Source organism: Allobosea sp. GW823-FHT02B03 (assembly GCF_058797755.1).
The window spans coordinates 223,690-278,036 of sequence record NZ_JBXAJY010000005.1 but is presented as its reverse complement, the minus strand read 5'-3'; the positions used below and the strand labels follow the sequence as shown (position 1 = coordinate 278,036).

General features: G+C 67.0%; 57 protein-coding genes and 1 tRNA gene (2 of these 58 only partly in view). 24 read left to right on the top strand and 34 right to left on the bottom strand.

Annotation, left to right across the window (positions count from 1 at the left end):
* Together AC1REK_RS18410 and AC1REK_RS18405 are read left to right on the top strand one after the other, a co-directional pair.
* A protein-coding gene (locus AC1REK_RS18410; RefSeq protein WP_316017922.1) for an undecaprenyl-phosphate glucose phosphotransferase crosses the window boundary here: on the top strand, nucleotides 1-1,538 show its 3' portion. Its footprint begins 7 nt before the window's first position; 1,538 of the gene's 1,545 nt are visible here — the last part of the coding sequence; its start codon lies beyond the left edge, outside the window; its stop codon occupies nucleotides 1,536-1,538.
* Nucleotides 1,535-2,773: an O-antigen ligase family protein gene (locus AC1REK_RS18405; RefSeq protein ID WP_492268937.1), complete on the top strand. Its 1,239-nt coding sequence runs from the start codon at nucleotides 1,535-1,537 to the stop codon at nucleotides 2,771-2,773. The genes AC1REK_RS18410 and AC1REK_RS18405 overlap by 4 nt, the downstream gene beginning before the upstream one ends.
* Before the next feature lie 2 nt (nucleotides 2,774-2,775).
* On the opposite strand, the gene AC1REK_RS18400 is transcribed toward AC1REK_RS18405, so the two are convergent.
* Nucleotides 2,776-3,588, bottom strand: a complete 813-nt coding sequence (locus AC1REK_RS18400) for a class I SAM-dependent methyltransferase (protein WP_492268938.1) — start codon at nucleotides 3,586-3,588, stop codon at nucleotides 2,776-2,778.
* A gap of 116 nt (nucleotides 3,589-3,704) precedes the next feature.
* A complete protein-coding gene (locus tag AC1REK_RS18395) occupies nucleotides 3,705-4,865 on the bottom strand; it encodes a GGDEF domain-containing protein (RefSeq protein WP_492268939.1) in 1,161 nt (386 codons plus the stop codon).
* Nucleotides 4,866-5,182: 317 nt separating this feature from the next.
* Here AC1REK_RS18395 and AC1REK_RS18390 point away from each other — a divergent pair.
* Nucleotides 5,183-5,260 (top strand) — tRNA-Pro (locus AC1REK_RS18390).
* Between the two features lie 132 nt (nucleotides 5,261-5,392).
* Nucleotides 5,393-5,671, top strand: a complete 279-nt coding sequence (locus tag AC1REK_RS18385) for a BrnA antitoxin family protein (RefSeq protein WP_316017926.1) — start codon at nucleotides 5,393-5,395, stop codon at nucleotides 5,669-5,671.
* A gap of 55 nt (nucleotides 5,672-5,726) precedes the next feature.
* Here the strand turns inward: AC1REK_RS18385 and AC1REK_RS18380 are convergent, their stop codons facing one another.
* Nucleotides 5,727-5,930, bottom strand: a complete 204-nt coding sequence (locus AC1REK_RS18380) for a hypothetical protein (RefSeq protein ID WP_327523900.1) — start codon at nucleotides 5,928-5,930, stop codon at nucleotides 5,727-5,729.
* A gap of 128 nt (nucleotides 5,931-6,058) precedes the next feature.
* On the opposite strand from AC1REK_RS18380, the gene AC1REK_RS18375 reads away from it, so the two are divergent.
* Entirely contained in the window at nucleotides 6,059-6,340 is a 282-nt protein-coding gene (locus tag AC1REK_RS18375; RefSeq protein WP_492268940.1) for a hypothetical protein, read from the top strand.
* 77 nt (nucleotides 6,341-6,417) lie between these two features.
* On the top strand, nucleotides 6,418-6,555 hold the full coding sequence (locus AC1REK_RS18370; protein ID WP_316017928.1) for a hypothetical protein: 138 nt from the start codon (nucleotides 6,418-6,420) through the stop codon (nucleotides 6,553-6,555).
* A gap of 57 nt (nucleotides 6,556-6,612) precedes the next feature.
* Here AC1REK_RS18370 and AC1REK_RS18365 read toward each other — a convergent pair whose 3' ends face one another.
* Both AC1REK_RS18365 and AC1REK_RS18360 read right to left on the bottom strand, forming a co-directional pair.
* A complete protein-coding gene (locus AC1REK_RS18365; protein ID WP_492268941.1) occupies nucleotides 6,613-7,242 on the bottom strand; it encodes an alpha/beta hydrolase in 630 nt (209 codons plus the stop codon).
* Between the two features lie 61 nt (nucleotides 7,243-7,303).
* Nucleotides 7,304-8,236 carry a ring-cleaving dioxygenase gene (locus AC1REK_RS18360; protein ID WP_492268942.1) on the bottom strand — a complete coding sequence of 311 codons (933 nt, stop codon included), beginning with the start codon at nucleotides 8,234-8,236 and terminating at the stop codon, nucleotides 7,304-7,306.
* 198 nt (nucleotides 8,237-8,434) lie between these two features.
* Between AC1REK_RS18360 and AC1REK_RS18355 the strand changes: the two genes are divergently transcribed.
* From AC1REK_RS18355 to AC1REK_RS18345, 3 genes are all read left to right on the top strand, one after another.
* Nucleotides 8,435-8,860 carry a DoxX family protein gene (locus AC1REK_RS18355; RefSeq protein WP_492268943.1) on the top strand — a complete coding sequence of 142 codons (426 nt, stop codon included), beginning with the start codon at nucleotides 8,435-8,437 and terminating at the stop codon, nucleotides 8,858-8,860.
* Between the two features lie 103 nt (nucleotides 8,861-8,963).
* Nucleotides 8,964-9,923, top strand: coding sequence for a LysR family transcriptional regulator (locus AC1REK_RS18350; RefSeq protein WP_492268944.1), 960 nt, complete (start codon nucleotides 8,964-8,966; stop codon nucleotides 9,921-9,923).
* 85 nt (nucleotides 9,924-10,008) lie between these two features.
* A complete protein-coding gene (locus AC1REK_RS18345; RefSeq protein ID WP_316017933.1) occupies nucleotides 10,009-10,176 on the top strand; it encodes a hypothetical protein in 168 nt (55 codons plus the stop codon).
* Nucleotides 10,177-10,195: 19 nt separating this feature from the next.
* On the opposite strand, the gene sugE is transcribed toward AC1REK_RS18345, so the two are convergent.
* The 7 genes from sugE to AC1REK_RS18310 form a co-directional block, all read right to left on the bottom strand.
* Entirely contained in the window at nucleotides 10,196-10,510 is a 315-nt protein-coding gene (sugE, locus tag AC1REK_RS18340) for a quaternary ammonium compound efflux SMR transporter SugE (RefSeq protein WP_316017934.1), read from the bottom strand.
* A gap of 99 nt (nucleotides 10,511-10,609) precedes the next feature.
* Nucleotides 10,610-11,197 (bottom strand): MerR family transcriptional regulator, encoded by a 588-nt coding sequence (locus AC1REK_RS18335; RefSeq protein ID WP_492268945.1) that lies wholly within the window; start codon nucleotides 11,195-11,197, stop codon nucleotides 10,610-10,612.
* The gene (locus tag AC1REK_RS18330; RefSeq protein ID WP_066474510.1) at nucleotides 11,194-11,508 is read right to left on the bottom strand and encodes an integration host factor subunit alpha; all 315 of its coding nucleotides are present in this window, start codon (nucleotides 11,506-11,508) and stop codon (nucleotides 11,194-11,196) included. The genes AC1REK_RS18335 and AC1REK_RS18330 overlap by 4 nt, the downstream gene beginning before the upstream one ends.
* 323 nt (nucleotides 11,509-11,831) lie before the next feature.
* Complete coding sequence (locus AC1REK_RS18325) at nucleotides 11,832-12,809, bottom strand: beta-ketoacyl-ACP synthase III (RefSeq protein WP_492268946.1); 978 nt, start codon at nucleotides 12,807-12,809, stop codon at nucleotides 11,832-11,834.
* A gap of 17 nt (nucleotides 12,810-12,826) precedes the next feature.
* Entirely contained in the window at nucleotides 12,827-13,891 is a 1,065-nt protein-coding gene (plsX, locus tag AC1REK_RS18320; protein WP_066474506.1) for a phosphate acyltransferase PlsX, read from the bottom strand.
* A gap of 111 nt (nucleotides 13,892-14,002) precedes the next feature.
* Nucleotides 14,003-14,557 (bottom strand): YceD family protein, encoded by a 555-nt coding sequence (locus tag AC1REK_RS18315; RefSeq protein ID WP_492268947.1) that lies wholly within the window; start codon nucleotides 14,555-14,557, stop codon nucleotides 14,003-14,005.
* Entirely contained in the window at nucleotides 14,554-15,165 is a 612-nt protein-coding gene (locus AC1REK_RS18310; RefSeq protein WP_492268948.1) for a ubiquinol-cytochrome C chaperone family protein, read from the bottom strand. The genes AC1REK_RS18315 and AC1REK_RS18310 overlap by 4 nt, the downstream gene beginning before the upstream one ends.
* Nucleotides 15,166-15,222: 57 nt before the next feature.
* On the opposite strand from AC1REK_RS18310, the gene AC1REK_RS18305 reads away from it, so the two are divergent.
* Nucleotides 15,223-15,714, top strand: a complete 492-nt coding sequence (locus tag AC1REK_RS18305; RefSeq protein WP_492268949.1) for an outer membrane protein assembly factor BamE — start codon at nucleotides 15,223-15,225, stop codon at nucleotides 15,712-15,714.
* Between the two features lie 72 nt (nucleotides 15,715-15,786).
* On the opposite strand, the gene AC1REK_RS18300 is transcribed toward AC1REK_RS18305, so the two are convergent.
* The 9 genes from AC1REK_RS18300 to nrdR form a co-directional block, all read right to left on the bottom strand.
* Nucleotides 15,787-16,707: a DMT family transporter gene (locus AC1REK_RS18300; RefSeq protein ID WP_492268950.1), complete on the bottom strand. Its 921-nt coding sequence runs from the start codon at nucleotides 16,705-16,707 to the stop codon at nucleotides 15,787-15,789.
* 202 nt (nucleotides 16,708-16,909) lie between these two features.
* Nucleotides 16,910-19,066: a sodium-translocating pyrophosphatase gene (locus tag AC1REK_RS18295; protein WP_492268951.1), complete on the bottom strand. Its 2,157-nt coding sequence runs from the start codon at nucleotides 19,064-19,066 to the stop codon at nucleotides 16,910-16,912.
* Nucleotides 19,067-19,265: 199 nt separating this feature from the next.
* Nucleotides 19,266-20,450 carry an MFS transporter gene (locus tag AC1REK_RS18290; RefSeq protein WP_492268952.1) on the bottom strand — a complete coding sequence of 395 codons (1,185 nt, stop codon included), beginning with the start codon at nucleotides 20,448-20,450 and terminating at the stop codon, nucleotides 19,266-19,268.
* 54 nt (nucleotides 20,451-20,504) lie between these two features.
* Nucleotides 20,505-21,503, bottom strand: coding sequence for a thiamine-phosphate kinase (thiL, locus tag AC1REK_RS18285; protein WP_492268953.1), 999 nt, complete (start codon nucleotides 21,501-21,503; stop codon nucleotides 20,505-20,507).
* Nucleotides 21,504-21,666: 163 nt separating this feature from the next.
* Nucleotides 21,667-22,134, bottom strand: a complete 468-nt coding sequence (gene nusB / locus AC1REK_RS18280) for a transcription antitermination factor NusB (RefSeq protein ID WP_492268954.1) — start codon at nucleotides 22,132-22,134, stop codon at nucleotides 21,667-21,669.
* Nucleotides 22,131-22,628 carry a 6,7-dimethyl-8-ribityllumazine synthase gene (gene ribH / locus AC1REK_RS18275; protein ID WP_316017943.1) on the bottom strand — a complete coding sequence of 166 codons (498 nt, stop codon included), beginning with the start codon at nucleotides 22,626-22,628 and terminating at the stop codon, nucleotides 22,131-22,133. The genes nusB and ribH overlap by 4 nt, the downstream gene beginning before the upstream one ends.
* A gap of 183 nt (nucleotides 22,629-22,811) precedes the next feature.
* Nucleotides 22,812-23,459 carry a riboflavin synthase gene (locus AC1REK_RS18270; protein ID WP_492268955.1) on the bottom strand — a complete coding sequence of 216 codons (648 nt, stop codon included), beginning with the start codon at nucleotides 23,457-23,459 and terminating at the stop codon, nucleotides 22,812-22,814.
* On the bottom strand, nucleotides 23,459-24,589 hold the full coding sequence (ribD, locus tag AC1REK_RS18265; protein WP_492268956.1) for a bifunctional diaminohydroxyphosphoribosylaminopyrimidine deaminase/5-amino-6-(5-phosphoribosylamino)uracil reductase RibD: 1,131 nt from the start codon (nucleotides 24,587-24,589) through the stop codon (nucleotides 23,459-23,461). Before ribD ends, AC1REK_RS18270 begins: the two co-directional genes overlap by 1 nt.
* Complete coding sequence (gene nrdR, locus AC1REK_RS18260) at nucleotides 24,582-25,091, bottom strand: transcriptional regulator NrdR (RefSeq protein ID WP_316017946.1); 510 nt, start codon at nucleotides 25,089-25,091, stop codon at nucleotides 24,582-24,584. Before nrdR ends, ribD begins: the two co-directional genes overlap by 8 nt.
* A gap of 272 nt (nucleotides 25,092-25,363) precedes the next feature.
* On the opposite strand from nrdR, the gene AC1REK_RS18255 reads away from it, so the two are divergent.
* The gene (locus AC1REK_RS18255) at nucleotides 25,364-26,314 is read left to right on the top strand and encodes a hypothetical protein (RefSeq protein WP_492268957.1); all 951 of its coding nucleotides are present in this window, start codon (nucleotides 25,364-25,366) and stop codon (nucleotides 26,312-26,314) included.
* Nucleotides 26,315-26,338: 24 nt separating this feature from the next.
* On the opposite strand, the gene glyA is transcribed toward AC1REK_RS18255, so the two are convergent.
* The gene (gene glyA, locus AC1REK_RS18250; RefSeq protein ID WP_492268958.1) at nucleotides 26,339-27,634 is read right to left on the bottom strand and encodes a serine hydroxymethyltransferase; all 1,296 of its coding nucleotides are present in this window, start codon (nucleotides 27,632-27,634) and stop codon (nucleotides 26,339-26,341) included.
* Nucleotides 27,635-27,689: 55 nt separating this feature from the next.
* On the opposite strand from glyA, the gene AC1REK_RS18245 reads away from it, so the two are divergent.
* Nucleotides 27,690-28,010 (top strand): hypothetical protein, encoded by a 321-nt coding sequence (locus AC1REK_RS18245; protein WP_327523919.1) that lies wholly within the window; start codon nucleotides 27,690-27,692, stop codon nucleotides 28,008-28,010.
* Between the two features lie 167 nt (nucleotides 28,011-28,177).
* On the opposite strand, the gene AC1REK_RS18240 is transcribed toward AC1REK_RS18245, so the two are convergent.
* The 4 genes from AC1REK_RS18240 to AC1REK_RS18225 form a co-directional block, all read right to left on the bottom strand.
* Nucleotides 28,178-29,419 (bottom strand): L,D-transpeptidase family protein, encoded by a 1,242-nt coding sequence (locus AC1REK_RS18240; RefSeq protein WP_492268959.1) that lies wholly within the window; start codon nucleotides 29,417-29,419, stop codon nucleotides 28,178-28,180.
* A 285-nt stretch (nucleotides 29,420-29,704) separates the two neighbouring features.
* Nucleotides 29,705-30,217 carry a transcriptional regulator LdtR gene (gene ldtR, locus AC1REK_RS18235; protein ID WP_316017951.1) on the bottom strand — a complete coding sequence of 171 codons (513 nt, stop codon included), beginning with the start codon at nucleotides 30,215-30,217 and terminating at the stop codon, nucleotides 29,705-29,707.
* Nucleotides 30,218-30,424: 207 nt separating this feature from the next.
* On the bottom strand, nucleotides 30,425-30,871 hold the full coding sequence (locus AC1REK_RS18230; RefSeq protein ID WP_492268960.1) for a DUF6163 family protein: 447 nt from the start codon (nucleotides 30,869-30,871) through the stop codon (nucleotides 30,425-30,427).
* Entirely contained in the window at nucleotides 30,868-31,929 is a 1,062-nt protein-coding gene (locus tag AC1REK_RS18225; RefSeq protein ID WP_492268961.1) for an enoyl-CoA hydratase/isomerase family protein, read from the bottom strand. Before AC1REK_RS18225 ends, AC1REK_RS18230 begins: the two co-directional genes overlap by 4 nt.
* A 201-nt stretch (nucleotides 31,930-32,130) precedes the next feature.
* Between AC1REK_RS18225 and hemB the strand changes: the two genes are divergently transcribed.
* From hemB to AC1REK_RS18185, 8 genes are all read left to right on the top strand, one after another.
* Complete coding sequence (hemB, locus tag AC1REK_RS18220; RefSeq protein ID WP_390893297.1) at nucleotides 32,131-33,189, top strand: porphobilinogen synthase; 1,059 nt, start codon at nucleotides 32,131-32,133, stop codon at nucleotides 33,187-33,189.
* A gap of 138 nt (nucleotides 33,190-33,327) precedes the next feature.
* Nucleotides 33,328-34,662, top strand: a complete 1,335-nt coding sequence (locus AC1REK_RS18215) for a branched-chain amino acid ABC transporter permease (protein WP_492268962.1) — start codon at nucleotides 33,328-33,330, stop codon at nucleotides 34,660-34,662.
* 20 nt (nucleotides 34,663-34,682) lie between these two features.
* On the top strand, nucleotides 34,683-35,936 hold the full coding sequence (locus AC1REK_RS18210; RefSeq protein WP_492268963.1) for a threonine ammonia-lyase: 1,254 nt from the start codon (nucleotides 34,683-34,685) through the stop codon (nucleotides 35,934-35,936).
* Nucleotides 35,937-36,117: 181 nt separating this feature from the next.
* Entirely contained in the window at nucleotides 36,118-36,591 is a 474-nt protein-coding gene (locus AC1REK_RS18205) for an RDD family protein (RefSeq protein ID WP_327523924.1), read from the top strand.
* Nucleotides 36,592-36,664: 73 nt separating this feature from the next.
* The gene (locus AC1REK_RS18200) at nucleotides 36,665-37,411 is read left to right on the top strand and encodes an arginyltransferase (protein ID WP_316017957.1); all 747 of its coding nucleotides are present in this window, start codon (nucleotides 36,665-36,667) and stop codon (nucleotides 37,409-37,411) included.
* Nucleotides 37,412-37,592: 181 nt separating this feature from the next.
* Nucleotides 37,593-38,240 carry an RraA family protein gene (locus AC1REK_RS18195; RefSeq protein WP_316017958.1) on the top strand — a complete coding sequence of 216 codons (648 nt, stop codon included), beginning with the start codon at nucleotides 37,593-37,595 and terminating at the stop codon, nucleotides 38,238-38,240.
* Nucleotides 38,240-38,554, top strand: coding sequence for a UxaA family hydrolase (locus AC1REK_RS18190; protein WP_492268964.1), 315 nt, complete (start codon nucleotides 38,240-38,242; stop codon nucleotides 38,552-38,554). Before AC1REK_RS18195 ends, AC1REK_RS18190 begins: the two co-directional genes overlap by 1 nt.
* Nucleotides 38,551-39,750, top strand: a complete 1,200-nt coding sequence (locus AC1REK_RS18185) for a UxaA family hydrolase (protein WP_492268965.1) — start codon at nucleotides 38,551-38,553, stop codon at nucleotides 39,748-39,750. Before AC1REK_RS18190 ends, AC1REK_RS18185 begins: the two co-directional genes overlap by 4 nt.
* A 6-nt stretch (nucleotides 39,751-39,756) precedes the next feature.
* Here AC1REK_RS18185 and AC1REK_RS18180 read toward each other — a convergent pair whose 3' ends face one another.
* Entirely contained in the window at nucleotides 39,757-41,415 is a 1,659-nt protein-coding gene (locus tag AC1REK_RS18180) for an OpgD/OpgG family glucan biosynthesis protein (protein WP_492268966.1), read from the bottom strand.
* A gap of 307 nt (nucleotides 41,416-41,722) precedes the next feature.
* On the opposite strand from AC1REK_RS18180, the gene AC1REK_RS18175 reads away from it, so the two are divergent.
* Both AC1REK_RS18175 and AC1REK_RS18170 read left to right on the top strand, forming a co-directional pair.
* A complete protein-coding gene (locus AC1REK_RS18175; protein WP_492273812.1) occupies nucleotides 41,723-42,703 on the top strand; it encodes a DUF2336 domain-containing protein in 981 nt (326 codons plus the stop codon).
* Between the two features lie 79 nt (nucleotides 42,704-42,782).
* Nucleotides 42,783-43,388, top strand: a complete 606-nt coding sequence (locus AC1REK_RS18170) for an outer membrane protein (protein WP_327523929.1) — start codon at nucleotides 42,783-42,785, stop codon at nucleotides 43,386-43,388.
* Nucleotides 43,389-43,473: 85 nt separating this feature from the next.
* On the opposite strand, the gene AC1REK_RS18165 is transcribed toward AC1REK_RS18170, so the two are convergent.
* The 4 genes from AC1REK_RS18165 to AC1REK_RS18150 all read right to left on the bottom strand — a co-directional run bounded on the left by AC1REK_RS18165 (nucleotide 43,474) and on the right by AC1REK_RS18150 (nucleotide 47,818).
* Nucleotides 43,474-43,764 (bottom strand): helix-turn-helix domain-containing protein, encoded by a 291-nt coding sequence (locus AC1REK_RS18165; RefSeq protein ID WP_327523939.1) that lies wholly within the window; start codon nucleotides 43,762-43,764, stop codon nucleotides 43,474-43,476.
* Nucleotides 43,765-44,189: 425 nt separating this feature from the next.
* The gene (gene parC / locus AC1REK_RS18160) at nucleotides 44,190-46,436 is read right to left on the bottom strand and encodes a DNA topoisomerase IV subunit A (RefSeq protein WP_327523930.1); all 2,247 of its coding nucleotides are present in this window, start codon (nucleotides 46,434-46,436) and stop codon (nucleotides 44,190-44,192) included.
* A gap of 110 nt (nucleotides 46,437-46,546) precedes the next feature.
* Nucleotides 46,547-47,275, bottom strand: coding sequence for a DNA repair protein RecO (gene recO / locus AC1REK_RS18155; RefSeq protein WP_492268968.1), 729 nt, complete (start codon nucleotides 47,273-47,275; stop codon nucleotides 46,547-46,549).
* A 159-nt stretch (nucleotides 47,276-47,434) separates the two neighbouring features.
* On the bottom strand, nucleotides 47,435-47,818 hold the full coding sequence (locus AC1REK_RS18150; protein ID WP_492268969.1) for a tautomerase family protein: 384 nt from the start codon (nucleotides 47,816-47,818) through the stop codon (nucleotides 47,435-47,437).
* 112 nt (nucleotides 47,819-47,930) lie between these two features.
* Here AC1REK_RS18150 and AC1REK_RS18145 point away from each other — a divergent pair, with 112 nt between their 5' ends.
* On the top strand, nucleotides 47,931-48,773 hold the full coding sequence (locus AC1REK_RS18145) for a LysR family transcriptional regulator (RefSeq protein ID WP_492268970.1): 843 nt from the start codon (nucleotides 47,931-47,933) through the stop codon (nucleotides 48,771-48,773).
* Nucleotides 48,774-48,892: 119 nt separating this feature from the next.
* On the opposite strand, the gene AC1REK_RS18140 is transcribed toward AC1REK_RS18145, so the two are convergent.
* The 3 genes from AC1REK_RS18140 to AC1REK_RS18130 all read right to left on the bottom strand — a co-directional run bounded on the left by AC1REK_RS18140 (nucleotide 48,893) and on the right by AC1REK_RS18130 (nucleotide 53,498).
* The gene (locus AC1REK_RS18140) at nucleotides 48,893-51,109 is read right to left on the bottom strand and encodes a RelA/SpoT family protein (RefSeq protein ID WP_492269126.1); all 2,217 of its coding nucleotides are present in this window, start codon (nucleotides 51,107-51,109) and stop codon (nucleotides 48,893-48,895) included.
* A gap of 184 nt (nucleotides 51,110-51,293) precedes the next feature.
* Nucleotides 51,294-51,683, bottom strand: coding sequence for a DNA-directed RNA polymerase subunit omega (gene rpoZ / locus AC1REK_RS18135; RefSeq protein WP_291640156.1), 390 nt, complete (start codon nucleotides 51,681-51,683; stop codon nucleotides 51,294-51,296).
* A 108-nt stretch (nucleotides 51,684-51,791) separates the two neighbouring features.
* Nucleotides 51,792-53,498, bottom strand: coding sequence for an ATP-binding protein (locus AC1REK_RS18130; RefSeq protein WP_492268971.1), 1,707 nt, complete (start codon nucleotides 53,496-53,498; stop codon nucleotides 51,792-51,794).
* A 177-nt stretch (nucleotides 53,499-53,675) separates the two neighbouring features.
* Here AC1REK_RS18130 and AC1REK_RS18125 point away from each other — a divergent pair, with 177 nt between their 5' ends.
* On the top strand, nucleotides 53,676-54,347 hold the 5' portion of the coding sequence (locus AC1REK_RS18125) for a pyridoxine 5'-phosphate synthase (protein WP_492269127.1). 81 nt of this gene lie beyond the right edge of the window; only the first 672 of its 753 coding nucleotides appear in the window; its start codon is at nucleotides 53,676-53,678; its stop codon lies off the right edge, out of view.

Genomic DNA, 54,347 nt, shown 5'->3' with positions numbered 1-54,347 from the left:
CTTTCGACGTTCGCGACCTGATCAAGGCGGATTCGGCCGGCCCGGCACAGGAGGGCACGCCCACCTCCGGCGCCACCCGCGCCTTCCATCCGTTGGCCGAGCGCATCGCCGCTATGCCGGTCAAGCGCACATTATCGCCGGTGCTGATCGAAGGTCTGGTGCGGCTGGCAGACTTCGTGGTGGTGGTCGGCGTCGGCGGCCTGATCTTCTGGCTCTATGTCGCCGGCAAGGTCGAGAACGCCCTGCCCTATCAGGTCACCATTCCGCTGCTTGCGGTCGGCGCGCTCGCCGCCTTCCAGGCGCTGCATCTCTATCATATCGGCGCGCTGCGCAATTTCGTCACCATGGCGGTGAGGATCATCGCCGGCTGGACAGTGCTGTTCCTGCTGGCGCTGGCGGCGTTCTTCTTCCTCAAGATCGGCGATCAGGTCTCGCGCGTCTGGCTGGCAAGCTTCTATGCCGGCGGCCTCGCGCTGCTTCTGGCCGAGCGGCTCGCCGTCACGATGATCGTGCTGCGCCTGACCCGTCTCGGACGGCTGGAACGGCGCACTGCCATCGTCGGGGGCGGGCCGGCGGGAGAGGAGCTGATCAAGGCGCTGGAAGCCCAGCGCGACACGGGGCTACGCGTCTGCGGCGTCTTCGACGACCGCAATGACGACCGCTCGCCCGACCTCGTCGCCGGCTATCCCAAGCTCGGCACGATCGACGACCTCGTCGAGTTCGCCCGCCGCACCAAGCTCGACCTCGTGATCTTCACCTTGCCGATCTCGGCCGAGGCACGGCTTCTGACGATGCTGCGCAAGCTCTGGGTGCTGCCGATAGACATTCGGCTCTCGGCCCATATGTCGAAGCTGCGTTTCCGGCCGCGCTCCTACTCCTATATCGGCGCCGTTCCGGTGCTCGACGTCTTCGACCGGCCGATCGCGGACTGGGACATCGTCGTCAAATGGCTGTTCGACAAGATCGTCGGCACGCTGGCTCTGATCCTGCTCTCGCCTCTCATGCTGGCGACAGCGATCGCGATCAAGCTCGACTCGAAGGGCCCGATCCTGTTCCGCCAGAAGCGCTACGGCTTCAACAACGAACTGATCGAGGTGCTGAAATTCCGCTCGCTCTATCACGAGATGAGCGACTTCGCCGCCGCCAAGCAGGTCACCAAGGACGATCCACGCGTCACCCGCGTCGGCCGCTTCATCCGCAAGACCTCGATCGACGAGCTGCCGCAACTCTTCAACGTCGTCTTCAAGGGCAATCTTTCGCTGGTCGGCCCGCGCCCGCACGCGATCCATGCCACCGCCTCGAACCGCGCCTATGAGCAGGTGGTCGACGGTTATTTTGCCCGCCACAAGGTCAAGCCCGGCATCACCGGCTGGGCCCAGATCAATGGCTGGCGCGGCGAGACCGATACCGAGGACAAGATCCAGCGCCGCGTCGAGCACGATCTCTATTACATCGAGAACTGGTCGGTGCTGCTGGACCTCTACATCCTGATCAAGACGCCGTTCTCGCTCCTGACGAAGAACGAGAACGCCTATTGAGCACGCTGGCGCAGGGAGGTGAGGCTGGTGGCCGGCGCCATGGCGGCCTGCAGATCTCCTATGCCGCGATCAAGCGCGGGGCTCTCTGGCTGCTCACCGCCTCGAGCGGCTTTGCCCTGATCGAGCCCTCGCCCTACGAACTCGTCTTCCTGATCGCGCTCTTCGTGTTCGCGCTGACCGGCATCCGCTTCTCGCAGAAGCTGCTGCCCCTCGCGATCCTGCTGCTGCTCTACAATCTCGGCGGCGTCTTCTCGCTGCTGCCCTGGATGGACGAGGCCCCCTCGGTCCGCTTCACCGCCGTCTCGGTCTATCTGATGCTGACGGCGATCTTCTTCGCCGCGATCATGGCGGAAGACCCGCTCGGGCGCCTCGACACGCTGCGCAAGGGCTATCTCTTCTCGGCCTGGTGCGCCGGCTTTGCCGGCCTGCTCGGCTATTTCGACGTGGCCGGCCTCGGCAGCGTGCTCTCGCTGCATGGCCGTGCCTCCGGCACCTTCAAGGACCCGAACGTGCTCGGCCCCTTCCTGGTGCTGCCGATCGTCTACACCCTGCATGCCGTGCTCACCGGGCGGGTCGGCCTGGTCAAGGGCTTCCTGCTGATGAGCGTGCCGCTGCTCGCGCTCTTCCTGAGCTTCTCGCGCGGAGCCTGGGCCAATCTTGTCGCCGCCACGCTGATGATGACGGCGCTGACCTTCCTGACCTCGCCGAGCAGCAAACAACGCACCCGCATCGTCTTCCTGACGCTGGTCTCGCTGGTGCTGGTCGTGGTCGCGATGCTGATCGCGCTGTCCTTCGAGAACATCCGCAGCGTCTTCGAGATCCGCGCCAGCCTCGACCAGGATTACGACCAGGGCGTCACCGGCCGATTCGGCAACCAGTTGCGCTCGATCCCGCTGCTGCTTGACCTGCCGAACGGCTTCGGCCCGCTGCGCTTTCGCTGGCATTTCCCGGAGGATCCGCACAACGTCTACATCAACGCCTTCGCCTCCTATGGCTGGCTCGGCGGCGTCTCCTTCCTGGCGCTGATGGCCGCGACCTGCCTCGCCGGCTGGCGTGTCGCGATGCGGCGCTCGCCCTGGCAGGGCCATGCGATCGTGCTCTGGTCGGTGCTGTTCGTGACGATCCTGCAAGGCATCCAGATCGACACCGACCACTGGCGGCACTTCTACCTGATGCTCGGCCTGGTCTGGGGGCTGGCCGTGCTCAACCCGGCGATGCCGCCGCGCGGTGACTAGCCTCAGCGCTCCTTCCGCACGACCACATAGGCATAGGTCGTCAGGGCCTCGAAACCGATCCTGGCCGCCAGCCGGTTGAAGGCATCGTCGACCTCGCGCACCCCCGGCATCCGGTCGAAATAGCCGTGCCCCCAGAAGGGCTGGACATGGATGTCGCTGAAGCCGGCCCGCTTCAACATCGGAGCCAGCCTGGTGCGGCTGCCGCGGCACCAGTCATAGAAGGCAGGGAACTTCGGATCGTCGCCACCTTCGCGCCGTGCCGGAAACAGCGCATGGACGATGGCGCGGGAGGCCTTCTCGGGCAGGACATGGTTGAGCGCGAAGACCGGCGCCCAGAGCGTCGGCACGAAGGCGAGGCCGACGCCCCCCGGTGCCAGCAAGGCATGGATGTTGGTCCAGGCGCGCTCGACGTCCTGGACATGCTCGAAAACCATGCGCGAGACCATCATGTCATAGCCGCCGCGCGCGATATCCGGCTCGGAAAGGTCGCCCGCGATGTCGAAGCGGGCGGTGCGCAGGCCTTTCGGAGTCAGTGCGAGCTCACCGGCGTCGATGTCGTTGACGACGAGGTCGAGCCCGTAGCGGCGCGCCTCCTCCGGCGAGAACAGCGGGTCGCGCCCGCCGCCGACCTCGCAGACGCGCCTCAGGCCGAACTGATGCGCGAGCGCCAGGATCGTCGCCTCGTAATGGTCCCAGGCCCAGCGCGAGTGCCAGTCCGGCGCGAGACCGGCGAAGAAGCTCTCCAGCGAGCCTCTGCCCGGCTCGGCGGCGGCTCGAACAGGGCGCGGCCTGCGATCGGCCAATGCCATCGACATGACGTTTCTCTCGCGTTTGCGATTTCAAGGCGCAATCTTGCGTCCGAGGAGCTGCCGCCGCAATCGAATGCTTAACGAATGGTTAAGGCGTGGCAGGCGTCGGCCCCACGCGCGACTCAGGCCGCCAGCTTGACCTGGTTCCGGCCGGCCGATTTCGCCGCGTAGAGCGCTTCGTCGGCGCGCCGGAGCAATGCGTTGAAATCGGCATCCTCCCCCCGGCAGATGGCGACACCGACTGAGACGGTGATCGATATCTTGACGGTGCCAGCGACGAAAGGATCAGCCCGCACCGCAGCGCGCAGCCACTCGGCCGCCGCCTCGACCTGGTTGGGCTCGATCCGGTCGAACAGCACCACGAACTCCTCGCCACCGGTGCGCGCCACGAGATCGACGCCGCGCGTCGCCGACTTCAGCCGCGCTCCGACATGCTTCAGGGCGATATCGCCGACATCGTGACCATGGCGATCGTTGATCGCCTTGAACGAGTCGATATCGACGACGGCGATCGCGAAGCTCTCATCCTTGGCGCGCGCCGCCTTGAAGCGTTCCGTACCGGCCGCGGTAAGCGTGCGCCGGTTCGGCAGGCCGGTGAGATAATCGGTCGATGCGGCCCGCTCCCATTGCCGGCGAATCCGCTCCGAGCACATCAACACGAAGGCGGTCGTCCCGATCACCGGCAAGATCGCCGCGAGCATGGGCGTGGCGAGGTTCATCCAGCTGGCATCGTCGGCGATGCTGAAGTTCGTCGCCATTCCCAGGCTCAGATAGTGCAGCAGACGCACGATGGTGAACAGGAATACGCTGGCGAAGATGGCGAACAGCATGCGCCGGCTCATCGCGTCGTCGCGACCGGCGCCGCGCTTGAGGATCAGGGCGCTATTGCCCATGAGCACCAGCCAGGCCGGGGAAATGATGATGATTCGGATCTCGGTGTTCGGCTGAATGGCCGAGAACCAGAAGACACCCAGCGTTCCCAGGACTGCCGGCAAAGGCAGCCAGACGCCCGGCTTGCGCTCGTAGAAGGAATAGAGGGACCGGCAATAGGCCGTGAGCCCCAGTAGGATCAGGCCGTTAGAAACCGTCACCGAGACGGCGAGCGGCACGAGCGGCTGGATGGCGAACAGCGCGCAACCGCAGGCGACGAGCAGCGTGCCTGACTGCCAGCTCCGGGACGCCGGACGCAACGAAGCCGGCAGGTCGCCATGCATGAACCCCAGGACAGTACCATTGGCGAGCATCATCAGCGATGCCGCGAAAAAAGCAGTGCTGGAATCCATTTTGGGGAGGGTACCTCCGGCGCCGTGCCTGTCCCGGCGCTCGCACCGATGCGAGCATTCGAATTCGCTATAGCAGACCAGTCTTTCCGAGACCTTGTCGCCTTTGCGTCAATCTCCGGCCTTTCCGCAGATGCACCGGCAGCCGTCGGAATGTTCGATGCCTTGCTGCAATCGCAGGGCAGCGTTCCGGCTTCGGCCGAAGCGGATGGCTGGCGGAGGGAACGGAGCATCCCGATCGGCCTACCCACCGAAGATTTGCAGAACGGCGCATCTGGCGCGTTGCATCGCGGCGGCAGCGCCTCTATAAGCCGACGCGTCGGAGCGTAGCGCAGCCCGGTTAGCGCACTTGTCTGGGGGACAAGGGGTCGGAGGTTCGAATCCTCTCGCTCCGACCATTTTTCATTCTGTTCAGTCTCGGCTGCGGGCGCCCTGCCCTCGCATCGGCCGGGGCACGTGATCGAAGCCAACTGCGGGCGGAGCAGTGCGCCGCCAGCCAGGCCTGCCGCATCCTCACCAGAGGCACGACCATGAGCCATGACAGAACCCGCCGGCCGAGCGATCCTCGCAAGCTCGCGGAAGCCCTCTTCAAGCCGGCGCCCCCCAAGGCACCGGCCCCGAAGCGGGCAGTGGTTCCCGGGGCGCGGGAGATGGTGACCCTCCGGATCGACCGCGAAGTGCTCGAGCATTTCCAGAGCGGCGGTCCGGGCTGGCAGGACCGAATCAACGCGGTGCTGCGCGAGGCGGCCGGCATCGGCGGCGGCGATGGCCTGACCCCGGACGAACTCAACTCCTCGAACGACGGCTGAGCCCGGACAGATCGTCCGGCAGTACGCCAGGCGTTCGTTCGCGGGGCTTGCAGGATCAGTCGCGCTTCGGCTCCGACGGACGTCTGGCGATCTCGGCCGGCGTGATCCCCAGGCGCCGGCTGCGGCGCACCATGGTCCTGAGCAGACCGGCGAAGACGATCGCCAAGGGCAGCGCCATCACGGCATTGCCCTCGAAAGCCAGCCATAGCGCCGTCGCGACGGTCGCGAGCATCGAGACGGCAAGGAGAAGCGTGACCATCGCAGGAAGGTGAACCTCGCGCGCGAGAGCCGCAAGCGCCTTGCAGGACCTGCGGAGGGAGACTGCCCTAACTTTGCCAGCTTCGCGGGAATCATCTTGACTGGCCGCACAGCGAGAGGCTGCCAGCGATGACACCGCACTGCATCATGACCGCCGCCGATACGGGTTTCCCGCCGAGCAAGCGCGACGGTCCGGTTGTTTCGATCGGCGCCGCCGAGCGGACTGGGTCGACGCAGGTCGCGCTCGAAGCCGGCGCGACGCCCGCTCATCGAACGCCGCGCTGGCCGGAAGAATCGTCGCGCTCTGCCCGGAATATGGCCGCCGGCCAGTTGTCGCGAGTGAAGCGACAGAGCTGCCGAGATTACCGCAAGCCCATTAAGGAAAGTCCCGCCCCGGCAATGTTCGGTTAACGCATTTCATTCAAATGCGGTTCAGCGGGTCAACTCTATCTTTATGATGCTACCCACCAGAGGAGGAGGTTGTCATCATGATCCTGGACTGGCGCAACGGCCTCATGCTCGGCTTCATCGCGGCGGTTTTCGTCGCCTGCCTGTTCGGGCCCTACATGATCTCGGTCATGCTCGGCGGGCTCGGGCTGATGTGCTATCTCTCGAAGCGCGCCTGAGCGCCTGCCCGCCGGCCTGACTGCGTCCTCCTACCCTTAGACGGGGCGACGCCACACCTACGCGGCCTTCGCCCGCTGCCCCGCAAGCCACTTCTCGAGCAGGCCCACATCCGCCTGGGACAGGCCATGGCCAGTCGGCAGGACCTGATGCTCAACCGCAGCCCCCGCCCGCTCGAGCGTTGCCGCAAGGCCAGCCGCATTCGCCGCCGGAATGATCGGATCGAGCCTACCCGAGAGCAGCAGCACCGGCTTGCCTGAAAGCTGCGCCTCCGGCGGCTTTGCGAAGGGCGCCATCGCCCGCAGCAGCGCGGCACCGGCGAGCGCTTCCGGCCGTAGCAAGAGTAGCGCGGCGGCGATGTTGGCGCCATTCGAGAAGCCGAGCGGGACCGGGGCCTGCAGCCCGTAGCGCGTGCGAGCATCGGCGATGAAATCCGCCAACTCATGTGTGCGCTTCGTCAGGTCCGCCTCGTCGAAGACGCCTTCGGCGAGCCGGCGGAAGAAGCGCGGCATGCTGCCTTCCAGGACCTGGCCACGCGGCGAGAGCAGCGCAGCGCCCGGCAGCACGGCACGCCCGAGCGGCAAGAGGTCATTCTCGTCGCCCCCGGTGCCGTGGAGCAGTAGCAGCGGCGGCAGGCCCGGCGCGGTCGCCGGCTCGAAGCGGTGGATGAAGGCAGAGGATTCAACCATGATTCGTCTCCTTTTGTGATCGAGAGCACGTCGGCGCACCGAAGCAGCGCGCCGAAGCGGCTCAGACCAGGGCCGGCAGCGCGGCTTCGATCTCGCCGCGGCGCTTCTCGTATTGCGGCGGCAGCTTGAGGGCGCTGCCGAGGCTTTCGGCCGGCTCGTCGGCGGCGAAGCCGGGAGCGTCGGTCGCGATCTCGAATAGCACGCCACCGGGCTCGCGGAAGTAGACCGAGCGGAAGTAGTTGCGGTCGCGCTGTCCGGTGGTGCGCAGGCCGAATCTGTCGGACAGCAGCTTCACCATCCGCGCCTGCTCGGCATCGTCATGGGCGCGGAACGCGACATGGTGGACCGAGCCGCCGCCGAGACGGGCAGGCAGGGAGCCGCGCCCCTCGCGCAGGTCGACGACCCCGCCCTGGACGGTGCCGGCTGCCTGCATCCGGACGATGCAGTTCTCGCGCCCGACCTCGGCGAAACCGAAGACCTCGGACAGGATGGCAGCGGTCGGCCCGGTCTCGGCCAGCAGCAGAGTGACCCCGTGGAAGCCGCGGATCGCGAAGGCGCCGGGGATCTCGCCATTGTCCCAACTCGGCTCGCTCTCGCTGCCGGGAACCGCCACGAGAGCGAGGCGCATGCCGTCCGGGTCGCGAAAGGCGAGCACCGTCTCGCCGAACCGCGTTTCGGGCGCATCATGCACGACGCCGAGGCCGACGAAGCGCTGCGTCCAATAGTCCAGCGCCGACGCGGGAATGCGGAATGCCGTCTCCTGTGTCTCCCCGACGCCGAGCCGGCCGGGCGCAACATGCTCCCAGGGGAAGAAGGTCAGGATCGTGCCGGGCGCGCCATCGGCATCGCCGAAATAGAGGTGCCATGTCGTCGGGTCGTCGAAATTGACGGTCTTCTTGACCAGGCGCAGGCCGAGGACACGGCTGTAGAAATCGAGATTGCGGCGCGCCGGGCCAGCAATGGCGGTGACGTGGTGGATGCCGTTGATCTGCATGGTGGCGGTCCTTTCGGGCTGCGGAACGCCGCCCTCGTTGACGCCAAGATGGTGATCGCGAGCGTGCAGGCCAGTCCAAGTTCATTGTGATAATGCAATTTCAATATCGCTAAATCGATATTTGAATTGCACAACGGCGACGCGCATCTTTCTCCGCAGAACGATCCCGCCTTTCCTCTCGACCTTCGGAGAACCATCATGATCGACACCCGTCTCGCCCCTTATGGCGCCCTCGGCCTGCGCATTGCGCTCGGCCTGATGTTCATCGCCCACGCCTATCTCAAGCTCGCGGTCTTCACCGTTCCGGGTTTTGCCGGCTTCCTCGGCCAGCTCGGCCTGCCGGGCTTCCTGGCCTGGCCGATCATCCTCGCAGAGCTCGTCGGCGGCCTCGCCATCCTGACCGGCTTCTATGGCCGCTATGTCTCGCTGGCACTGCTGCCGGTCCTGCTCGGCGCGCTCGCCGTCCACGCCCCCAATGGCTGGCTCTTCACCGCCCCGAATGGCGGCTGGGAGTATCCGGCGTTCCTCGCGCTGACGGCTTTCGCCCATGTGCTGATCGGCGACGGTGCGCTCGCCCTGCGCTCCGGTCCGCTCCCGGGCTCGCGCCAGGCCGCCCTTGCCTGAGGCACCGATTTCCGGCTGAACGGGCGGCGGGTTGCTCCAACCCGCCGCCCGCACCATTTTATGGACACCCGTCAACGGGCGCCCTGCCCCCGGAGCCGACGCCTTGCCGAACCCGCCCTACACCGTCGCCTGGGATGATTTCCGCCTGATCAAGGCCATTGCCGATGCCCGCAGCCTGCCGGCGGCGGCCGAGCTGATCGGCCTCAACCATTCGACGGTGTTTCGCCGTCTCGGCCAGATCGAAGAGGCGCTCGGCACGCGCCTGTTCGAGCGTCATCGCAGTGGCTATGTCACGACGCCTGCCGGCGAGGAGATGGCGGCACTGGCGGAGCGGCTCGACCACGACATCGCCGGCTTCACCCGCCGCCTCGCCGGGCGCGAGATCGTCCCCGCCGGCGAGTTGCGCGTCACCACCAATGATTCCCTGCTGGTCGAGCTGCTGACGCCGCTCTTCGGCGCCTTCATGCGGCAATGCCCGGACATCCGGCTCGATGTCCTGCTCGGCAACCAGGCGCTCAACCTCAGCAAGCGCGATGCGGATGTCGCGATCCGCGCCACCGATACGCCGCCGGAGAACCTCGTCGGCCGGCGCGCTGCGCGGATCGGCTGGGCACTCTATGGGCGTGGGGCCGACTTCCCGGAGGGGCCGCCTGCCGACCAGGCCATCCTGGCGCAGCGGCGCTGGGTCTCGCTCAACGACCAGTTCGGTGCCTTCAAGGTCGTGCAGTACGTGCAGAAGCACATCGAGGCCGATCGCGTCGTCTACAAGCTGAATACGGTGCTGGGCCTCGCCGAAGCGGTCGAGGCCGGGATCGGGATCGGCTTCCTGCCCTGCTTCATCGGCGACAAGCGGCCGGGATTGAAGCGTCTCGGACCGCCGCAGGCCGGCTATGCCGCGGACCTCTGGCTCCTGACTCATCCGGACCTGCGCCAGGCGCCGCGCGTGCGGCTGTTCCTCGACTTCATGGCGAGCGAGCTCGTCCGCCTGCGGCCCTTGATCGAGGGCGTGGCCGAGGCCGAGATCCAGCCGGGGGAGGACGCCCAGGCTTCAGCCGCGCGCTGAACGCCTTGCGGGTTCACACTGCCGGGAGGCGTGCGTTGCGCCTTTGATATTTCCATCGAGCCGCAGCGCGCTCTAGACTGCCGCCATGGAAATCGCGATCCCCCTCATCATGGGCCTGACGCTGATCTGGCTGATCGGCCGCGGCACGCCCTGGAACGCCAAGCTGATGACGCTCGTGGTGACGCTCGCCGTCATCGTCCTGATCCTGCTGCTGGAGCGCAGCGGCTTCTGGCCCGACGCCTTCCGGCGCTGAGTTCTCCCGGCCCTGCCTCCTAACCGACCAGCTTGAGGCCGACGATTCCCGCGACGATCAGGCCGATGCAGAGCAGCCGCAGCACGGTCGCCGGTTCGCCGAACAGGATGATGCCGAGTATCGCCGTCCCGACGGTGCCGATGCCGGTCCAGATCGCATAGGCGGTGCCCAGCGGCAGGCTCTTCAGCGCGAGGCCGAGCAGTCCGAGGCTGACCGCCATGCTGGCGACGGTCAGCACGGTCGGGACCAGCCGCGTGAAGCCTTGCGTGTACTTCAGTCCAATCGCCCAGCCGATTTCGAAGAGACCGGCGAAGAAGAGATAGGTCCAGGCCATCGCGGCCCTCCTGTTCGGCAACTGGATCAGTTCACGCGGAGAAGGAGAGCGGCCCCGCAATCGACGGCGGATGGCCTGCGCAAGGGCCTTGTGGCGCGGTCAGGCTTCCTCGACCGCTCCTGAGCTCAGCGCTGCCCGCAGCAGCCGCCGGCATTCGGCGAGCTCCAGCAGCGTCGTCTTGAGGAAGGCCAGATCGTCGTCGCCGAAAGCAGCCGGCTGAGGCGCCTGCGACAAGGAAGAAAGGAGTGCCTTGGCGGCGAAACCCGGCTCGCCAGCGGGAGCCGGCCGCGACGATGGATTGGCGGCCATTTCGGCTGGTCCCGCCGCAACCGTGGCGGGCCGGGCTGCGGCGCCGGGTGGCGGCGCGATCTCGGCCCCACGGCCGATCGCCTGGACGTGGCGCGGCCCCTGCTCCTTGAGGATCCGCTGCAGGCCCTTGATGGTATAGCCTTCGCCGTACAGCAGGCGGCGGATGCCCTTGAGCAGGGCGACATCGTCGGGGCGGTAGTAGCGCCGGCCGCCGCCGCGCTTCAGCGGCTTGATCTGGGAGAAGCGCGTCTCCCAGAAGCGGAGCACATGCTGGGGTATGTCGAGGTCTTCGGCGACCTCGCTGATGGTCCGGAAAGCGTCTGGGCTCTTGGTGTCCAATTCGGCCTCGGTATCGCCGTTGTGGAACTCCAGGCTCACTCGTCTTCACCCTCGCCGTTCTGCCCGTTGATCCGGGCCTTCATCACGTTCGAGGGCTTGAAAACCATGACGCGACGCGGCTCGATCGGAACTTCTACGCCAGTCTTGGGATTACGCCCGATTCGCTCGCCCTTGTCGCGCACGACGAACGAGCCGAACGAAGAAAGTTTGACATTCTCGCCGCGCGCCACGGCATCGCAGATCTCGTCGAGGACCGCTTCGACGAGCTTGGACGACTCCGTCCGCGACAGGCCGATCTTCTGATAGACCGCCTCGCAAAGGTCCGCGCGCGTCACAGTTTGCCCTGCCATCAGCTCCCTCCAAGGCGTTATAGAGCAGCCACTACCCTGTCGAAGCATCCCCTACCAGAAACGGCGGACGCCAGAGCCGGCCGCCTTCGGATGAACGCGCGGGGCGCCCCGATCCGAAAAAACGTGCCGTCTCTCAACCAAGTGTCGGCGCGGAGCCTGTCCAGATGACCGGCCCCGCTTTTTCGCCTTCTGCTCTAGGCGCCAAGGCAATTCGGGTCAATCCTCGTGCCGCACGCACAGGTTGAAATGGCAAGAATCTGCGGCGATAACCGCCAAAAAAGTCGATAAATCGAAGTAACTTAGCGTGAGGACCTGAACGGCCATCACCAGCGGATCAGCGCCGAACCCCAGGTGAAGCCGCCACCCATCGCCTCGATGAGCACGAGCTGGCCGCGCTTGATGCGCCCGTCCGCATGCGCTTCGGCCAAAGCGAGCGGGATCGAGGCGGCGGAGGTGTTGCCGTGCCGGTCGACGGTGATGACGACCCGTTCCTCACCGATGCCGAGCTTGTGGGCGGTGGCGTCGATGATGCGGCGGTTGGCCTGATGCGGCACGAACCAGTCGATATCGTCGCCGGTGAGCCCGGTCTCCTCGAAGGTATGACGCACCGTCTCGGCGAGGTTGACGACCGCGTGCTTGAAGACCTCCCGGCCCTCCATCCGCAGGAAGCCGACCGTCTTGGTCGAGCCCGGCCCGCCATCGACATAGAGCTTGTTGGCATAGCGCCCGTCGGAGCGGATATGGGTCGTGAGCACGCCGCGGTCGGCAAGCGTCCCGGTTCCGGGCTCGGCCGTCAGCACGACAGCGCCGGCACCATCGCCGAAGAGGACGCAGGTGGTGCGGTCCTCCCAGTCGAGGATGCGCGAGAAAGTCTCGGCGCCGATGACCAGGGCGGCCTTGGCGGCACCGCTCGTCAGGAACTTGTCGGCGGTGGCGAGGCCGAAGACGAAGCCGGAGCAGACGGCCTGCAGGTCGAAGGCCGCGCCATGGCTGATTCCGAGCGCGGCCTGGATCTGCGTCGCCGTCGCCGGGAAGGTGTTGTCCGGCGTCGCCGTCGCGACGATGATCAGGTCGATCTCGCTCGCGTCCATGCCGGCATCGGCGAGCGCCGCCTGCGCCGCCTTGAGTCCGAGCGTGGCCGTGGTTTCGCCCTCGGCCGCGATACGGCGCTCGCGGATCCCGGTGCGCTGCACGATCCACTCGTCGGTGGTGTCGACCTTCTTCGCCAGATCGGCGTTGCTGACGATCTGCGCCGGCAGATAGGAGCCGGAGCCGCGCAGGACGGATCGCAGGATGGACAAAGGAGCGTCTCTCTTCCCTATTCGCCGATGGCCGGCTGCATGCTCTTCGGGCTCGCATCCGGGCGCGCGGTCGACGCGACCATCTCGCGCACCTTCGCCATCAGGTTCTCCCGCGCCATCTCGTAGCCCATTTCCGCGGCACTGGCGAACCCGATCGCATCGGTGCCGCCATGGCTCTTGATCACGATGCCTTCGAGGCCGAGGAAGACGCCGCCATTGACCTTGCGCGGGTCCATCTTGTCCTTCAGCGCCGAGAAGGCGCCACGGGCGAAGAGGTAGCCGATCTTCGACATCAGCGAGCGGCCCATCGCGGCGCGCAGATACTCGCCGATCTGCCTCGCCGTCCCCTCGGCGGTCTTCAGCGCGATATTGCCGGTGAAGCCTTCGGTGACGACGACGTCGACCGTGCCTTTGCCGAGATCGTCGCCTTCGACGAAGCCCTGATAGTCGAGATGGGCCAGATTGCTCTCGCGCAGGATGCGGCCGGCTTCCTTGACCGCCTCGACGCCCTTGATCTCTTCGACGCCGACATTGAGCAGGCCGACGCTCGGGCGATCGATGTCGAAGACGACGCGCGCCATGGCCGCGCCCATCACGGCGAGGTCGACCAGGTGCTGCGCGTCGGCGCCGATGGTCGCGCCGACATCGAGCACAACGCTCTCGCCGCGCACCGTCGGCCACAGGCAGGCGATCGCCGGGCGGTCGACCTGGGGCATGGACTTCAGGCAGAACTTGGACATCGCCATCAGCGCGCCGGTATTGCCGGCGGAGATGGTGACGTCCGCCTCGCCGGTCTTGGTCGCGTCGATGGCGCGCCACATCGAGGACTTGTAGCGGCCATAGCGCAGCGCCTGGCTCGGCTTGTCGTCCATCTTCACGGAGACGTCCGTGTGGTGGAAGACCGTCGCGGCCTTGAGCTTGGGATGGGCGTCGAGCAACGGCTCGACCTGCGCCTGATCGCCGAAGATCACGAACTTGGCGTCAGGGCGGCGTTCCAGCGTAAGGGCCGCGCCGGGGATGACGATGGACGGACCGTGGTCGCCGCCCATCGCATCGAGCGCGAGTGTAACCGGACGTGTCATGAGGAGGCGATCAGTTCCAGGGGCGGCGCCCCTGGCTGGAGCGGCTCGACGCGGCGGGACAATAGCGAGTTGAACGCCGGCCGCAAGAAAAAGCCGCGACCGGGGCCGGCATCATTCCGAGCCCTTCAGGCGCGCCAGCGCCGCGAAAGGCGATTCGGGTGCCGCTTCCGGCGCGGTCTCATCGAAGCTGACGCCAGGTTTGCGCGGATAGGGATCGAGCGCCAGCGCCAGGAATTCGAGGGTGATCGAGCCCAGATCGATGACGCCGTCGACGATCGGCTCCGGCGGATCCTCCTCGTTCAGCAGGACCTCGATGTCGATCTCGCCCTCGCCGGTATCGCCAGCCGCCAAGGTGGCCAATTCGGCCTCCGGCACGAAATCGAGCTTCACCGGCACCTTGAGCGCAACGGGAAAAGCCTCGAGCGTGACGACGCAGGTCTGGTGCAGCGCCGCGGAGATCTTGCCTTCGAGCTTGACCCGGTCGCCATTGCGGGACAGCGAATAGCTCGCCTTCAGCGACTCAAGCGAAGCGACGCCGATGTGGCGCGCGATCGCGGCGAAGTCGGGCTGCGCCGCCGCGATCTCGAAGGTCATCGGCCGCAGCGTGATCGTCTCGACGCGAACGGGATGGCGCAGCGGCAACGCGTCCTTGCTGGCGGAACTCATTTCGACAGGCTGCTCTCAAACTTGGGAAAAATCGGATCGGCGGTGAGAATACCGTCGAGATCAAGGGGCGCCAACTGTGCCGCAGCGGCATGGGCATGGCGGGCCAAGGCCTCAGCATCGGCCTGCGGCGAAACATTGCGTCCCAGCGCGGCTGCCAGCGCACCCGGCTCGCCCGAGGCGAAGGCTTCCTCATAGGCACCGACCCGGCCGTAGAAGCTGCGGCCGATCTTCTTCATTCGCTTGGGCACGGAGACGTCACTGACGCCGCCCTGACGGAAACCGAGCTCGAGATAGCTGAAACTGGCGTCGACGAGATCCTGCGCCACGTCCGCTGCAGGCGCCGGCAGTTCACGCAGCCGCCGCAATACCAGGAAGACATGGAGCGTCAGCGCCTCGAAACGTCCCTCGAAATCGTCGGGCACACGCCCTTCGAGATAAAGCGCGGGCTCCCGGGAGGCTGCGACGATGCGCGCCAGCAGGGCGTTGACCGGCGCCATCCGGTCGGGTCTCTTGCCGAACAGACCGAAAATCACTGCCGCCACTCCACCGATTGCGCTTGCGATTGCGCTCGCCTTGCCAAAGCCATGCTCGGGCGTTACGCCAAGCATACCCCTCATGACAAGCGCGGCCTCGCTGTCGCGTGCCTGCCGTTGGACCTTCCCCGCATGACCGCTCCGACCCGCCGCACTGTCCTGATCGGCACGCTCGCCGCAATGTTGCCGCTCGCCGCCTGCAGCGGCGCCAATCACGGCTTCCGCGTCCCGACCTCCGCCGGCCTCAACGAAGAGTTCACGCGCGGCTTCATCATGGATGACGAGCTGATCGCCAAGGTCAGGCCCGGCATGGACGTGCAGGCGGTGCTGACCACGCTCGGAACGCCCTCGACGACCTCGACGGTCGGCAACCGCACCTTCTACTACATCAGCCAGACCGTGCGCCGGCGCTTCCAGTTCCAGGACTTCACGGTGATCGACCAGCGCGTGCTGGTGATCTATTTCAACAAGGCCTTCAAGGTCGAGCGTATCGCCAATTACGGCCTGCAGGACGGCGTGATCTTCGACTTCATCAGCCGCACCACCCCGACCGGCGGCGAGGAGCAGAGCTTCCTGCGCAACCTCTTCCGCGGCGTCACCAAGTTCAACCCGCTCGGCTCCTGAGGACCTCCTCAGCGACAGAACGAAAAGGCCCTGCGGCGCTGTCGCAGGGCCTTTTTCTTTGCTCGCGCTCGCCTAGCTGGCGGGCGGCCTGCGCTCCGGCAGGGTCATCGCGAACACACCGATCAGCACCAGCGCGAGACCGGCCCAGGCGGTCGGGCTCAGGCGCTCGCCGAGAAAAACCACGCCTATGGCGACGCCGGTCGGCACCCGCAGATAGGCGACCGAGGTCGTCGCGACCGTGCCGAGCCTGTCGATCAGGCGAAAATAGATGATGAAGGCGAGCGCGGTCGAGAACAGCGACAACCCCAGCAGCGCCTGGATCGAGGCGGCCGACGGCGAGAGCGTCCAGGGCCGGTCGACGAACAGGCTGAAGGGAATCAGGACCACCGCGCCGCAGAGCAGCGAGCCCGCCGCAGGCATGATCGGATCGAGCCCCTTGAAGTTGCGCCCGAACAGGGCTGCTCCGCCATAGCAGGCCGCGGCCGCGACCAGAGCGAGCTGGGCCCAGAGCTCGCGGCCGAAACCCGACAGCGCCTCGACGCCGATGATCAGGCAGACTCCGAGCATGCCGGCAGCAACACCGAAGAGCTTGCGGCCGGCAGCCGCCTCGCCGCGTGCCAGGACCAGGGTGAGCAGGAACGCGAAGATCGGCGAGCCCGCGTTCAGGATCGAAGCCAGGCCGGCCTCGACGCTGGTCTCGGCCCAGGCGATCAGCGTGAAGGGCACGGCGCTGTTGAGACAGGCCTGGATCAGGAAGCGCTGCCAGATGGCGGGATCGCGCGGCAGCGCCAACCCGCGCAACCGGATGACGACGAGCAGGATCGCGCCGGCGATCAGGGTGCGCGCCGCGATCAGCGTCAGCGGCGGGATCGTCTCGACGCCGATCCTGATGAAGCTGTAGGAGGCGCCCCAGAGCGTCGCCAGGGCGAACAGCAGGACAAGGTCCGTCGCCTGTCCGGAGCGTGCGGGTGCTGAAGCGGCTGGGATGGTCATCGAGTCCTCCGTTGATGGGGCGGACCATGACAGGCAGCTGCGAGCGCGTCGCGCGGGAACGCTACGGTCGTGACCGTAGCCTCCCGGTTTGATTCAACTGCCTCGCGGATTGATTCCGCTTAAACGCACAACGCATTGCGCGCAAAAGAAAACCCCGCGGATTGCTCCGCGGGGCCGAGCCTTGCTCAGGCGATCTCGCCGATCAGCTATGCGCCAGGATGGCGAGCAGCAGGAGCGCGATGATGTTGGTGATCTTGATCGCGGGGTTCACCGCGGGGCCCGCCGTGTCCTTGTAGGGGTCGCCGACGGTATCGCCGGTCACCGAGGCCTTGTGCGCCTCGGAGCCCTTCATGTGGCGCACGCCGTCCTTGTCGACGAAGCCGTCCTCGAAGCTCTTCTTGGCATTGTCCCAGGCGCCGCCGCCCGAGGTCATCGAGATCGCGACGAAGATGCCGGTGACGATGACGCCCATCAGCATGGCGCCGACCGCGGCGAAGGCCTGGTTCTTGCCGGCGATGGCGTTGATGACGAAGAAGGTCACGAACGGCGCCAGCACAGGCAGGAGCGAGGGCACGACCATTTCCTTGATCGCGGCCCGGGTCAGCATGTCGACGGCCCGGCCATAGTCGGGCCGGTCCTTGCCTTCCATGATGCCGGGCTTCTCCTTGAACTGGCGACGCACCTCCTCGACGACCGAACCCGCGGCCCGGCCTACCGCCGTCATGCCCATGCCACCGAAGAGGAAGGGAATCAGGCCGCCGAGCAGCAGGCCGACGACGACGAAGGGGTTGGAGAGTGAGAAGTCGACCGTGACGCCCTTGAAGTACTGGAAGGTCGTCGAGCCCGCCTTGTTGGCCTCGGCCACGAAGAAGTTGAGATCCGAGGTATAGGCGGCGAACAGCACCAGCGCGCCGAGGCCGGCCGAGCCGATCGCGTAGCCCTTGGTGATCGCCTTGGTGGTGTTACCGACCGCATCGAGCGCGTCGGTGGACTGGCGGACCTCCTTGGGCAGGCCGGCCATCTCGGCGATGCCGCCGGCATTGTCGGTGACCGGGCCGAAGGCGTCGAGCGCCACGACGACGCCGGCGAGCGCCAGCATGGCGGTGGTCGCGATGGCGATGCCGAACAGGCCGGCGAGGCCGTAGGAGACGATGATGCCGGCGATGATCACGATGGTCGGCAGCGCCGTCGATTCCAGCGACACCGCAAGTCCCTGGATGACGTTGGTACCGTGGCCGGTGACCGAAGCCTGGGCGATCGAGACCACCGGGCGCTTGCCGGTGCCGGTGTAGTATTCGGTGATGATGACGATCAGCAACGTCACCGCGAGGCCGACCAGCGAGCAGGCGAAGAGGCCGCCCGAGGTGAAAGCGACGCCCTGCCCCGTGGTGAACTGGGCGCCGAAGCCGCCGAACATGATGTGCGTCACCGCCGCGATGGCGCCGATCGAGAGCACGCCGGCGGCGATGAAGCCCTTGTAGAGCGCGCCCATGATCGACTGGTTGGCGCCGAGCTTGACGAAGAAGGTGCCGATGATCGAGGTCACGACGCAGGCGGCGCCGATCGCCATCGGGTAGAGCATCATCGCGTTCAGGACCGGCTGGCCGGCGAAGAAGATTGCGGCGAGCACCATCGTCGCGACCAGGGTCACGGCGTAGGTCTCGAACAGGTCCGCGGCCATGCCGGCGCAGTCACCGACATTGTCGCCGACATTGTCGGCGATGGTCGCCGGGTTGCGCGGATCGTCCTCGGGAATACCGGCCTCGACCTTGCCGACGAGGTCGGCGCCGACATCCGCGCCCTTGGTGAAGATGCCGCCGCCGAGACGGGCGAAGATCGAGATCAGCGAGGCGCCGAAACCAAGCGCCACCAGCGAATCGATGACGACGCGGCTGGAGGGCGCAAAGCCCTGCATCGAGGTCAGGAAGCCGTAATAGACGGCGACCCCGAGCAGTGCGAGGCCGGCGACCAGCATGCCGGTGACCGCGCCCGCCTTGAAGGCGACGTCGAGCCCCTGCCCCAGCGACTGCATCGCCGCCTGGGCGGTGCGGACATTGGCGCGCACCGAGACGTTCATGCCGATGAAGCCGGCGACGCCGGAGAGCACGGCACCGATCAGGAAGCCGATGCCGACATAGCGCCCGAGCAGCCAGGTCAGGCCGACGAAGAGCACGACGCCGACCATGGCGATGGTGACGTATTGCCGCTTGAGGTAAGCCTGCGCGCCCTCTGCGACCGCGCCGGATATCTCCTGCATGCGCTGATTGCCGGCGTCGCGTTTCATCACGTCGCTATAGGCCCAGATGCCGTAGACGATCGAAAGCGCACTCAGAAGTATGATGATGAGCAAGGCCGACATCGACTTTCCTGTCCCTGAGATCTGCATCTGGGGCAGGACGCCCCGACGGAGCCGGCTTGCCGCCGGTCTGTTGAACGCCAGGGACTGCTCTTCCGGGCTCTAGAATCGCGCCCGTAGCGCCGATCGCCAGTGTCTGCCGAATTGTTGCCAAGTTTCCGACAGAATCGCAAACCCGGCGGCTGACAATTACGTCATCTTGTCAGGCCGCAGCCGATCGCCGGCGAAAACCTTGCCAGGCGACCAGCGCCAGCGCGATCGCGACCGGCGGGAAGACGAGCCAGTTGACGCTGTCCCAGCCGCCGGCGCTGAGCAGGCCGCCGGCCGAGAAGGAGGCGATGGCGACCGAGCCGAAGACGAGGAAGTCATTGGCCGCCTGGACCTTGACCCGCTCCTCCGGGCGATAGCAGTCGGTGACCAGCGCAGTCGCGCCGATGAAGCCGAAATTCCAGCCGATGCCGAGCAAGACGAGCGCGATCCAGAAATGCGCGACGCTGAGCCCGGACAGGCCGACGATAGCCGCGACGGCGGTCAGCAGCAGGCCGAGCGCGGTGACCTTCTCCTTGCCATAGCGGGCGATCAGGCGGCCGGTGAAGAAGCTCGGCCCGAACATCGAGAGCACGTGCCACTGGATGCCGAGCGCCGCATCGCCGATCGAATGGCCGCAGGCGACCATGGCAAGCGGCGCCGCGGTCATGACGAAGCTCATCAGCCCGTAGGCGACCAGCGCCGCCGTCACCGAGGCGATGAATTTGGGCTGGCGCATGATCTCGGAGAGGGGCCGGCCGCCACCGGAACGCTTCTCCACCACTGGGGGAGCGCGCAACAGGAGGACCACGCCGACGGCGAGCAAGGCGAGCCCGCCCTGCGCCAGGAAACTCGCCGCGAAGGGCGCGGCCGGCGTCAGATCGCGCGTCCAGTAGACCGATTGCGGGCCGATCACACCACCTGCCAGCCCGCCGAGCATCACCCAGGAGATGGCGCGTGGCTTGAAGGCCTCGCTCGCCGTGTCAGCCGCGGCGAAGCGATAGCTCTGCACGAAGGAGCCGTAGACGCCGCAGAGGAAGGTGCCGAGGCAGAACAGCCAGAACATGCGACTGCCGGTACCGCTCGCGGCGACGCTGGCGCCGATGACGCCGACCAGCGCCCCGATCAGATAGCCGTTGCGGCGGCCGAGCCGTCGCATCAGCATCGCGGCCGGAATGACGCCGCAGGCGATGCCGAGCTGCATCAGGCTGACCGGCACGGTGGCGAAAGCCTGGTCCGTGACGAGCTGGGAGCCAACGATGCCGCCGAGCGAGACCACGATCGCCGGGCTGGCGCCGCCAAGCGACTGGGCGCAGGCGAGGACGACCGCATTGCGCTTCGCCAGGGTGTCGTCACTCACCGGAACATGCTGGTTCATTTGCAGGCCGCTGACTCTCTGCGGCCGGGGCCGCTCTCAGAAATGAACGAAGGAGCCTCGCGCAAAGCTGCGCGGCCTGCCCGCCTCGCTATATCGCACGGTCCCTGCCTCCGCCGTGACGCGGCCGATGCAGGCAAGGCCAAGGCCTGCCGCCTGCGCCGCCGCGACAAGGGAAGGAAATTCCATCTCGGAGGCCGTGCAGAGAATTTCGTAGTCGTCGCCGCCGGTCCAGGCCAGTTCCGCCAGCGCGGGATCAGCCATGACGGCATTGCGGGCCGCAGCAGAGAACGGGACCGCATCGAGATCGATCTCGGCGCCGACGCGCGAGGCTGCGAGCAGCTTGCCGAGGTCGCCGACGAGCCCGTCCGAGACGTCCATCGCCGCCGAGGCATGAAGCTGCAAGGCCTGCGCGAAGGCCAGGCGCGGCTGGGGATGCAGATAACGGTCGGCGAGGAAAGCGCGGTCGGCCTCCGAGAGGCGGGCGACCCATTCCGGCCGCGAGGGGCCATGGGCGCGCAGGCCCAGCGCGCCATCGCCGATCGTGCCCGTGACCAGCACGAGATCGCCCGGCTTTGCGCCCGAGCGCAGCACCATGCGTCCGGCCGGAACGCTGCCGAAGGCGGTGATCGAAAGCGTCAGCGGACCGGTCGTCGCAACCGTGTCGCCGCCGATCAGCGGACAGATCGCCTCTCCCGCGACCGCAGCGAGCCCCGACGCGAAGGCCGCGAGCCAGTCCTCGGTCCAGCCCTTCGGCAGAGCGAGCGTCAGCACGAAACCGTCGGGCCGGGCGCCCTTGGCCGCAAGGTCGGAGAGATTGACCGCCAGTGCCTTGCGGGCGATCGAGCCGGCAGGATCGTCCGGGAAGAAGTGCATGCCGGCGACCAGCGCATCGGCGGTGACGACGAGCTCATAGCCCCTCGCGGGGCGCAGCAGCGCGGCGTCGTCGGTGAGGCCGAGGCCATCACGCCCGGCGATCGGCGCGAAATGCCGGGCGATCAGCTCGAACTCGCCAGGGCGATTGTCTTCTCTCGACATTGCGGTCTCGCTGGCAGCTGCAGCCCTCATCCTGAGGAGCCGCGAAGCGGCGTCTCGAAGGATGCTTCAGAGAGTGCAGACGGAGCAATCTGGTTCATCCTTCGAGACGCTGTTCCTGTTGGAACGGCTCCTCAGGATGAGTGCTCGGAGGTTACCCTCTTGCTCACGCCGCCGGGACGTCGAATTCCTCGGCGCGGAAATCGCGGGCGAGCTTGTCGAGCACGGCATTGACCATGCCGATCTCCTCGCCCTGGTAAAAGGTGCGGGTGACCGCGACATATTCGGAGATCACGGCGCGCGCCGGCACGTCCTTGCGGAAGGCGAGCTCGTAGGCTCCGGCACGCAGCACCGCACGCACGACCGCCTCGACGCGCTTCAACGGCCAACCCGCTGCGAGCGCATCGTCCACCGCGCGGTCGACCAGACGCTGCTCGCTGACGACGCCGCCGAGCAGGTCGCGAAAGAAATTCAGTTCGGCCTTCGGCAGCTCGATCTCCTCGACCTCCTTGCCGATCCAGAAATGCTCGAACTCGGCCATGGCCTCGACCACGCCGCGCCCGCCGACCTCCATCTGGTAGAGCGCCTGCACGGCCGCCAGCCGGGCGCCGCGGCGCATTTCGGCCCGGCTCATTTCGAGTCCTCCGCCAGCGAGCGCTTGTAGCGCAGCACCGAGAGAGCAGCCTCGGCCGCGCCGCCGCCCTTGTCCATCTCGGAGCGGTTGGCGCGGGCCCAGGCCTGGGCTTCGTTCTCGACGGTCAGGATGCCGTTGCCGAGCGGCAGGGCGAAAGCGACCGAAAGGTCCATCAACGCGCGCGAGCTCTCGCCGGCGACGATGTCGTAATGACCGGTCTCGCCACGGATCACGGTGCCGAGCGCGACAACCGCCTCATAGGGGTCGACAGCCTCGTCGGCGGCACGCAGGCCGATGACGATGGCGGAGGGGATTTCGAGCGCGCCGGGAACGGTCACGACATCGACGCGGCAGCCGGCCTTCTCGAGCACTGCGGTCGCGCCGGCGAGCAGTTCGTCGGCAAGGCCGTCATAGAAGCGGGCTTCGACGACCAGGACGCGCACGTCATCGAGCGGGGCGGCTGAGGCAGCCGATGATTGCCGGGATCCGGCCATGCAGGAATTCCTTCTGGTATCGTCGGAGATGCCTTCGACCGGGTCGAAAGCAATCAAGCCCTCATCCTGAGGAGCCATTTCGTCAGAAATGGCGTCTCGCAGGATGGCTCAGAGCGCGCTGGGCCATCGTTCGAGACGCCGCTGCGCGGCTCCTCAGGATGAGGGCTGAGGCTGGACCGGCTCTTAGCCCCCCGGGCGCGCCTCCGCAAGCCGCGCGGCATACCGCGCCATCAGATCGACCTCGACATGAACGCCGTCTCCCTGCTTGCGCTGCCCCCAGGTGGTGACGCTGAAGGAATGCGGGATCAGGAGGACCGTGAAGACGTCATCCTCGACGGTGTTGACCGTCAACGAGGTGCCGTCGAGGCAGATCGAGCCCTTGGCGGCAATGAAACGGGCGAGCCCCTGCGGCGCGCGGATGTGGAAGCGCGCGGTCGCGCCCCAGGGCTCGTCAGGATCGGGCGCGATCGCGTCGACCTTGATGATCGAGCCGACGCCGTCGACATGGCCGGTAACCAGATGGCCGCCGAGTTCGTCGCCCATCTTCAGCGAGCGCTCGAGATTGATCGGCGTCCCGACTTCCCATTCGCCGACCAGGGTCTTGGACAGCGTCTCGGCCGCTGCCTCGACCTGGAAGATGCAGCCCGGCTCGCCATCCTCGCGCGGGCTCAGGGCGGTCACGGTGAGGCAGACGCCGGCGCAGGCGATCGAAGCGCCGATCTCGATGCCATCAGCCTCCCAAGGGCAGGAGATGGCGAGCCGCTTCAGGCTCGGCCCCATCTTCCGCGTCTGGGTGACGGTGCCAATGGCGGTGACGATGCCGGTGAACATCAGGCGATCCTCGTGAAGTGCTGGAAACGGTCCTGGCCGATGAGCCTGGTTTCGGCGATGGCGTACATCTTGGGGTCCGCCAGCAGCGCCGCAAGGCCCGGCCGCACGGCGACGACGCCCGGCTCGCCGAGGACAGTCGGCGAGGTCGAGACGATGACCTCGTCGGCGAAGCCGCCGAGCGCCAGCCTTTCGCCGATGGTCGGCCCTCCCTCGGAGAAGACCCGGGTGATGCCGCGCGCGGCCAGGAGCCGAAGCGCCTCGCCCAGATCGAGATGGCCGTCGGCGGCCCGCCCGACGCGCATCACCTCGACGCCGGCGGCGACGAGGCGCGCCTCGGCCTCGACCGGTGCATCCTCTGCCGCGATCGCCCAGACCGGCACCTCGCCGGCGCCGCGCACCAGTTGTGAGTCCGGCGGCAGGCGCAGATTGGAATCGAGCACGACGCGGACTGGCGAGCGGATCTCCAGCCCGGCTAGTCGCACGGTCAGGAGCGGATCGTCGGCGAGAACCGAGCCGATGCCGAGCAAGATCGCGTCGTAGCGGGCGCGCTCGCGATGGACCCATTCGCCCGCCTCCGGGCAGGAAATCCTGATGCGGGCCTGCCCTGCCCCACCGGCGAAGCCGTCGGCGGTGCGCGCCACCTTGAAGGTCACCATCGGCCGCCCCTGCGTCACCCGCAGCACATGGCCACGATGGCTGCGCTGCGCCTCGTCTTCGAGCACGCCGGTGACCACCTCCACGCCGGAACTGCGCAGCAAGGCATGGCCGAGGCCGGCGATGCGGGGGTTGGGGTCGGCCATGGCTGAGACGACGCGGCGCACGCCGGCGAGCAGCGTGCGCTCGACGCAAGGCGTGCCGCCGCGCAGGGTCCGGTGCGAGCAGGGCTCCAGCGTCACGTAAAGCGTGCCACCAGCGGCCGCGGGGCCGGCCTGCTCGAAGGCCATCGCCTCGCCATGCGGCCTGCCACCGGGCTGGGTATGACCGGCGCCGACGACGACCGGACCGTCCGGACCGTCGCGCGTCACCACGGCCCCGACAGAGGGGTTCGGCCAGGTCTGGCCGAGGCCGCGTGCGCCGAGCTCCAGCGCCCGGCGCATGAAGGCGCGGTCGATCTCGTCGCGATCAGGCATCGTCGCGCGGCCTGATCCTCTCCCCGGCCGGCTCGGCTTCGCCCTCTGCCTCGTCGCCGCTGAGCTGGCCGAGCAGCTCCTCGAAATCTCGGGCTTCGCGGAAATTCTTGTAGACCGAGGCGAAGCGGACATAGGCGACGTCGTCGAGAGACTTCAGCCCCTCCATCACCAGCTCGCCGATGGTCGAGCTCATGATCTCCGCCTCGCCCGAACTTTCGAGCTGGCGCACGATGCCGTTGACCAGCCGCTCCACCCGCTCGGGCGCGACCGCGCGCTTGCGCAAGGCGACATCGATCGAGGTCTGGAGCTTGTCGCGGTCGAATGCAGTGCGCCGGCCCGAGCGCTTGACCACGGTGAGCTCGCGCAGTTGCACCCGCTCGAAGGTGGTGAAGCGACCGCCGCAATCCGGGCAGACGCGCCGCCGCCGGATCGAGGCGTGATCGTCGGTCGGCCGCGAATCCTTCACCTGGGTGTCGAGCGAGCCGCAATAAGGACAGCGCATACCTTGGGCCTCGAGGGTTGTTTGAGGGACGATACCGTCCGCGGCCCTTCATTGCCCCAGCCATGCCGTCGCAGGCCAGCGAAAAACGACCGAACGGCAGCAAGTGGGCAAGCGCAATATCGCATGATGCTTCGGCTGATGAAGGGAGGCGCCTCGCAAAAAGGACGCAGGTCGAGCCGTCTTCTCATGCCAAGATGAACCCGCTACCCGCCTGCCCTTCACCGCTTGCGCCTGCCCGCCGATCCCGCAGCTCGCCAATCGGAGTTTTGCAGATGTCCAACGACAGTACGGGCGATGCCTTCGGCGGCCTGGTCGTCCTGGCTTTCGACCTTCTCGACAGCGAGATCCACCGGTCTCCCGAACGTCTCGCCGAGGTGCTCAAGAGCCCGGTCGTGCTGGCGACGGCCCAGAAGGGGCTCTTGAGCTTTGCGAATGCGAAGCTCAAGAGCCAGACCACGCAGCTCTCGCCGGACGACATCCAGAAGCTCCGCTCGATCGGCGACGATGTCCTGTCCAAGGCGGCCGACGAATACTTCAAGCAGATCAAGAAATCCTCGGCGTACAAATCCCTGGAGAAACAGGTCGATGCCTTCAAGCAGGCGGCCGGCTCGTCAGCGCTCGGCGTCTGGGTCGATCAGCACAAGGGCGTCGTCTATGTCGTCGGAGCGGCGCTGGCACTCGGCGCGGGCGCGGCGCTGTTCGTCACCAAGCCGAACAGCGGAGCGGCGACACTCGGCCTGCAGCAGCTGGAAAAGTTGCAGTTCGAGGTCGTCAAGCTCGGCGCGCTGAAACTCGGCGTCGGCGGGATCGTCTTCGATCCGACGGCCGAACTCGTCGGCGCCAAGCTGACCGGCAAGCTGAAATGGGACCGGCTGAAGCTCGACCTCTCGCTTCAGCTGGTGACCAGATCGGCCGCCATCGACAAGGTCGAGGGCGAGGTGATGGTCAAATACGGCTCTTTCGACCTCACCGGCATTGTCAGGAAGGACGTGAGCAAGCCGACCGTCGATCTCAACCTCAAGCTCAGCGCGACGGAGGACCGCTTCAACGTCGCCGTCGCCGCACAGGTCAAGGACGGCCACTTCGGCGGCAGCGCCTCCGCCGGCTACAACGTCACCAAGAGGCTCGACCTCAGCGCGGAACTCAGCCGGACCGGCCGGGGCGATGCCCCCGGCGGCCCCGAGAACCTGTTCATGATCAAGCTGACCGGGACCTTCCCCTGAGGGTGAGGTCCCGGCGCTTTCCGTTCAGTAGATCGGGAAGCGCGAGGTCAGCTCGTGGGCCTTGGCCTTGACCGCCTGTTCGACGGCGGCATTGCCTTCCTCGCCATGCGCAGCGAGGCCGTCGAGCACGTCGGCGATCAGCTCGCCGACCTTCTTGAACTCGGCGACGCCGAAGCCGCGCGAGGTCGCAGCCGGGGTGCCGAGCCGGATGCCCGAGGTGACCATCGGCTTCTCGGGATCGAAGGGGATGCCGTTCTTGTTGCAGGTGATATGGGCGCGCCCGAGCGCGGCCTCGGCCGCCTTGCCTGTGATCTTCTTCGAGCGGAGATCGACCAGCATCAGGTGGTTGTCGGTGCCGCCCGTGACGAGGTCGAAGCCCTTGCTCTTCAGGGTCTCGGCCAGGGCCTTGGCGTTCTCGACCACAGCGCGAGCGTAGATCTTGAACTCGGGCTGCAGCGCCTCCTGGAAGGAGACCGCCTTGGCCGCGATCACGTGCATCAGCGGGCCGCCCTGCAGGCCGGGGAACACGGCCGAATTGATCTTCTTGGCGATGGCCTCGTCATTGGTCAGCACCATGCCGCCGCGCGGACCACGCAGGGTCTTGTGCGTCGTCGTGGTGACGACATGGGCGTGCGGGAACGGCGAAGGATGGGCACCGCCCGCGACCAGCCCGGCGAAGTGGGCCATGTCGACCATGAAATAGGCGCCGACCTTGTCGGCGATCTCGCGGAAGCGGGCGAAATCCCAGTGGCGGGCATAGGCCGAGCCGCCGGCGACGATCATCTTCGGCTTGTGCTCGACCGCAAGGCGCTCCATCGCCTCATAGTCGATCAGCTGGTCGACGACGCAGACGCCATAGGGCACGACCTTGAACCACTTGCCGGACTGGTTGACCGGGGCGCCATGGGTGAGATGGCCGCCGGCGGCGAGGTCGAGGCCCATGAAGGTGTCGCCCGGCTGCATCAGCGCCATGAACACGGCCTGGTTGGCCTGGCTGCCGGAGTTCGGCTGGACGTTGGCGAACCCACAGTCGAACAGCCGGCAGGCGCGCTCGATCGCGAGCTTCTCGGCGATGTCGACGAACTGGCAGCCGCCATAATAGCGCCGGCCCGGATAGCCCTCGGCGTATTTGTTGGTCATCACCGAGCCCTGCGCCTCGAGCACGGCCTGCGAGACGATGTTCTCCGAGGCGATCAGCTCGATCTCCTCGCGCTGACGACCGAGCTCGAGCTCGATGGCGCGGGCGATCTCGGGATCGCGATCGGCGAGGCCAGCAGCAAAGAAGGAATTCGAGAGGTGCTTCTCGGGGGCTTGGCTCATGGCTCTGCTCCATCGGCGCGCCGGAGCCGCCACCGGCACGCTGCCGGCCCGCCCGATGCGCGCCCTGTTCGGCTTGGTCGCGAGGCCGGCGCAACCCTTGCCCGGCGCTGCGGCGTCCTTAGACCATGACCGGCAAAAGGGGAATGCGGTTTTGTCGCCATCGGGGCGCAACCGGTGCGTGCCGTCGTCGCGCGTCAGAAGAGTCCGCTACAAGCGCCGTCGCAATTTCGCCGTCTCAGCGGCGGAACCATGGCGAAGTTCGGGCGTTGCTCATCCAGCGGCGGAGGCGACCATGGGCTTCGGACTTCTCGAAATCGCGATCGTGATGAGCTGCATCTCGATCCTCGGCTACATCATCGCCGACAATTTCGTCTGACGGCGGAATTCTCCCGGCGCAGGCCACCTCGGATGCGCGCTCTGCCGACAGCTCGTTGGCGGGGCTGACCGCGGGATCGAACGCGCTGCAGAGAACGCTGACAAGAGAAAGGGCTCCCGGACCGCTATCCGGGAGCCCTTATCAACTGGACGGCAGGAAAGACCTGCTCAGATGTCCTGCTCGCCCTGGAGCCGGGCGACCGGGACCGGGCCGAGCCCGTCCTTGTTGTAGATGTCCTCGCGGAACTGGACGCCGCCATCGGGCGTCGCCCAGGCGGTGATGTAGACCCAGTAGCACGGCACGGGGTTGGCGATGCGGGCGTTGATACGCTCACCGGACTGGATCGTCTCGTCGATCTTGGCGCGATCCCAGCCGGGGGTCTCCTTCAGCAGGAAGGTGATGTAGTCGCGCACGTTCTGGACGCGGATACAGCCCGAGGAGACGAAGCGGAAATCGTCGCCGAAAATGCCCTTGGCCGGCGTGTCGTGCATGTAGACGCCGTGCGGGCTCGGAATATTGATGCGCACGAAGCCGAGCGAGTTGAACTCGCCGCCCGGATCCTGGCGGAAGGTGTAGCGCGTCGCCTCGTCGGAATTCCAGTTGACCCGCTCCGGTGCGATCTCGCCGCTCGGCCCGATGATGCGGATCCGGTTCTCGGTGAGATAGCCCGGCTGCTTGCGCATCATCGGGATCAGATCCTTGCGGATGATCGATGCCGGCACGGTCCAGGTCGGGTTGAAGTTGACCTCTGGGATCTTGGTCTGCAGCAGCGGCGACTGGCGGTCGGCCTTGCCGACGCCGGCGGCGTGGCGGGTCGCGACATGGCCGTTCTCGACGGTCTCGATCGCAGCCGCCGGGATGTTGGCGACGACATAGCGGTTGCCGAGATTGCCCGACCAGGTCCGCAGCCTGACGACGTTGGTCTCGAGCTGGCGGATGCGCCGGTCGATCGGGATGTTCAGCGCGTTCAGGGTCGCGCGATTGACGGTACCCGTGGTCGACAGGCCCATGCGCGACTGGAAGCGGCGCACCCCGGCCTCGACATAGGAATCATAGACATTGCTCGTGCCGGCCGACTCGTCGAGGTCGCCGGTGATGATCAGGCGCTGGCGCAACTGGACGACGCCCTGGCCCTTAGAGCCGACGGCGAGGCGATCGCCGACCTGGAGCGTCGGCCAGCCGCCGCGCGCGGCGAGGTCGCGATAGCTCGCGATCGCCTGCTCGGTCGCGGCCAGCGCCGCCGGCGACAGCATCGGGGTCGAGGAACGCAGCACCGCATTGCGGGCGCCGGCATCATAGGTCTGGCGCCATTCGGCCTGCTGGGCAAAGGCAGGCAGGCTGACGCCCGCCGCGGCGCTCGAAAACAGGGCCAGCACCGTCTCGCGACGCGTCAGGCTGATATGCGGCATCGATCGTACCCCTCGGACTCGCAGTCAACATAAAGCGGGACGAACCCGCCCCTGTCAGCGAGGCCGGGCCACGCTGGTTGCTGGGGACGATCCCCTACCACAGTTAACAGGCTATGATGAGAGCGGCATTTTTGGGGCGGCGCTGCGTAAAGCTCACGCCAGTTTGACTTTTTACGCGCACCTCTACGGCAGGTGAGGCCCCCGACAGGCGGGTAGCGCGCCCCGGCCCTCAGGCCGGGGAGTTCTGCGGTCCATGCAGCCGCGAGCGGCTGGAGGCAGAGCGCGTCAGAGCTTGTAGCGGATCTGGTCGGTCCAGAAGCGCTCGAGGCGCAGCAGGGCGTTGTTCATGCGCTCGAAATCGTCGGTCGCGATGCCACCGATCTGCTCCACCGTGCGGACGTGCTTGTCGTAGACGCCCTTCACCAGATTGTGCACCTCGCGCCCCTTCTCGGTCAGGCTGATGCGCACCGAGCGACGGTCGATCCGCGAGCGGGCATGGTGCAGGAAGCCGAGCTCGACCAGCTTCTTGACGTTGTAGGAAACGTTCGAGCCGAGATAGTAACCGCGGGTCCGCAGCTCGCTGGCGCTGAGCTCGGCATCGCCGATATTGTAGAGCAGCAGGGCCTGGACGCTGTTGACGTCGTCGCGGCTGCGGCGCTCGAATTCGTCCTTGATGACATCGAGCAGGCGCCGATGCAGCCGCTCGACCAAGGTGAGGGACTCAAGGTAAAGCGGCTTCACCTTGAGTTGAACTTCCTCGGACACGGCTGGCGCCGCAGTCTTTACATTGCTTTTCATGGTATATCCCGCCTGTTGTATCCCGGCCAGGATTAGTCTCCCGGTCCGCTTCTGAGAGACACCATAGGATGGGCGGATGAAAACGAGTTTAAATATCAGGATGAATCAGGGATTTACCCATTTGGGTGAATGCGAAATGAACCGCAAATCCCTTAAGCTAAAGCGTTTCTTACCGCGGCCGTTCGCATTCGAACGGCCGCGCGGGGCTCAGCCCTCCTGGTTTTCGGCTGCCCAGGTCGCCACGAAATAGGCCAGCATCAGCATGACATAGCTGCCGATCAGCACCGGCGAGAGCGGCAGCCAGCGCGGGAAGAAGAAGCCGAGCAGGAGCTGGCTCATCGCCGCCAGCAGCCAGAGCACGCCACCCCAGGTCGAGGTCAGCCAGAGGCCGACGGCGGCGACGAGATCGAAGACCGCGAAATAGACGGTGATCGCCTGGAAGGTCAGAGGGCGCGATTCGAAAGGCGGCCCGCTCTCGGGGCCGAGGCCGAGGATCACGGCCCATTGCAGCAGGCCCTTGGCCATCCAGGCGATGGAGAGCAGGCGCAGCAGCCAGACCAGGATCGTCCGCCAGCGCATGCGGCCGGACTTGCCTTCGCCGCTCGCACCGCCGGGCTGGCTGCGCAGGACCTCGCTCTCGCGCACCAGGCTCACGCCTGACCGCCCAGTACGAGTTCGCTCGCGCCGAGCGGCGCAAAATGAGCCTCGACGGAGGCAGGGTCGACCGCCTCGATGCTGGCCGGCTGCCAGACCGGCGCCTGATCCTTGTCGATCACCACGGCCCGCACGCCTTCATAGAAGTCATGATCATAGGCGATGCGCGAGACGATGCGGAATTCTAGCGCCATCGCCCCCGCGAAATCGAGGGTGGCGCCGCGGCGCATCTGCTCGAAGGCGATGGCGACGCTGGTCGGCGACTTCGCCCTGATCGTGGCGAGCGCCTTGGTCGCGAAGGCCTCGCCAGCGGCGGCGCCAGCCTCGAGACGCGCCAGAACTTCGGCCAGCGTCGGTGCGCCGAATATCGCGGCGATGGCCTCACGCTCGCCGAAGAGCTTGCCGGGAGCGACCGGCTGCACGAAGGAGGCGAGGATCGCGTCGACGGGCTCCTCGCCGGTCAAGGCCTCGGCAAGTTCGGCCATGCGCGCAGAGGGAACGGCGTGCGTCACAAGGCCGAGCGCCAGCGCATCGCCCTGGCCGACGCGGTCTCCGGTCAAGGCGAGGTAGACGCCCGCCGCATCCGGCAGCCGCGGCAGCGCATAGGTCGCCCCGACATCCGGGAAGAAGCCGATGCTGACTTCCGGCATGGCGAAGAGATAGCGCTCCCCGGCGACGCGATAGCGGCCATGCAGGGATATGCCGACGCCGCCACCCATGACGATGCCGTCGATCAGCGAGAGGAAAGGCTTGGGATAAGATTGGATTCGGGCGTTGAGGATGTACTCCTCGCGCCAGAACGCCAGCATCTCATCCTGCCGGGCGGCCTTGCCGAGAGCATGCAGGGCGCGGATGTCGCCGCCGGCACAGAACGCCTTCTCTCCGGAAGCCGTCACCACGATGCGGGTCACTGCCGGATCGTTCTCCCAGGCATCGAGCGCGCGCGCCAGCTCGCGCACCATGCCGTGGCTGAGCGCGTTCAGTGCCTTCGGGCGGTTGAGCAGGACATAGCCCGCCGCGCCGCGCCTCTCGCAGATGATCTCCTGGTCCTGCGTCATGTCCCGGATGCCGTCCTGATCATCCTGCGGTTCTGGAAGCCGTGACCGGGCTTGTCAACGCGAGGCCGTGGCCTATCCGATCCTGTTTCGGCGCACAGCGGCACACGCCGGGCCGGCATGCGACGCTGGTGCCTGTTTTGGAATGGTTCCGATGTGCTAAAGCAACGCACAAGACTGCCGTCGGGCAGGTTGGAGGCGTTCATGGCATCTCGGGTTGTGCGGTCTTTCCCCGCCCCGCAAGCAAGACTGGTCGAGGCCCCGACATCGACTTCCCTCGGCCTCACCCGCCGCATGCGCCGCAACCGCAAGGCCGACTGGTCGCGCCGGCTGGTGCGCGAGAACCTGCTGACGGTCGACGATCTGATCTGGCCGATCTTCCTGATGGATTCGCGCGAGGCGCGCTCGCCGGTCGCCTGGATGCCCGGCGTCGACCGGCTCAACATCGACGAGGCGGTGCGGCAGGCAGAAGAAGCCGCTTCGCTCGGCATCCCGGCCATCGCGCCCTTCCCCTTCGTCGAGCGCGAACTGCGCGACCCGACCGGTTCGGAAGCGCTGAACAGCCGCAACCTGATGTGCCGGGCCGTCCGGGCGATCAAGGCGGCGGTGCCGGAGATCGGCATCATCTGCGACGCCGCGCTCGATCCTTACACCTCGCACGGGCATGACGGCGTCATGGATGGCGAGAAGGTGCTCAACGACGCCAGCGTCCACATCCTCACGCAGCAGGCCCTCGCTCTGGCGGAGGCCGGCGCCGACGTGATCGCCCCCTCCGACATGATGGACGGACGTGTCGCCGCGATCCGCGCCGGGCTCGACAACGCCGGGCTCGAGGACGTGCAGATCATGGCCTATGCGGCGAAATACGCCTCGGCCTATTACGGCCCGTTCCGCGATGCGATCGGCACCAATGCCACGCTGGTCGGCGACAAGCGCACCTATCAGATGGATCCGGCCAATTCCGACGAGGCGATCGCCGAAGTGGCGCTCGATCTCGAGGAAGGCGCCGACATGGTGATGATCAAGCCCGGCCTGCCCTATCTCGACGTCGTGGCGCGGGTGAAGGACACCTTTGCGGTGCCGACCTTCGCCTATCAGGTCTCGGGCGAGTACGCGATGATCATGGCCGCCGCCAATAATGGCTGGCTCGACGGCGACAAGGCGATGCTGGAGAGCCTGCTGGCCTTCAAACGCGCCGGCGCCGACGGTGTGCTGACCTATTTCGCGCCGAAGGTGGCGCGGATGCTGAAGGCGCGCGGCTGAGCAAACGCCGTCTTTCTCAGGCGAAGCGAAGCGCAGGCCCGAGAATCTCCTGAAAGCGATGCTCGGGTCAGGCCCGGGCATGACGCTCCGCACAAGCCGTGTTCCGCGCAGCCTTGAAGCGCGCTAGCGTCAGCGCCGATGCGCGCGCTGCTCACGTCGATTCTGCTCTGCCTGGCGCTCGCCTCCTGCGGGCAGCGCTTCGACACCGACCAGCGGCGCGCCTGCCGGCTGGCGATCCCGGCGCTGAACCCCGGCGACAGCACGATCGTGATCGAGGGCAGCGGCCAGGGCCCGCGCCCCGGCATATTGCGCATCGTCTACCGGGTCGAGCGCGCCGACCTGCAGCCGAGGCGGCGCACCATCGACTGCATCTTCGCCGGCGAGGGCACACCGCTGCAGCGCGGCGCGCTGGCAGGCCTCGCCTCGGACGGGCGGCCGATGACCGATGCGAGCTTCCTGCTCCTGCGGCGCTTCTATCTCGAGAACAAGGCCGAGCCACCGGTCGACCCGGAAGCGGCGCCGGTCGGGCATCTGCCATTGCTTCCGGCGGGCGCGGCCTATCTCATGCAGCAGAGCCTCGCCGCCCTGCCCTCGGCCGCGATCTACGCCCTGCTCGCCAGCGCCTATGCGCTGATCTACGGGCTGAACGGCCGCATCATCCTGACCTTCGGCGAATTCTCGGCGCTGGGCGCCGCCGCGGCCGTGGTCGGGGTGGCGCTAGTCTTCTCTCTCGCGCCCTCGACCCCGGCCTCCGGCCTCGCCATCGCCTTCCTGGTCGCCATCGCGGTCAGCGCCATCCATGGCTTCGCCATGGGGCGCTTTGTGCTGCGCCATCTCGACAAGGCAAACGGCCAGCAGGTGCTGATCGCGACGATCGGCCTCGCCATCGCGTTGTCGGAATATCTGCGCCTCGCCCAGGGCGTCGAACTGCGCTGGCTGCCGCCGGTGTTCAACGAGCCGCTGCCGCTGGCGCGGGCCGCCAACTTCACCGTCACCACCACGCCGGTCGGGCTCGCGATGACGGCGGGCGGGCTCGCGGCGGCACTGGGGCTGATCCACTATCTGCGCCGCTCAGCCTATGGCCGGGCCTGGCGGGCGGTGGCCGACGATGCCCGCACCGCCGCCCTGTTCGGCGTCGATGCGCGTGCCGTGCACGACCGGGCCGTCGTCATCGCCTGCGCGGCTTGCGGCGCGGCCGGCGTGATCGTGACGGTGATCTATGGCGGGATGGGCTTTTCCGGCGGCTTCACGCTCGGCCTGAAGGCGCTGGTGGCGGCGGTGCTCGGCGGCATCGGCTCGGTTCCGGGCGCCTGTCTCGGCGGGCTCGCCATTGCCGCCTTCGAGATGGCATGGTCGACGGCGATGCCCCTCGAACAGCGCGACATCGCCGTCTATAGCTTGCTCGCCGTGACGCTGATCCTGCGCCCCGGCGGCTTCTTCGGCGATGGCGCGCTGTCGCCGCGCCAGGTCTGAAAGCTCTCCGGGGGAAAAACGTGGCAGAGACCGCATTCGCCGTCAGCTTCGCCGATATCGAGGCTGCGGCGCGCACCATCGAAGGCCATGTGCTGAAGACGCCGCTCATGCCGGCGCCGCGCCTCTCGGCCCTCACCGGAGCCGAGGTCCTGGTCAAGCACGAGAACATGCAGGCCACCGCCTCGTTCAAGGAACGCGGGGCGGTGAACAAGCTGCTCAGCCTCTCAGACGACGAGAAGCGCCGCGGCGTGATCGCGATGTCGGCCGGGAACCACGCCCAGGCGATCGCCTATCATGCCAGGCGCTTCGGCATCCCGGCGACGATCGTGATGCCGGAGCCGACGCCGTTGGTGAAGGTTGAGAACACCCGCGCCCATGGCGCCGAGGTCGTGCTCTTCGGCGAGACGCTCTACGAGGCCGCCCAGCAGGCCCACAGCATCGCGCAGGAGAAGGGGCTGGTCTTCGTCCACCCCTATGACGACGCGGCGGTGATGGCCGGCCAGGGCACGGTCGCGCTCGAGATGCTGCGCGAGGCGCCCGATCTCGACGTCCTGCTGATCCCGATCGGCGGCGGCGGGCTGATGGCCGGCAATGCGGTCGCCGCCAAGGCGCTGAAGCCGGGGATCGAGCTGATCGGCATCGAGGCCGCGCTCTACCCATCCTTCCACAACGCCATGCACGCCGCCGAGCTACCGATCGGCGGCGCGACGCTCGCCGAGGGCATCGCGGTGAAGACGGTCGGCGTGCAGACCCTGCCGATCGTCAGGGAACTGGTTTCCGACATCGTGCTGGTCGGCGAGGATCTGATCGAGCGCGCGGTCAACGCCTATGCCTCCCTGCAGCACACACTCGCCGAGGGCGCCGGCGCGGCCGGGCTCGCCGCCATGCTGCAGCAGCCGGAGCGCTATCGCGGCCGCAAGGTCGGACTGGTTCTCACCGGCGGCAATATCGACACGCGGCTGCTCGCTGCCATCATGGTCCGCGAACTCGAGCGCGAGCAGCGCATCGCCGCCTTCCGCCTGACGGCGAGCGACAGGCCGGGTCTGCTCGGCAAGGTCGCGAGCCTGCTCGGCACGCTCGGCGCCAACATCCTGGAGGTCAGCCATGGCCGGCTCTTCCTCGACGTGCCGGCGAAGGGTGTGACGCTCGACGTCACCGTCGAGACCCGCGACGAGCACCATACCGCGGCGATCGAGCAGGCGCTGTGCCGGGAAGGTTTTGCGCCGCGGCGAATCTATCCGCGCGGCCAGGAGACCGATCGCTCCGGCCAGTGACATTTCGGGAGCGTGAATCGATCTCCTTCTCAACGAACCAGTGCGTGATCCTGGGCGAAAGCCGCTTGCACTTTTCGGCATCGCGGGCTTGCGGAACCGGGAGGCTGATCAAACATTGTCGGTGCGGGCGCCAATTCCGATCAGCAGCTTGCCCGCACGACAAAGGAAGGTCGACCACCCGATGAGCCAGCCCTCTTCCTACCGCCAGCAGACGCTCCCCGTGGAGGAGCGCCCGGTGCAGGATACGCGCGGCGTGCTCGGCTCGCGGCTCTTCGCCTGGATCGGCGACGTCGTCATCCTGTTCTTCCTGACCTGGATGGTCCTCGTCCTGCTGGGCATTCTCGGTATCGTCACCTTCGGACTGACCTGGCTGCTGATGGGCGGGGCGACCATCGGCGTCGCGCTCGGCTATGCGGCGCTGACGATCGGCGGGCGCAAGCAGGCGACGTTCGGCATGCGGATGGCCGGGATTCGGGTCGAGACCGCCACCGGTGGGCGCCCCGATGCACTGGCGGCTGCGGTGCACGCGCTGTTCTTCTATGTCGCGGCCGGCACGGTCGCGCTCTGGTTCCTCGACATTCTCTGCGGGCTGGCGCGCTCCGACCGGCGCCTCGGTCACGATCTGCTGACCGGGCTGGTGGTGGTACGCGCCTGACCCATGTGGAGAGCTTGTTGCCGTCGCAGCGGGTGCTAAACTCGCCGCGAGCGATTGACGGAGCCCTTCGAACGTGACGCGGCCCCTGCGGGATGCTCCGCAATTCTATCTGACCTCGCCGACACCTTGCCCCTATCTGCCGGGCCGCGAGGAGCGCAAGGTGTTCACCCATCTCGTCGGCGGCCGGGCGCGCGACCTCAACGACGTTCTCTCCCAGGGCGGCTTCCGACGCTCGCAGAGCATCGCCTACCGTCCGGCCTGCGAGACCTGCCGGGCCTGCGTCTCGGTCAGGATCGTCGTCGACGATTTCCGCCCGTCGCGCGGCTTCCGCAAGGTGCTGTCGCGCAATAGCGACCTGATCGGCGAGGCGCTGCCGCCGCAACCGCGATCGGAGCATTATTCGCTGTTCCGCAGCTATCTCGACGTGCGCCACCCCGAAGGCGGCATGGCGACGATGTCGGCGCTCGACTTCGCGATGATGATCGAGGACACCCATGTCGAGACCAGCCTGGTCGAGTACCGTCGGCGCGGCCCCGACAGCGGCTTCACCGGACGCGGTCAAGGCGATCTCTACGCGCTGGCGCTGACCGACCGGCTGAACGACGGGCTCTCCATGGTCTATTCGGTCTACGATCCCGATCTGGAAATCCGCTCGCTCGGCACCTTCATGGTGCTCGACCATGTCGAGCGTGCCCGCAAGCTCGGCCTGCCTTACGTCTATCTCGGCTACTGGGTCGATGGTTCGCCGAAAATGGCCTACAAGGCCCGCTTCCTGCCGCAGGAGCGGCTGATGCCGCAGGGCTGGGAACGCGTCGGCTGAAAGGCGCGCGGCTCGCGCCGGAAAAACGGGGGGCATGTCTAGCCTCGATCCCGCCGTATCTAAATCGTTTGAGATGCACAGCCGGGCTGCAGAACGAACACTTGCCCGGGCAGGAGACAACGGGCGATAGGTAGCCGCGAAGGCTGCCGCCCTCTCTCTGGCAGCCCGTATTGGAGGAAACATGGTCGACCAGCTGACCGAGCGCCTTGAGCGCTGCTACACCGGCGTGATCCACGACATTCTGCGCGAAATGGGGCTGAAGGACTTCACCCTGCCGCCGGAACTGCGTCCGCTCCTGCCCGGCACCAAGCTGGCGGGTCCGGCCTTCACCCTCGAGGGCAAGACCGGCGAGTTCGACGCGCATGAGACGCTGCTGGCCTGGACCGGCCTGCTCTCGCGCGCCAAGCCCGGCCATGTCTGGGTCTGCCAGCCCAACACCGAGGGCTGCGCGCTGATGGGCGAGCTCTCGGCCGAGACGCTGAAGAACAAGGGCGTGCGCGGCTGCGTCATCGACGGCCTCGCCCGCGACACCGAGTTCATGATCGACATGGGCTATCAGGTCTATTTCAAGGCCTATACGCCGCGCGACATCGTCGGCTTCTGGCAGCCCAAGGCGGTCGACGAGCCGATCAAGATCGGCGATGTCTGGATCCGCCCGGGCGACTACATCCTGGCCGACCGCGACGGTGTCGTCCGCATTCCCGCCGAGATCATCGAGGAAGTGCTGACCAAGTCCGAGACCGCGATCACCGCCGAGAACAAGGTCCGCACCGCGATCCTCGCCGGAACCGATCCCCAGCAGGCCTATCTGCAGTTCGGCAAGTTCTGATGACCCATGACCCGCGCCTGATCCTGCTCGACGCCCGCGACAACGTCTTCGTCGCGCGCGCCCGCCTGCCAGCCGGCGAGGCGATCGAGACCGGAACGGGCGCGGCGACGCTCGACCGCGATGTGCCGCTGGCACACAAGGTCGCTCGCCGGGCAATCGCGCCCGGCGAAAAGATCCTGAAATACGGCGCGCCCATCGGCGTCGCGACGGTCGCCATCGCCGCCGGCAGCCATGTCCATGTCCAGAACATGCGAAGCGACTACACGCCGACCTATCATCTCGAAGACGAGCGCAAGGCGGGAGCGACCCAATGAGCGAGCTCAGGGGTTATCTGCGCAGCGACGGCCGCAAGGGCATCCGCAACGTCGTCGCGGTCGCCTATCTCGTCGAATGCGCGCATCACGTCGCCCGCGAGATCGCCCTGCCCTGGCGCGAGAACGAGGTCCACGCGATCGGCTTTCCCGGCTGCTACCCGAACCCTTACGCCGAGCGGATGATGGAGCAGCTCTGCACCCATCCCAATGTCGGGGCGGTGCTGCTGATCTCGCTCGGCTGCGAGAGCTTCAACAAATACGCGCTGGAGCGCGTCGTCCGCGCCACCGGCCGACCGGTCAAGACCATCGTCATCCAGGGCACCGGCGGCACCCGCGCCTCGATCAAGGAGGGCCGCACCTGGGTCGAGGAGCAGCGCGCCCTGCTCGACGAGGTAGAGACCGTACCGATGGCGGTCAGCGAACTGGTGATCGGCACGGTCTGCGGCGGCTCCGACGGCACCTCCGGCATCACCGGCAACCCGGCGGCCGGCCGCGCCTTCGACCAGCTGATCGCCGAGGGCGCCGCCTGCATCTTCGAGGAGACCGGCGAGCTGATCGGCTGCGAGCACATCATGGCCGCCCGCGCCATCACGCCCGAGCTCGGCGTCGAGCTGGAGAAATCCGTCGCCAAGGCGGCCCGCTACTATGCGACGCTCGGCTACGGCTCCTTCGCCGCCGGCAATGCCGAGGGTGGACTCTCGACCATCGAGGAGAAGTCGATGGGCGCCTATGCCAAATCGGGTGTCTCACCGATTTCCGGCCTGATCAAGCCGGGTGACGTGCCGCCGCATGGCGGTCTCTATCTGCTCGATGTGGTGCCGGATGGCGAGGTCCGCTTCGGCTTCCCCAACATCAACGACAATGCCGAGATCGCCGAGCTGATCGCCTGCGGCGCGCATTGCGTGCTGTTCGTCACCGGCCGCGGTTCGGTCGTCGGCTCGGCGATCTCGCCGGTCGTGAAGATCTGCGCCAACCCCGAGACCTATCGCCGGATGAGCGACGACATGGACGTCGACGCCGGCCGCATTCTCGAAGGCCGCGCCAGCCTCGACGAGGTCGGCACGGAGATCCGCGACCTCGTCGTCTCGCTGGCGCAGGGCGCACGGACCAAGTCGGAAGAGCTCGGGCACCAGGAGTTCATCCTGACCTATAAGAGCTTCGAGCCGCTCGGCCCGGCCTGCCTGCCGGCCGCCTGAAGACGTTCAGCCGCCGCTGGCGGCCGGCGGCGGGGCGGAGCCGGGAGCCGACCAGCTGGTGGTCCAGGTCTCTGTCAGCGAGCGCAAGGGCGTCCGCAGGAAGAGGCGCAGATCGGTGCTTTCGCCGGGGCGCAGCGCGACGTCAACGATCGCCCGGAAGCCCTTCGCCGCATAATTGGGATCGAGGATCGTGTTGGTGACCGAGCCGACCGAGACCGTGGCCACCGCGGAGACACGCTTGGGATCGCTCAGGTAAAATTCGAGATCGCCGGCGTTGAAATCGACGATGAAGCGCTTTCGGACCAGCCCGGCAGCGGCATCCACCGCATCGTCGGCCGCAAAGCTGCTCTGGACCTGACCCATGCCGTGCAAGGTCTCGGTCGTCGAGACGCTCGTCATCCGGTAGCTCAGCTCGGTCTGGCGCCCCGGCTCCAGCGGCGTCTTCGGCGTCCAGCAGCAGACGATGTTGTCAAATTCCTCGCCCTGCGTCGGGATCTCGATCAGGTCGACGCGGCCCTCGCCCCATTCGCCCACCGGCTCGATCCAGTAGCCCGGCCTCGCATGGTAGTGCGCCTCGAGGTCCTGGTAATGGCCGAACTCGCGGTCGCGCTGGATCAGGCCGAAGCCGCGCGGGTTCCTGTCATGGAAGGAGGAGATGGTCAGCGCTTTCGGGTTGCGGATCGGCCGCCAGATCCATTCGCCGACGCCGGTGTGGAGCATCAGCCCGTCGGAATCGTGGATCTCGGGACGAAAATCGGTGCGCTGCTCGCGGTCCCCCTCGCCGGCGAGGAACATCGAGGTCAGCGGCGCGATGCCGATGCGCTGGATCGGCTTGCGCGGAATGATCGTCGCCGTCACCGCGATGCTGGTCTGCGGGCCGGGCGTCACCACGAAGCGGAAGGCTCCGCTGACCGAGGGCGAATCGACCAGTCCATAGACGACGAGATCGACGCTTTCCGGCTTCGGCCGCTCCAGCCAGAGCGAACGGAAGAACGGAAACTCCTCATCCGCCTCGCCACCGACATCGAGCGCGAGCGCCCGTGCCGACAGGCCATAGCGATGGCCGCGCCCGAGAAAGCGGAAATAGCTGGCGCCGAGGAACGAGATCACCTCGTCCTGCAGCTTCAGGCTGTTCAGCGTCGTCGTGACGGAAAAGCCGGCGAAGCCCAGCGACACCGGCAGCTTCTGCGGCACCGGCGCCTTGCCGAACTCGAACAGCGCCATGTTGTAGGGAATCGGAATCGCATTGCCGTTTGACACGACATGGATCTGGACCGGCCGGTCGTGCAGGAAGCCGAGATGGAAGAGCTGCAGACGGAAATCCGTTCCGTCATTCTGCCAGAGCGCCTTGTCGCGGCGGAACCTGATCTCGCGATAGCTGTCATAGGTCAGCGCCCTCAGCGCGTCCGGAATATCGGGCTGCGCGTCGTCGAAGGGGCGCTCGGCCAGGATGCGTGCCTGATTGACGACCTCCGCATAGCTGAAGGTACCGGGGCGCGGTGTACCGGGCGGCTGGCCGTCCGCCGATGGCGTGGCTGGGTTCTGGGCGAGCGCCGGCGGAGCAAGCATGGCGGTCGAGGCGAGGAGCGCGAGAGCCGAGCGGCGCGAGGGCAGGCTGGCCGCCGCCTCCCGGCGCGGCGGCTGCGACATTTCGGGAAGACGCACATCATCTCGGGCAGGACAGTTCACGCAAAGCTCCGGGCAAGATTCTTCGGCCGCCACCATGCCGTGACCGGTGCCGCGAAAACGTGGCGGTCGGGAGGAAGTTCCGGGGCGGACCTCGCAGGAAGCCCCCGGATGGTCCCCTTGACGCACGCGCGCACAATACTTGGCGAACGGCCCAAATTGGCCGGTCGGCTTAAGACTAAATCAAATGGACCTGGGGCAGGTTGCGGTCTTCGCTCGCGGCGTCGCGCGCTCATAATGGCCGGACCTACCCATGTTGCAGTCGCTTTCCCGCATGCCGGCGGACATGTCATCGGACTCGCGGCGCCAGCTCCTCAATGCCGTGACCGACCTGTTCCTGCTCGACGGCGAACCCAGCGACACCTCCAAGTCGCATTACGGCGACATCGCGCTGCGCACCCTGCCGCATCTCGAGAGCGAAGACCGCAAGCAATACGCCGACAGCGTCGCGGCGACGCCGAGCCTGCCGCATGAGGTCGCGGTCTCGCTGGCCAGCGACGCCGATTCCGAAGTGGCGAAGCTCGTGCTCAAGCTCTCGCCGGTTCTGACCGACACCGACCTCGCCGCCATCGCCGTCAGCCAGACGCAGGCGCATCTGACCGCGATCGCCGAGCGCGCCCGCCTCTCCGAAAGCGTCACCGACATCCTTGTCGAACGTGGCGACAGCGGCGTGCTGCGGACCGTCAGCGGCAACGAAGGCGCCCAGTTCTCCGACCATGGCTTCGACCGGCTGCTCCAGCGCGGCGGCGACGACGTCGCTGTCGGCGAAGCGCTGGCACGCCGCAGCGACCTCTCGCCACAGCGGGTCCAGCGCGTGCTGCGCATCGTCGAGCAGGTCGCGGAACAAGGCGAGCGCAGCAAGGATTCCGCCGATCTCGCCAGGCAGGCGCGGCAGCAGCGGCTGGAGGTCAAGCTGCTGCTGTCCGATCTGCGCGCGCAGGTCCGCACCCTGCCGGAGGTCGTGACCATGCTGGCCGACGAGGACCGGGCCTTCCACCTCGCTCAGGTCCTCGCCTCCGCTGCGGATATCAGCAACGAACAGGCGCTCCGCGTGCTGCTCCAGCGCGACGTCAGCGGCATCGCCGTTCTCGGCCGCGCACTCAACCTCGACGCGGAAACCTTCCGCGCGATGCTCAGCCTGCGCGGACGCCGGCTCTTCTTCGCGGCCAAGACGATCGAGGACGATCTGCGGGACTATGGCAGGCTCGATGCCGCGACCGCCGATCGGACGATGCGCTTCCTGCGGCTGAAGACCAAAGTCGCCTGATGCGACCAGCGGTCCGCCACAAAAGCGCGACAATCGCTCCCTCTCCTGCTAAACTATGAGCATGAGCGCGCCCGCTATCATGGCACGAGTGACAGGCATCGCCGTCATTGCCGGCCTTGCCTTTGCCAGCCGACCCGCCCAGGCACAGGCCTTCCTGCCCTTCATGGGGTTTGGGACATTGCCCAGCTTCGCCTGGTCGGCGCCCACGCTGGCGCCAGGCGGCGTGAAATGGGAAGGCTCCTACGCGCGGATCTCGAGCGGCTTCCAGGTCATCAGCTCGAAGCAGTTCGGCACCACCGCCGGCCCGACGATCGGGCTCGAAGGCGGCAAGATGTGGCGCGACGGCGACTTCGTCTACGGCATCGTCGGGGCGCTGGAATATGCTCCGAGCTTCGGCGGCTACAACAGCCCGGGCTTCGGCCAGGCGAGCTACACGCAGGACATCGCCGGCGCCTTCCAGATCAAGGCCGGCGTGCTCGCGACGCCCGACGTGCTGCTCTACACCAAGTTCGGCATGGCCGCCGCCAACGAGACCTATCGCTACGGTCCGACACCGTTCTCGGCGCCCTTCTCCCGCTCGGACATCGCGGTCAGGCCGGAAGCGCGCGCCGGCGTCGAATGGGCGGTCACCGACAAGCTGACGCTCGGGCTGGAAGTCGGACTGGTCGGCCAGTCGATCCGCTGAGAACTCGATTCAAGAGAGTCTCAAATCGATTCAGCGCCTGCTCGCAAGCCGCTGATAAACCGCAACAATCACGCGCCCGCCGCGCTCAGGCCATCAGCTTGAGCGTGTCCGCGTGCCTGTCCGACCAGGCCTTGATCTCGCGGAAGACAGGGCCGAGTTCGCGCGCGGCCGGCGTCACCGCATACTCCACGCGCGGCGGCACTTCCGGATAGATCGTGCGTTTGACGAGGCCGTGCGCCTCCAGATCGCGCAGCTGGGTGGTCAGCATATGCTGCGTGATGCCGGGGATAGCGCGGCGCAGCTCGCCGAAGCGCAAAGTCCCGTGCCCAAGCCGCCAGAGGATTTCCCCCTTCCACTTGCCGGTCAGGATGCGCATCGCGGCATGGAACCGTTCGACCGTCGCGGAATCGGGACAAGTCTCTGATTCCTCGGCACTCTCGGCATCGTCGCCGGAGCGCTGCGGCCCAATGGTCTGATTTTCCATACTATACCAGAAACTTCATTCTACTTGTGTTTCCGGTCTTAGCCCCGATTTCCGTCTGACGATAGCCGCAGGCCACCCGCCAATCCTCGGGCCTTTCGACGGAGACATCCATGCCGGCGCCGACCATTGGCGGATTCCGGCCCGCGCTATCCTCACCCCTCGCCCCGGAGCAATTCATGTCACGCCTGATCGCCGCCAGCCTGCTGGCGCTCGCCCTCTCGGCCTGCCACACCACCGATCTCGGCCGCTCGGTCGGCTGGCCGACGCCGCAGCAGACCGGCCGATAGCGCCGGAAGGCCAGCCGGCTGCTGCGTCGCTTACCCGCCGAACTTGTTGTTCTTCGGGAAGCCCTTGGGCGGCAGCCGGCCGGATTCGGCGCGATGGCCGAGCCAGTCGATCAGCTCGGCCTGCGGCACCGTCCAGGTCCGCGCCGAAGTGTCGAGCCAGGTCAGCCCGTCGGCCAGGGTGAAGACCTTCGCGTCGGAAAGCCCGCCATCCTTGTAGCGCTGCAGCTTGACGCCCTTGCCGCGGCTCATCTCCGCGACTTCCGAGATCGGGAAGCAGAGCAGCTTGCGGTTCTGGCCGATGATCGCGACATGGTCACCCTCGGCCGGCACGGCGAGCATGGCCTCGACCGGCGCGTCGACGTTCAACACCTGCTTGCCCTTGCGGGTGTTGGCGACGATGTCGTCGCTCGAGACCACGAAGCCGCGCCCCTCGGTCGTCGCCATCAGCAGCTTCAGCCCTGGCCGATAGGGGAAGGCGGCGACGATCTCGGCGCTTTCCTCCAGCTCGATCATCAGGCGGATCGGATCGCCGAAGCCGCGCCCGCCGGGCAGCTTCGAGGCCTCCAGCGTGAAGACCTTGCCATTCGTCGCCATCACCAGGATCTTCGCCGTCGTCTCGGTGAAGAAGGCCGTGCGCAAGCCGTCATCGCCCTTGAAGGAGAGGCTCGACAGGTCCTGGACATGGCCCTTCAGCGCCCGGATCCAGCCCTTCTTCGAGATCACCACCGTCACCGGCTCGCGCTCGACCATGGCCTGGGTCAGGTCGACCTCGGTGGTCTCGGGCATGTCGGCGAAGCTGGTGCGGCGCTTGCCGATCTCCGTCTCCGGCCCGAACAGCTTCTTCACCTCGCGGATGTCCCAGGAGATGGTCTTCCACTGCGTCGCCTCGGAGGCTAGCAGCCCCTCGATCTGGCCCTTCTCGGCAGTGAGCTCGTCGAGCTCGGTCTTGAGCTGCATCTCCTCGAGCTTGCGCAGCGCGCGCAGCCTGGTGTCGAGGATGGCGTTGGCCTGGATCTCGGTGAGCTCGAAGAAGCGCATCAGCTCGATCTTCGGCTCGTCCTCCTCGCGGATGATTTTGATCACCCGGTCGAGATCGAGATAGACGATTAGCAGGCCGCGCAGGATCTCGAGCCGCTTCTCGATCTGGCCGAGGCGGAAGCGCGAGCGGCGCAGCAGCACGTCGCGGCGATGGTCGAGCCAGGCGCGCAGAGCCTCGTTGAGGCCGAGCACGCGCGGCACCAGCCCGCCGGTCAGCACGTTCATGTTCATCGGAATGCGCGCTTCCAGCTCGGAGAGCCGGAAGAGCGATTCCATCATCAGGGCGGCGTCGACATTGCGGGCGCGCGGCTCGATGACGATGCGGATATCCTCGGCCGACTCGTCGCGGAGGTCGGCAACCAGCGGCAGCTTCCGCTCGTTCAGGAGCTCGGCGATCTTCTCGATCAGGCGCCCCTTCGAGACCATGTAGGGAATCTCGGTGACAACGACCTGCCAGGCGCCGCGTTCGAGATCCTCCTTGACCCAGCGGGCGCGGGTGCGGAAGGCGCCGCGGCCGGTGGTATAGGTCTCGATCATCGAGGCCCGGCTCTCGACGATGATGCCGCCCGTCGGGAAATCCGGCCCCGGCACGAAGGTCATCAGCTGCTCGGAGGTCGTCTCCGGATGCTGGATCAGGTAGAGCGCGGCGTCGCAGAGCTCGGCGGCGTTGTGCGGCGGGATCGAGGTCGCCATGCCGACCGCGATGCCCTGCGAGCCATTGGCCAGGAGGTTCGGGAAGGCGGCCGGCAGGACGACCGGCTCCTCATCCTCGCCATTATAGGTCTCGCGGAAATCGACCGCGTCCTCCTCGATGCCGTCGAGCAGGAGGCGCGCGACCTCGGTCATGCGCGCTTCGGTATAGCGGTAGGCGGCGGCGTTATCGCCGTCGATATTGCCGAAATTGCCCTGTCCGTCGACGAGCGGGTAGCGCTGGGCGAAATCCTGGGCGAGGCGCACCAGCGCGTCGTAGACCGACTGGTCGCCATGCGGGTGGAACTTACCGATGACGTCGCCGACGATGCGGGCGCATTTCTTATGGACCTGGCCGGGGTCGAGTCGGAGCAGGCGCATGGCGTGCAGGATGCGGCGGTGGACGGGCTTCAGCCCGTCGCGCGCATCCGGCAAGGCGCGGTGCATGATGGTGGAGAGCGCATAGGCGAGATAGCGCTCCTCGAGCGCGGTCTTCAGATCGACGCGCTCGGATTCCTCCTCCGGCGGCGGCTCGACAGGCTTACCCATGGTGCACTCAACCTCGACTTTACGGCCGCGTCCGGCCGCGAATCACTTCCCATGAAGATGCAGGCCCGCGCTGGCAACTGCAAAGTTTACCGATGAACAAGCTGCGAAAATCAGTGGATTTTTGTCGCCAGCTCCAGCAGCCGGGCCCGCTCGGGCGGTTCGGCGAGTCCGCGCGGCTCATAGAGGTATCGTCGCAGGAAATGGCCGGTCAGCGCAAAGCCTGCCGCGATCTCGGCCGGGAGGGGCTGGTTCGCGCCCTGCCCCTCGCTGAGGAAGCGCGGCAGGGCCAGCAGGCGGTCGAGATAAGGCTCCGCAGCCTTGCGACTCACCGCCTTGCCGGATTTCGGCGAGACATGGCTCAGCTCCTCGCGTGCGCCGGTCACCGCACAGCGGTTGAGCTCGAGCCCGAAGCCGAGCTCTCCCAGCATGGCAAGCTCGAAACGAACGATCAGCGCCGGTGCAAGACCGATCTCGTCGAGGTGCTCGATGAGAACGCCGAGCCCTTCATGCAAGGCGGGGTGCGGGTCTCGTTCCGGCAGGAGCCGCAGCAGCGCGGCGATGCTGGCGAGCCCGTAGAGCGCCACCGGCTTCGCCATCAAGCGGGCTGCGTGGGAGGTCAGGAGCTCGACCTTGTATTCGCCGAGATGCTCGTCGAGCCGCGCCCGCCAGCTCAGCGAAACCGCGTTCCCCGGCTGCAGCACGGGCTGCTGCCGGCTCGAGCGACCGCCGCGGACGAGACCGAGATGGCGGCCGTGATAGCGCGTCATCACCTCCAGGATCACGGCGCTCTCGCCGTGCCTGCGGATGCCGATGATCGTGCCCTCGTCGCTCCATTCCATGACGCGCAGTTAGGGTGTCGCTATCGTGCAGGTCAAATGACGCGCGTCATCCCGGGCGAAGCGCAGCGAAGACCCGGGATCCATTCCTGAACCGCTCCGGCATGGATCCCGGATCGGCGCGGCTTCGCCGCTTGTCCGGGACGACTTACGGGAAAAGTGTCACGCCACGTATTGCGCGATGCCGCCGCCGAACGACCAGTCCTCGCGCTTGACCTCGACCAGGTTGATGAAGATGTCGTCCGGCTTCAGCCCCGGCTCGCGCTGCAGATTTGCGGCGATCGCGGCATAGAGCGCCTTCTTCTGGGTGACGCCGCGGGTATTGGCGACGGCGACCTGGATGATGACCAGCCGGTCCGAACGCTGAAAGCCGAAGTAATTGGCGTCGAAGACGAATTCTTCCGCCTCATGCTGATGGACGACGGCGAACAGGTCGTTTTCGGGAACCTCAAAGGTGGCGCGCAGGGCGCGATAGACACCGTCGACGATGGCGGCGGGATGCGAGGCCGGATGGCCGCGGCGCATCGAGATGCGGATCAGAGGCATAGGGGGGCTCCATAGCTGGGTCGACGTGACCGTCGATACCGCCAAGCTAAGCTTGCCCATTAAATCTGAAAACCGTATCATTTATGATATCAGCGATACGGATTTTATATCTATGATGGGATCGCTAGACCTCGATGCAGTCGCCGCCTTCCTGCGGACGGCAGAGCTCAACAGCTTCACCCGGGCTGCCGAGGCGCTCGGCACCGCGCAATCCCTTGTCAGCACAAGGATCAAGCGGCTTGAGCAGAACCTCGGCCAGACCTTGCTGCAGCGGCATCCGCGCCTCGTCCGACTGACGTCCGAGGGTGAGCGCTTCCTGCCGGCGGCACGCGACTTGATGGCTGCACATGAGCGGGCGCTCGCCGCCTTCGCCCAGCCGGCGGAGAGGATCGCGATCGGCATCAGCGAGCAGGCGGTGGGTCCCGACGCTCCTGCCCTGCTCGCGAGACTGGCACGACACGATCCCGGCCTCGTCATCGGGCTGCGGATCGAGGCATCCGCGGCGCTCGACGATGCCTATGAGCGCGGCGAGCTCGATGTCGCGATCGTCAGACGCCTCGGGCCGGGTCGGAGCGGCGAAGTGCTGCGCCGCGATGTCTTCGGCTGGTTCGCGATGCCATCCCTGTCGCGGCCGGACGGGCCGCTGCCGCTGGTCAATCTCGCAGCGGAATGCCGACTGCGGCTGCATGCCGTCGCGACGCTTGAACGCGCCGGCATCGCCTGGCGCGAGGCCTTCATCGGCGGCGGCATGGCGGCAGTCCTGGCGGCGGTCGGCGGCGGGCTCGGCGTCGCGCCGCTCGCCGTGCGCATCGCGCCGCGCGGGGCGGTCGATATCGGACCGGATCGGGGCCTGCCGGCGCTTGGCGCCTCCGACGTCGTGCTGCGCAGCCAGGTCTCGACACCGCGCGCCAACGCCTTCGTCAGGGAGCTCGCCGCGGCGTTCCGGGCGGGGTGAGCACGGCCGTATCTCGAACCGTCATGCTCGCCCTTATGGCGAGCATCCACGTCTTGAACATCGCGCTGCCCAAGGGAAGACGTCGATGGTCGGGACAAGTCCGACCATGACGGAAGCGCCTAAGCCACCACCCGCTCGACCCGGCTGATCACGCGCTTTTCGCGCAATTCGCTGATGATCGCGCTGAGGTGCTTCAGGTCCCAGACCGTCAGGTCGATGGTGACGTCGGTGAAGTCCGGCGTCGGACGCACCATCTGCACCGCATCGATATTGCCGTCATGTTCGGCGATCGTCGTGGTGATCTGGGCGAGCGAGCCGGGCTCGTTGATCGAGTTCAGCATGATCCGGGCGGGGAAGCGCTGCGGGCGGCTGTCGTCGAGATCCCAGCGCACGTCGAGCCAGCGTTCCGGCTCGTTGTCGAAGGCGGCGAGCGAGGGCGACTGGATCGGATAGATCGTCACCGCCTCGCCGGGCGTCAGGATGCCGACGATGCGGTCGCCCGGCACGGCGCCGCCGCCCGGCGCGAAGCGCACCGGCAGGTCGCCGCCGAGGCCGCGGATCGGGATCGCATCGGCGCCAGGGGTCTCCTCCGGCAGCTTGAACTTGAGGTTCTCGCCGCCCTGACGCAATTCGAACCAGCCCTTGCCCACGGGCGAAGCCTTGGACTTGGCGTCGAGCGCCTGCCGCTTCTCGGGCTCCAGATCGGGATAGACCGCCCTCACCACATCGCCGGAGAACATCTCGCCACGCCCCACGGCGGCAAAGACGTCATCGACGGCGGTGCGTGCCAGGCGCTTCAGCGCCGCCTTGAGCTTCTCGTCGGAGAAGGGCCGCTCGGCGCGCTGGAAGGCACGCTCGAGGATCTGGCGGCCGAGCCCGGCATATTGCCGGCGCACGGCGGCGCGGGTGGCACGGCGGATCGCGGCGCGGGCCTTGCCGGTCACCGCAAGGGATTCCCAAGCCGCGGGCGGCGCCTGCCCCTCGGCGCGGGTGATCTCGACCTCGTCGCCGTTCTGCAGTTCGGTCAGCAGCGGCGCGATCCGGCCGTTGATCCTGGCGCCGACGGCAGTGTTGCCGACATCGGTGTGGACGGCATAGGCGAAGTCGATCGGGGTCGCGCCACGCGGCAGCGCGATCAGCCGGCCCTTGGGCGTGAAGCAGAAGACCTGATCATGGAAGAGCTCGAGCTTGGTGTGCTCGAGGAACTCTTCGGGGTTGTCGCCCTCGGCCAGCAGGTCGACGGTGCGGCGCAGCCATTGATAGGCGCGGCTCTCATCCGCCTCGCCGATCGCCCCGGCGGTGCGTCCGTCCTTGTAACGGGCATGGGCGGCGATGCCGTATTCGGCGACGCGGTCCATCTTGTCGGTGCGGATTTGCAGCTCGACGCGCTGGCGGCCTGGCCCGACGACGGTGGTGTGAAGCGAGCGGTAATCGTTCTGTTTTGGCGTCGAGATGTAGTCCTTGTAGCGCCCGGGAACCATCGGCCAGGTCATGTGGACGATGCCGAGCACGCGGTAGCAATCCTCCGGCTTGTCGACGATGACGCGGAAGCCGAAAATGTCGGAAAGCTGCTCGAACGAGACGGATTTGCGCTCCATCTTCTTCCAGATCGAGTAAGGCCGCTTGCGCCGGCCATAGACCTGGGCCTCGATGCCGCGCTCGGCGAGCTTGCCCTTGAGATCGTTCTCGATCTCGCTGATGACGCGCCCCTCGCGCTGGGTCACCTCCTCCAGCCGCTTGGTGATGGTCTCGTGCGCTTCCGGCTTGATGTGGCGGAAGGCGAGCTCCTCGAGTTCCTCGCGCAGCTCCTGCATGCCCATGCGGCCGGCGAGCGGCGCATAGATTTCGACCGTCTCCTCGGCGATGCGCAGGCGCTTCTCGGGCGCCATGTAGTGCAGGGTCCGCATGTTGTGCAGCCGATCGGCGAGCTTGACCAGCAAGACGCGGATATCGTCGACGATGGCGAGCAGCAGCTTGCGGAAGTTCTCGCCCTGCGCCGCCTTCTTGGAGACGAGGTCGAGCTTCTTGATCTTGGTCAGGCCATCGACGAGGCGTCGGATATCGGGCCCGAAAAGGTTCTCGATCTCCTCCAGCGTCGCCTCGGTGTCCTCGACGGTGTCGTGCAGGACCGCCGCGACGATGGTGGCGTCATCGAGCTTGAGATCGGTGAGCAGCGCCGCGACTTCGAGCGGATGCGCGAAGAACGGATCGCCCGAGGCGCGCTTCTGCGTGCCATGCGCGCGCATGGCGTAGACATAGGCGCGGTTGAGCAGGTCCTCGTCCGTGTTCGGATTGTAGCGCTTGACCCTGTCGACAAGCTCGTATTGCCGCATCATGCCCATGCGGGCCCTGCTCCGCCGATCATCTTCCCTGGATCCGTTCAATATCGGCAAGGGCGCGCCTGCCGGCAAGGCGCCTGCTTGCGCAGCGGGCATGAAAAAGCCCGGCAGCGCCGGGCTTTAGCGATCATCGTCAACGATTTTCCACATGACGCCCCGGCAGCGGGCCGGAGCGGTGCGCTCAGTCCTCGTCGTCGGCGCTCTCGGTCGGCGGCACGAGGCCGTCGAGGCCGCGCAGCAGGTCCTCTTCGCTCATCCGGTCGAACTGGACTTCCGAATCGGGGGTGGCGACATGCGACTGCGAGGTCAGCAGCGGCACCGGATCAGCCTCGGGCTCGTCGACCTCTACATGCTTCTGCAGCGAGTGGATGAGGTCTTCCTTGAGATCCTCGGGGGTCAGCTTCTCTTCGGCGATCTCGCGCAGGGCAACGACCGGGTTCTTGTCGTTGTCGCGCGGCACCAGGATCGAGGAGCCGGATGCGATCATGCGGGCGCGATGGCTTGCGAGCAGGACGAGCTCGAAGCGGTTCTCGACCTTGTCGATGCAATCCTCAACGGTAACGCGAGCCATCCCGCGGGCTCCTTCCAGATGTCGTCGATGCGATGGAAACGATGAAGGGCGCTCTTACAGCTTGCGCCGCGCAGATGCAAGATTTTCGCAGATCCCCACCGAGGCGGCCTACAGCCCACGCATGCGGGCGACGAGCTCCTCCAGGCCGGGCTCCGGCCGGCGTGCCGCGCCGGGCTCGTGACCGAGCATTGCCGGAAGCTCTTCCGGCCGCTGGTCGAGGAAGCGCATGCGCATCGTCGTCGCCACCGCCTCGCCGAAGGCGATGGCCTCGCGATTGCCGATCGAGGGCAGGAAGGCGATCGTGCTCGCCGAGGCGTCGGCGATCGCCGCGCGGATGATCTGCTGGTCGGCCTCGTTGGCGAGGCGCATGGCGAAAACGGTCGAGCACTGCGACAGGATCGTCGGGTCGAGCTCGCCCGGGCGCTGCGTGACGATGCCGAGATAGGCGCCGTATTTGCGGCCCTCCCTCGCGATGCGGGCAATGGCCTGACGGGTGGGAGCGAAGCCGAGCGCCTGATTCTGCGGAACGTAGCGATGCGCCTCCTCGCAGAGCAGCAGGATCTCGTATCCGCCCCGGCTCGACATTGCGAGGTCGAAGGCGAGCCGCGCCAGGCTCGAGGCCACCGCGTTCACCACTTCGGAAGGCAGGCCGGCAAGCTGGAAGACCGTGACCCGCCGGCCCTGATGCGGCACGCGGAAGATCTGGCCGATCACCGGCGCGATCGTCTCGATGCTGTTGGCATGGGCGAAGAGGAAGCCGTAACGCGGATCGGCGTGCAGCGTCTCCAGGCGCACGCGCAGCGACCGCAAAGTGGCGCGCGCGTAGCGTTGCTCGTGCAGGCCGATCAGCTCGTCGATCGCGGCGAAGAGATCGGCGATCCGATAGGGCACGGCCAAACCGGCCGCCCCACCCATTTCCGCCGGACGGCGCGCGCCAAGGTCGAGCGGCCGCTTCAGCACGCTGCTGCCGAGATCGCGCACCATGTCGTGGGCTGCGCCGCTCCGGTAACGGCTGCGCGCGACGGCGATCACCTCGCGCAGGATCTCGGCCTCGTCCTCGACCAATGGCCGGCCGCGGAAGACGATGTCGGCGAACTCGTCGAAACGGAAGGTCCAGAACGGCAGGTCGAGCGTCTGGGCGTCGATGCGGACCGAATTCTCAGGGAAAGCATGGGCGTATTCGTTGTGCGGATCGAGGATCAGCACCCGCAGATTGGGCTTGGCTTCCACCGCGTTGCGAAGGAGGAGCGCGACCGCGCTCGACTTGCCGACGCCGGTGGTGCCGAGCACGGCGAAATGGCGCGAGAGCAGGCGCTCTATGCTGACCGTCGCCGGGATCGCGCCATCCTGCGACAGCGTGCCGATCTCGGCGCCTTCGCACTCGCCGAGATCGTGGACGGCAGCGAGGTCGCGCGAGCGGATGCGGTGCGCCAAGGAGCCGAGCGGCGGATAGGTCGTGATGCCGCTCTGGAAACGGCAGCGACCATCCGGCAGGTCGACCACCTCGCCGAGCAGCTCGACGTCGATGCCGATCGCATTCGCTCCGCTCTCGTCCCAACCCGAGCTCATGACCCGCATCTGGTAGACGAGGCCGACGACCCGGCTTTCCCCCAGGTTGATCGAGATCAGTCGACCGACTGCCCAGATATTGTTGGGCCCCAACGCCGGCCCGGTGACGCTCGCGACGATGGTGGCACGCGCGCCGGAGCACGACACCACCCGGCCGAGCGAACGATCGGGCGGTTGACTGGCGTCGCGCCGATCCGGCGAAACGTCCGCTTCGAAGAGCTTTCGGTCCGAGATGGAGTACTGCATCGCTCCAGAATAGCGCGCAGGTCTTAACAACAGCTCGCTCGCGCAAGGGCCGACCCAGCGCGAATACTCACACGCACCGCAACCGATCAACAACGCTGAAGATGCCGATCAATTCCGTTGCCTTGAGCCGGCGCCGGCCAGGGCGTACAGGCTAGCGTGGAGCTGGGGACCGTGACGATGCCGAAGAACCGCCTGCGCCTTGGGATCAATGTCGACCACGTCGCCACCGTGCGCAATGCACGCGGCGGCGCCCTGCCCGATCCGGTCCGCGCCGCCCACCTCGCCATCGCCGCCGGCGCCGACGGCATCACCGCGCATCTGCGCGAGGACAGGCGCCACATTCGCGATGCCGACATGGAACGGCTGGCGAGAGAGCTTTCGAAGCCGCTCAACTTCGAGATGGCCGCGACGGAGGAGATGATCGGCCTCGCCGAGAAGCTGAAGCCGCACGCCGCCTGCCTGGTGCCGGAGAAGCGCGAGGAACGGACGACCGAAGGCGGACTCGACGTCGTCGGCCACGCCGCAGCTCTGGCGCCTGCGATCGCCCGTCTGAAAGCGGCCGGCTGCCGTGTCTCGCTGTTCATCGAGCCGGACGAGGCGCCGATCGCGATGGCGGCCGAGCTCGGCGCGCCGGTGGTCGAGCTCCACACCGGCACCTGGTGCCATGCCGTCGCCGACGGGCATACCGACAAGGCCGAAGCCGAATTCCAGCGCCTCGCCAAGGGCGCAGCCTTCGCCGCCTCGCTCGGGCTGGAAGTCCATGCCGGCCACGGCCTCGAATACGACACGGCGCGCAAGCTCGCCGCCGTTCCCGCCTTCGTCGAGTTCAATATCGGCCATTTCCTGGTC

Excerpts from the sequence above, each read along its gene's own strand:
- AC1REK_RS18360 (WP_492268942.1), bottom strand. The coding sequence starts at position 8,236 with ATGCAGATCAACGGCATCCACCACGTCACCGCCATTGCTGGCCCGGCG.
- AC1REK_RS18205 (WP_327523924.1), top strand. The coding sequence starts at position 36,118 with ATGAGCCAGCCCTCTTCCTACCGCCAGCAGACGCTCCCCGTGGAGGAG.
- AC1REK_RS18145 (WP_492268970.1), top strand. The coding sequence starts at position 47,931 with ATGATGGGATCGCTAGACCTCGATGCAGTCGCCGCCTTCCTGCGGACG.
- hemB (WP_390893297.1), top strand. The coding sequence starts at position 32,131 with ATGGCATCTCGGGTTGTGCGGTCTTTCCCCGCCCCGCAAGCAAGACTG.
- AC1REK_RS18380 (WP_327523900.1), bottom strand. The coding sequence starts at position 5,930 with ATGGTCACGCTTCTCCTTGCCGTCTCGATGCTCGCGACCGTCGCGACG.
- AC1REK_RS18270 (WP_492268955.1), bottom strand. The coding sequence starts at position 23,459 with ATGTTCACCGGCATCGTCACCGCCATTGGCACCGTCACCCAGACGCGG.
- AC1REK_RS18245 (WP_327523919.1), top strand. The coding sequence starts at position 27,690 with ATGCGCGCCCTGTTCGGCTTGGTCGCGAGGCCGGCGCAACCCTTGCCC.
- glyA (WP_492268958.1), bottom strand. The coding sequence starts at position 27,634 with ATGAGCCAAGCCCCCGAGAAGCACCTCTCGAATTCCTTCTTTGCTGCT.
- AC1REK_RS18195 (WP_316017958.1), top strand. The coding sequence starts at position 37,593 with ATGGTCGACCAGCTGACCGAGCGCCTTGAGCGCTGCTACACCGGCGTG.
- AC1REK_RS18310 (WP_492268948.1), bottom strand. The coding sequence starts at position 15,165 with ATGCTTGGCGTAACGCCCGAGCATGGCTTTGGCAAGGCGAGCGCAATC.
- AC1REK_RS18175 (WP_492273812.1), top strand. The coding sequence starts at position 41,723 with ATGTCATCGGACTCGCGGCGCCAGCTCCTCAATGCCGTGACCGACCTG.
- AC1REK_RS18370 (WP_316017928.1), top strand. The coding sequence starts at position 6,418 with ATGATCCTGGACTGGCGCAACGGCCTCATGCTCGGCTTCATCGCGGCG.
- AC1REK_RS18255 (WP_492268957.1), top strand. The coding sequence starts at position 25,364 with ATGTCCAACGACAGTACGGGCGATGCCTTCGGCGGCCTGGTCGTCCTG.
- AC1REK_RS18165 (WP_327523939.1), bottom strand. The coding sequence starts at position 43,764 with ATGCGCATCCTGACCGGCAAGTGGAAGGGGGAAATCCTCTGGCGGCTT.
- AC1REK_RS18355 (WP_492268943.1), top strand. The coding sequence starts at position 8,435 with ATGATCGACACCCGTCTCGCCCCTTATGGCGCCCTCGGCCTGCGCATT.
- AC1REK_RS18305 (WP_492268949.1), top strand. The coding sequence starts at position 15,223 with ATGACCGCTCCGACCCGCCGCACTGTCCTGATCGGCACGCTCGCCGCA.
- AC1REK_RS18215 (WP_492268962.1), top strand. The coding sequence starts at position 33,328 with ATGCGCGCGCTGCTCACGTCGATTCTGCTCTGCCTGGCGCTCGCCTCC.
- AC1REK_RS18345 (WP_316017933.1), top strand. The coding sequence starts at position 10,009 with ATGGAAATCGCGATCCCCCTCATCATGGGCCTGACGCTGATCTGGCTG.
- AC1REK_RS18400 (WP_492268938.1), bottom strand. The coding sequence starts at position 3,588 with ATGTCGATGGCATTGGCCGATCGCAGGCCGCGCCCTGTTCGAGCCGCC.
- AC1REK_RS18190 (WP_492268964.1), top strand. The coding sequence starts at position 38,240 with ATGACCCATGACCCGCGCCTGATCCTGCTCGACGCCCGCGACAACGTC.
- sugE (WP_316017934.1), bottom strand. The coding sequence starts at position 10,510 with ATGGCCTGGACCTATCTCTTCTTCGCCGGTCTCTTCGAAATCGGCTGG.
- AC1REK_RS18170 (WP_327523929.1), top strand. The coding sequence starts at position 42,783 with ATGGCACGAGTGACAGGCATCGCCGTCATTGCCGGCCTTGCCTTTGCC.
- AC1REK_RS18150 (WP_492268969.1), bottom strand. The coding sequence starts at position 47,818 with ATGCCTCTGATCCGCATCTCGATGCGCCGCGGCCATCCGGCCTCGCAT.
- AC1REK_RS18225 (WP_492268961.1), bottom strand. The coding sequence starts at position 31,929 with ATGACGCAGGACCAGGAGATCATCTGCGAGAGGCGCGGCGCGGCGGGC.
- AC1REK_RS18395 (WP_492268939.1), bottom strand. The coding sequence starts at position 4,865 with ATGGATTCCAGCACTGCTTTTTTCGCGGCATCGCTGATGATGCTCGCC.
- parC (WP_327523930.1), bottom strand. The coding sequence starts at position 46,436 with ATGGGTAAGCCTGTCGAGCCGCCGCCGGAGGAGGAATCCGAGCGCGTC.
- AC1REK_RS18365 (WP_492268941.1), bottom strand. The coding sequence starts at position 7,242 with ATGGTTGAATCCTCTGCCTTCATCCACCGCTTCGAGCCGGCGACCGCG.
- AC1REK_RS18300 (WP_492268950.1), bottom strand. The coding sequence starts at position 16,707 with ATGACCATCCCAGCCGCTTCAGCACCCGCACGCTCCGGACAGGCGACG.
- AC1REK_RS18185 (WP_492268965.1), top strand. The coding sequence starts at position 38,551 with ATGAGCGAGCTCAGGGGTTATCTGCGCAGCGACGGCCGCAAGGGCATC.
- AC1REK_RS18330 (WP_066474510.1), bottom strand. The coding sequence starts at position 11,508 with ATGGCAGGGCAAACTGTGACGCGCGCGGACCTTTGCGAGGCGGTCTAT.
- nusB (WP_492268954.1), bottom strand. The coding sequence starts at position 22,134 with ATGAGCCGGGCCGAAATGCGCCGCGGCGCCCGGCTGGCGGCCGTGCAG.
- AC1REK_RS18240 (WP_492268959.1), bottom strand. The coding sequence starts at position 29,419 with ATGCCGCATATCAGCCTGACGCGTCGCGAGACGGTGCTGGCCCTGTTT.
- AC1REK_RS18130 (WP_492268971.1), bottom strand. The coding sequence starts at position 53,498 with ATGCAGTACTCCATCTCGGACCGAAAGCTCTTCGAAGCGGACGTTTCG.
- AC1REK_RS18385 (WP_316017926.1), top strand. The coding sequence starts at position 5,393 with ATGAGCCATGACAGAACCCGCCGGCCGAGCGATCCTCGCAAGCTCGCG.
- AC1REK_RS18315 (WP_492268947.1), bottom strand. The coding sequence starts at position 14,557 with ATGAGTTCCGCCAGCAAGGACGCGTTGCCGCTGCGCCATCCCGTTCGC.
- AC1REK_RS18295 (WP_492268951.1), bottom strand. The coding sequence starts at position 19,066 with ATGTCGGCCTTGCTCATCATCATACTTCTGAGTGCGCTTTCGATCGTC.
- AC1REK_RS18140 (WP_492269126.1), bottom strand. The coding sequence starts at position 51,109 with ATGATGCGGCAATACGAGCTTGTCGACAGGGTCAAGCGCTACAATCCG.
- ribH (WP_316017943.1), bottom strand. The coding sequence starts at position 22,628 with ATGGCCGGATCCCGGCAATCATCGGCTGCCTCAGCCGCCCCGCTCGAT.
- AC1REK_RS18375 (WP_492268940.1), top strand. The coding sequence starts at position 6,059 with ATGACACCGCACTGCATCATGACCGCCGCCGATACGGGTTTCCCGCCG.
- recO (WP_492268968.1), bottom strand. The coding sequence starts at position 47,275 with ATGGAATGGAGCGACGAGGGCACGATCATCGGCATCCGCAGGCACGGC.
- ribD (WP_492268956.1), bottom strand. The coding sequence starts at position 24,589 with ATGCCTGATCGCGACGAGATCGACCGCGCCTTCATGCGCCGGGCGCTG.
- ldtR (WP_316017951.1), bottom strand. The coding sequence starts at position 30,217 with ATGAAAAGCAATGTAAAGACTGCGGCGCCAGCCGTGTCCGAGGAAGTT.
- thiL (WP_492268953.1), bottom strand. The coding sequence starts at position 21,503 with ATGTCGAGAGAAGACAATCGCCCTGGCGAGTTCGAGCTGATCGCCCGG.
- nrdR (WP_316017946.1), bottom strand. The coding sequence starts at position 25,091 with ATGCGCTGTCCTTATTGCGGCTCGCTCGACACCCAGGTGAAGGATTCG.
- plsX (WP_066474506.1), bottom strand. The coding sequence starts at position 13,891 with ATGACACGTCCGGTTACACTCGCGCTCGATGCGATGGGCGGCGACCAC.
- rpoZ (WP_291640156.1), bottom strand. The coding sequence starts at position 51,683 with ATGGCTCGCGTTACCGTTGAGGATTGCATCGACAAGGTCGAGAACCGC.